Consider the following 56,458-nt stretch of genomic DNA (forward strand, 5'->3'; position numbering starts at 1 on the left):
GCTCGATGACCAGCTTGGTGACCGAGCTGTTGTCACCCAGCCAGATCGGCCCGGCGATGACGAGGATGTCGGCGGCCATCACCTGCTGGTAGATCGACGGCCACGCGTCGCGTTCCCAGCCGTGCTCGGTCATGTCCGGCCACACCCCGGTGGCTATCTCATGGTCGATCGGCCGCACGTGCTCGACCTGGACATCCTGCTTCTCCATGATCCGCGCACTGAGGTCGATCAGACCCTGCGTGTGGCTGCGCTCCGGGCTCTTCTTCAGCGTGCAGTTGAGGAACAGTGCACGCAGGTCGTCATCGCTCATACTCCTCAGTGCGGCCGGTGCCTCGAACGTTACGACCTTGGGTGAAATTGGGGTCTGGGCGTGTTGGCCTGGCGGTTCGGCTGGCGGGTGATCAGCAGACGGTGTCGCGGGCGAGGACGAGTTCGGTGCTCGTCCGGCGGCGGGTCGGGCGTCGTGCGGAGCGGTCGGAGACCAGCCCGGCGATGGCCAGGTGGGTTTGCGGGTAGTCCTCCCGACGCCCGGTGTACCGCTGGAGGGGCCGCCACTGCTTGTACTCGGCGTTGGTGTGCTCCACGCAGATCCGCGCCGAGGACTGGCGTCGCCGCATCTCGCGCCAGGCGCGCTTGTCTCCGTCGCAGGCGTCCCCGGCCGGCTTCTTCGGAGGGGCGCTGACCTGGCCGGGGAACTCCTTGGCCAGGCCCTGGTATCCCGAGTCGACCTCGGCTTTCACCGCCGGATACTGCTGGAACTGCTCGGCGATGCCCTCGGTGCGAACAGCGGTCTGGTCGTGCATGCGGCCCGGGCGGACGACGCCGGAGAAGAGGGTGCGGCCCGGGCGGACGACGCCGGAGAAGAGGGTGCGGCCCGGGCGGACGACGCCGGAGAAGAGGGTGCGGCCCTGGTGGTCGCTGAAGGTGGTGGTCTTGATCGTGTTCTGCTTCTTCTTGCCGGACACGAACGCCTTGCGGCCCGGGCGCCCCGCGCGCGGGCGTCGGACCTGCACCTCGGTGCCGTCGATGCGCAGGTCCACGCCTTCGGCATCGGCATAGGCGAAGACATCTTCCAAGGTCCGCAGTCTGAGGCCGGGCCGGTCGGGCACCGCGAAGCCGCGGGCTGCGAGGAGAGGCCTGACCTGGCGGATCGCGGCGGAGACCGTGGAGCGGTCCACCCGGTACAGCTCGGCCAGGGCGGCGTGCGGCAGGCCGAGCCGCAGGTGGACGAGGGTGACCAGCAGCCGGTCGACGAACTCCAGCTTCGGCTTGCGCCCAGCGCCCTCCGCCCGGTGCCGCTTGCCGCCCCGCTGCCGATCAAGGGCCGACTCACGCCGGGCCCACCAACGCGGCGACAACTCCTCGATCAAATCGCCGAGATGTGCGCGAGAGACCCCGGACGGGGCAGGATGGGAGCAGGCCGCACGGGCCCAGGTAAGCGTCACAACTCACCCAACCCGTGCGGCCCTTCTCACGTTACGGCCCCACCAGCACCGGGACTCTTCATCCCCAGGTTGTAAGCTGATCCTCCCTGTTGACGGTGGGCAAGGAGCGAAACGAATGGCGGGCGCCCGCGAATTACCGCCGGACGAGGCACTGGTCGAGCGTCTGCGTGACGGTGACGAGGAGGCATTCGCCCTGGTGCTGGACACCTGGTCGGGTGGGATGCTGCAACTGGCCATGTCGTTCGTGTCGACCAAGGCGACCGCGGAGGAGGTCGTCCAGGACACATGGCTGGCGGTCATCAAGGGGATCAGCGATTTCGAGGGCCGTTCGGCCCTGAAAACATGGGTGTTTCGGATTCTGATCAACACGGCCAAGGGGCGCGGTGCCAAGGAGAGCAGGACCGTTCCCTTCGCCAGTCTGCTGCCCGAGGAGGAGGGGCCGACGGTGGAGGCCTCACGGTTCCGCGACCCGGGCGAGCGACATGCCGGACACTGGGCCATCGGGCGGGAGCCGCGGAATTGGCACATTCCCGAGGACTACGTGCTGCGTGGTGAGGTCCGCGAGTTGATAGGGCAGGCGCTCGACGAGCTCCCGTCCCGCCTCCGCACGGTGGTCACACTCCGCGATCTCGCAGGGTACGGCTCGGAGGAAGTGTGCTCCCTGCTCGGGATCTCGCCCGGCAACCAGCGGGTCCTTCTCCATCGGGCCAGGGCCACCCTTCGGCGTAGGCTGGAGGACTACTTGTCCGATGCCCATGACGTTGCGGGAGCGAGGGGGGACGACCGTGAACTGTGTTGAATTCGTGGAACTGGTGACCGATTTCCTCGGGGGCGCTTTGTCCGTAGCGGACGAGCGGCGATTCGTCGAGCACTTGGCGGAGTGCGACGGCTGCGAACGCTACCTGGATCAGTTCCGTCAGACGATCGCCATCACTGGCGAACTGACCCCGGACAGTATTTCACCCGACGCCAGGCAGCAACTGCTCACTGCCTTCAGGGACTGGCGGCGGCCGTGATCTCCCGCCGCCTGCGGTAGGACTTGTCGAGAACCCAAGCTGCCACGTACACCGGAGTGCCAGGTCACCGCCTGGCCTACCCTGCACCGACCAATCAGTCCGTTGCTCCCGCGGCGGTTCCTTCAGCTCCCGCGGCGGTTCCTTCAGGGCGTGCCGCCGCCCATGCGGGGGTACGGGGCGGGCCGCGACAAGTCGGCCGTCCTTGATCTGGCAGCCCGTCAGGGGTGAACGGCTGGATCCACGCGGTCGTCCACGGATGTTCCTCGTCCTCGTCGGCGCACCTGCGCCCACGGATTTGCAAGGCTCACGACGCGCTTCCCCTTCGTCGGACGTGAGCGGGGCAACTGTGGTCTTGCCGGGTGGTGTTGAGCGACGTTCGCTGTGGTGATCTGTCCGGGGTCGATCGCGGTCAGGATTCCGTGCCTGGTCAGGCGCTTGAGCTTGGTGCGGATGTCAGTCCACACGATCGAGCGATCAGAAAACCGGCAGAAGGTCACATTCCGCTCTCTGAGGTCCGGCGGACGGGGCCGTCGATGAATTAGTGGGTTGATTTGTCCTCGCGGTCTGCGGCTGTCGCGTGCATGACGTAGTTCGCGAGGTCGCTGGGGTCGATCAGGCGGGCGGGGATCGGTTCCGGGTGGTGTCCCAGGTCTTCCAGGATGGGGCGGACCTGCTTGATCAGGGCTCTGATCTGGTTCTCCCCGACGCGGAAGAGGTAAGCGGTCAGCGAGCGGGACAGGCCGCGCTGGTCGAGGATGGCGGCCCAGATGATGTTCTCTGTGGTCATCTTGCGGTGCCGGGGCCGCTCCTTGGGCGGCAGGGCGTCCAACCGGTCGCGGACGCTGACGGTGAGTTCGTCCAGGTCATGGCGCTCGATGCCGGTCAGCAGGGGGTGGGTGGCCAGGGTCGCGCCGAAGGTGTGCGCGTGCCGGGGGTGGGATCTGGGGCCGGGCGGGTGGAGCGGGACGTCGGGGATGCCGGGCTGGGGCGGGATCGTGTAGTTCCACTCCCCGTGGAAGTCTTCCGGGCGGATCGTGAGGGCGGACGCGTGTTGTTCGCTGATCTCGATGCCGGTGGGGTAGCTGCCGGTGTCCAGGCGGGCGGTCACGGTCAGTCCGGTGCGGGTGGTGGTCGCCGAGATGAGGTTCAGGGCGGTCTCGTAGCTGGTCAGCGGGTGGGAACGCCAGTTGAGGGAGATGAAGGAGAACAGGCGGTGCTCGACCCGGTTCCACTTCGAAGTCCCCGGAGGTAGGTGGCACACGCTGATCTCCAGGCCGGTCTCGGTGGCGAGAACGGCGAGGTTGGCCTTCCACGCCTTGGCGCGGGAGCTGTTGGAGCCGCCGCCGTCCGCGGTGATCAGCAGGCGTCTTGCCTGTGGATAGGCGGGCCGCCCTTCCTCGGTCCACCAGCGGCGCAGGCTGGAGACGGCGAACGCGGCGGTGTCGTGATCGGTGCCCACCACGACGAACCCGGTATTGCGGCCCAGGTCGTAGATGCCGTAGGGGATCGCTGTGCCCGTGGCGTGGGAGGGGAAGTCGTGGTCGAGGACCTTGACCGGGGCGCCCGGCGGGGCCCACTCGCGTCCGGGCCGGGCGAAGAGTCCGATCTGCTCCTTCTTCTTGGTGTCCACGCTGATCACCGGATCACCGGCCTGGAGGAACTCGGCCACCGTGGAGTTGAGATGCTGGAACTGCGCGTCCCGGTCTGGGTGGTGGCTGCCGGCCAGCACCCGCGCGTTGCCGCGCAGGCTGAACCCGGCCCCTTTCAGCAGGGCCGCGACAGTGTCGCGGCCCACCTTCCTGCCCTGGGCGGCGAGTTCATCCGCGAGGCGGCGCAACGACTTCGTCGTCCACGTCAGGGGCTTCATCGGATCGCCCTGTGTGCTGTCCTCGACCAGCGCCAGCAAGGCCGGCACCAAACCTGGGTCCCTGTCCGCCAGGGCCGGGCGGCCCGCACCCGACCGCCGTACCCGCCCGTCCGGTCCCTCGCCCGCATCGAGTTCGGCCAGGCCACGGCTGACGCGGCCTTTCGAGACGCCCGCAGCCTGTGCCACCGCGGCAATCCCGCCGTGCCCGAACTGCCGGGCCTCCGCCGCGTACAGGATCCGGCGCTGCCGCTCGTTCAAATGCGGCGTCACCGCCTCGAACTTCGCCCGTAACGACTCCACCGATCCATCAAAGCGCCCCATGCCACATCAACGAGCCCAACTACCGTAAGCAACCCACTAATTCATCGACGGCCCCGGACAGGGTCAGATCCAGGTGTAGTTCTCGTCCGTGATCGGCTCCAGCTCGAACCTGTGCACGGGGGCGGTGGGCGCGTCGAGCTCGGCGATCTGCTTGCCGATCGGCGGGAAGAGCGGCAGGCCGTCGACCTTGCGGTAGTCGTGCCACTCGACGGCACCCACCTCGTGGCTGCCGTCGGGGAGCTCATCGAACTCCTGGGTGGCGAGCCCGGCGCGGACCTCGGGGGTGACGTGGAGCCGGTAGATCAGGTGGAACTTGCGGGGCGGCGGGGTCGGGCCGGGCCGGCTGATCCGGGCATCGGCCATCCAGATCAGCTCCGGCTCGGTGGACGCCTGGTCGCGCCCGAGGCCGAGTTCTTCTTCGAGCTCGCGGCGCACGGCCTCGCGGTAGTCCTCGCCGTCCTGCACGTTGCCGCCGATGGTGGTGTAGTGCACGGAGTCGGCCCGGTCCCGTCGCAGCAGCGCGATGTCGTCGCCGCAGAAGACCAGCCCGGTGACGCGGACCTTGATCCTGCTGAACGGCTCGGGCGTCGTCGCTTCGGTGGTGCTCATGGGGTTGGTTCTCCTCAGTGGGGATGGTGGTGTGCTTGCGGTTTCCGGCGAGCCTCCCGACTCAACCGCCGGAAGGAGTCGGTGTGTTGAGGTACCTAGCTTGCCCCGGGAAAGCCATGGGTGGTGCGCGCGTCGGCCTGGGCGATGTGTTCGATCTCGACGCCGGTGAGGGTGAAGCGGCGGAGCCGGCAGCCGACAGCCGGTGGAGCGCATCACGGGGGCGAGGTGGCAGGGGTCCATCTCCTCGATGAGGACGGTGGGCTGCTCGGTCGGCGGGTTCTTGCGGCCGGTGATGGCCAGCGGCAGGCGGCTGTCGGTGTAGGGCAGCGGGGAGATCCGCCAGATCGGGAGCCGCAGACGGTGGATGGCCCAGCTCGGCGACTACGCGAGCGCGCAGAACCACCTCCAACCACGCGCTCGACATCCACGGCCTCGACCGGCGCCGCACCCGCGCCATCGTCCTGGCCGACCTCGGAACCGTCCGGCTCCGCCACGACGACGTGGACGACGCCATCGCCTCCTGGAACGACTTCCTCGACTGCGCGGACGGCATCCGCTCGATTAAGACCGACCGGCAAAAAAATGGGGGCGGCGTCGCAGGCCGATCTCCCGGCGGCGTTCGAGGACGGAGATGACCATGGTGTTGGCCACTCCGATGCCGCCGACGAGCAGGGCGACTCCGGCGAGGCCGAGAAACAGGGCGGAGAAGTTGGCCTGCGCTGCCCGTTTCGCGGCCAGGGCGTCGGAGGGGCGGCTGACCTGCGCCATGCCGGGCAGTTGGGGGTAGACCGTGGCGGGCAGGACGCTTCGGACTGCGTCGATCGCGTTCTCGCGGGCCTTGACGTAGATGACCGTGGGATGTCCGTCGAAGTGCAGCTCGGTGCGTGCGGCGTCCAAGCCGACCAGAACGGACCGGTCGATGTCCGGGGACAGTGGTGTCGTGGCGAGGATGCCGATACGGGTGGGCGTCTACTTCGTCCTGGCCCTGGCACTTTTCCCCGGTCTGGGCTTCGCGCGGGTGTGGGACGAGCTCATCGCCGGACTGCCGGGGCATCTGCGCCTGCACCCCTCGGCACGCGCCCTGGGGGAACTGCGCCGACGCCTGGGACCGACCCCGTTCCGGGATCTCTTCGAGGTGCTGGCGGGGCCGCTGGCCTCGCTGCACACTTCTGGAGTCCGCTACCGGCACTGGCGAACCGTGGCCTTCGACGGTTGCAGTCCGGTCCGGGTCCCCGACCAGCCCTGCTTGCGGGCATGGCTGGGCAAAACCCGCAATCAGCAGGGAGACGCCGGCTATCCCGCGATGCGGCTGACGGCGCTGTGCGAGACAGGGACCCGCGGGCTGCTCGCGGCGCACTTCGGACTCTGCAGGTGCTGGTGGCCCAGAGTCGTCTGATTTCATTGCACGATAAGGGAATCAGATGTTCTGTGACGTCGGTGACCCAGGCGCGATTCGAACACACGACACGCGCTTCAGGAGAGGTCGAATCCATCCGGATCGACGAGCCCCCTGGCCTGCGGCGGAGCGCCGCAGGTCGGCCCGACCGAGCAAACTTGGCCGCGTATGTGCCGTAGACCTGTGCCGGAGCTCGACGGAGCGCGGTCCGCCGCCCTGGCACCGTGACGCCCCCGTCGCGCCGCTCTGGCGTTGCGATGGGGGCGCCGACTCACATCTTTGAGGCAGTGAGGGTTTCGGGGGGCTTGCCAGGCCGGGCGCGCGAGCACCCGACCATCAGGCGCCTTGGCGCAAGCGAGCGGGCGGGCGGTCTGGCACTCGCGTAGGGCCCCACGGGTTTTACTGTTTCACCGTCCTGGCCCCAGCTTCACCTGCAGCGGCGACCTCAGCCTTCAATATTTCCAGCGCATCCCTGTCCAGGCTGATAGCGGCCAGATGTTGTGAGACGTATTGGCTAAGCTCAAAAATTTCGCGCACGAGCCACTCTGCACGCGAGCCGGAGGGATGGTTGTCCAGCTCCGCCTGGTATTGGTTGATATCCTTTTGCTGAATTGCGACGAGAATTTCGGTGTTGCTTATATGGTCTTGGAGCGCCTTCCATTTTGCCCATGCATTAATGCCAGCCTGATTGAGTGCAACTATGCTATTCACTTTAGGCATAACGCCCGCAAGATTTCCGCCTGCCTTCCTGGTATTCGCCCACAATACAGCAGCTATACCTACGAAGGCTGCGACCACGTATTCCTCGAATACAAACCGCTTGTCCAGCTTGGCTCTCGACTGGGTCTCTGCCTTCGCCTCAGTCCGCGCCTGAGCAGCGTTGGCGGTGACTGACGAACCGGCGACCAGGATCGCGAATGCGGTAGCAACCGCCACTATCAGGCGCTTCATGGTCGCGCTCCTTCGTTTCATGGTGGCTCCTTCGTTTCGTTGAGCTGACTCGTTCCCGTCACCCGGAAAACCAGTGATCAGGCATGCCGTACTCTTGAAGCCGATCACGCGGTGGCCGCCGCCATGTCCACGACACACCGCTATTCAGCCGCACTTTGCCGTGGGCTCCGGATACAAGAGCGCGGCCGCTGGGACATTCATCCGGTTGCACGGCCAAAAATGCAATGCACCGGCCGTCGCCCAAATGACTTGTCGAAGCGAAATCTGTGCCCCTTACCGGCAATGCAACTGTACGATCCGCAGCCTGAGTCTGAACAGTGAAGGTTTGAGATCTTGCTGCAAAGTCACTAATATTGCGGTCCTCGGTGTGCGATCTCTCGGTATGGTGGCGGTAGGGGTGAGTGCAACGTCGCTTCCGTTGATTGATCTTGGTGGGGTAGGGTCTCGTGCTTGTGGCGCGTGATCACATAGCCGGGGACATCTTCCCGGAGCGGGTCCGGATGGGCTGCTGACCAGGACGTTCACGCCGGAGCTGGTGCATCAGGCGGTCGAGGGGACCGGGGCGTGGGAGGAGCGCACGAAGGCGCTGCCGAGCACGCTGATGGTGTACTTCACGCTGGTGATGTGGCTGTTCACCGGGCATGGCTACGGCGGGTGCTGCGCGAGCTGCTGGAGAACGTCCCGCGGCGGGCGGGTGAGAAGTGGACGCGTCCGGCCCGGACCGGCTCGGTCACCAAGGCGCGTGCCCGGCTCGGGGCGGCGCCGCTGCGCTGGCTGTTCGACCAGGTCGCCGGGGTGGCTGAGTCGGGGCGCCGCGGGGGCATCTGCGCGGCGAGCACGGCACCGCCGATGGTGCCGGGAGCGGTGGGACCGATCTCGCAGCCGTCGATGCCGGAGGCGGTGGTCACCTGGTTGCGGGCGCTTTCCAGGGCGACGGTGAAGCAGGCCAGCGGCACCTTTCTGCTACCGGGCCGTCAGATCACCCAATTCCGCTGAATACCCAGGGCCAGCATGACCTTCAGCGTGCCCGCCAGGGGCGGTGACGCCGAGCCGCGCAGGATTCCGGTGCCGCGTGCGAGGACCGCCTCGACGGTCAGGAATTCGATCTCGAGCAGCGCGCGCACTACGTGAAGGCCCGGTGGGTCGTGCGCTCAATGATCTCCAGGTCTAGCTCGCGCCGCAGTTCCAGCTGGTACTTCGGCCACGGCTTGTCCGCGGTCGCGCTCGCGAGCTCAAGGCCCGCGGCATGTCTGATGACGAAGTCGATTGACCCGCCGACCAGCTGACCATCACCGAATATGTCCTGAAGGGGTTCCTCGACCTTGGAAGGCGTGCGCTCCTTGAGCCACTCTTCGCCGATCTGAGACCGCCACACATCGACGCCGATCCCGTCGAGCTGCTCGGTCTTGAGGATCTCGAAAGCCTCAGTCCTGCGCCACACCGTCGATCCGCCGTGCGGGCGCAGGTCGAGCTGGAACATCTGCGCCCAGTTGATGTCACCCCGTAGGCGCGCGATCCGCTGTGCGCGCCGGAGGCTGGCCGCGAGGGGAACGGACTCAAACTCGTCCAGTGCCTGGCGGGTTAGCTCCATCAGATGCTCGATGCTCGTCAATGCCGTCTCCTCGGGCCGATCGGCCCGTACTCGCGGCTGAGGGCCGCTCCGGGCCGTTGGCCCCAGCGTAAATGTGTCCGAAGACAGCACCGACACATCGATCTCACCTACGGTTGAGCTGGGCACCTACGCCGCACGCCACGAGATCGGCGTCGACGGCCCGCTGCGCGAGTTCTACCTGTGCAGCCCCTCGAGGTGGCCGGCGAGGACGATCTGGTCACCGAGGTCGGCTGGCCCATCTTCCGCTCCAACGGCTAGCCCGGAGTCCGCCCAGGTGGACGCCACCGATGAGTTTTGGCCCTCCCGTGCGTCATACCTACATGGACGGATCGATGGTGAACGCCGCGCGCGCCGGCGACCAGGGCGCTTTCACTCGGCTCGCCGAGCCGTACCGTCATGAGCTACAGGTGCACTGCTACCGGATGCTCGGCTCGGTCGAGGACGCCGAGGACGCCGTGCAGGAGACGTACCTGCGGGCCTGGGCCCGGCTGGACAGCTACGCCGGGCGCGCCCCCTTCCGGGCCTGGCTGTACGGGATCGCGACCCACGCGTGCCTTGACGCGCTGCGGCGGCGCAGGGCGCGGGTCTGGTCGACGGACGTGTCCGCGCCGGCCGACCCGCGCGACGCGCCGGCGCCGCCCTTGGACGTGCCCTGGCTTCAGCCCTATCCCGACCGGTTGTTGGAGGCGCCGGCGTCGCCGGACACGGAGCCGGAAGCGGTCGTCACCGCCAAGGAGACGATCGAGCTGGCCTTCCTCGCTGCCATCCAGCAGCTGCCGGCCCGTCAGCGCGCCGTGCTCATCCTGCGCGACGTGCTCGACTGGTCGGCCAAGTCCACTGCGGCCAGCATGGAGATGAGCCAGGCAGCGGTGAACAGCGCGCTGCAGCGCGCGCACGCGACGCTCGCCGAGCATCTGCCGCCGGACCGCGCCGCCTGGACCTCCGCCCCCAATGCCGACGAGAGGGCACTGCTGGGGCAGCTGATCGCGGCCTGGGAGCAGGCCGACACCGCCGCGCTGGTCGGGCTGCTGCGCGCGGACGCACGGTTCGTGATGCCGCCGCGGCCGACGTGGTTCGCCGGGCGGGACGACATCGCGGTGTTCCTGCGCGACCACGTGTTCGACGAGCTGGGCACGGACTGGCTGCTGCTGCCGACGGCGGCGAACCGCCAGCCCGCCTTCGCGATGTACCGGCGTGCGCCCGGGAAGCCGCTGCACGAGCGGTTCGGGATCGGGGTGCTCCGGGTCCAGGACGGCGCGGTCGCCGAGATCGCGACCTTCCTCCAGCCGCAGGTGTTCGCCTCCTTCGCGCTGCCCACGGCGCTGCGACGCAAGGCCGATGGCAGCGTGGAGGCCGGGTGATGGACGGCGAGGAGCAGCTCTCCTTCCTCGGCACACGCTGCCCGGGAGGCTTCAGGCTGCGCACGAGGGTCCTGGAACCCGGGGAGGAACTGCCGTTCCGGTCCGCCGACTGGGAGGACGCGCTCGTCGTGGTCGAGATCGGCGAGCTGGAGATCGAGTGCCGCAGCGGCGCGTCGGCGGGCTTCCAGCAGGGGGCGGTTCTGGAGTTCGCCGGGCTGACACCGCGATGCCTGCGCAATCCCGGCGACGGGCCGCTCGTTCTCACTGCCCTGTCGCGAGCCTGATCCTGGCCGGGCCGGCGGCGGAGCGATGAATGACGGGCCGCCGTCGCGTCACACAAGTGACCATGTTTCCGGGACTGAGGATCCCCATGAACACCACGACGCCCATCCACCGCTGGCGGGCCTTCGCCGTGCTCGCCGTTGCCTTCTTCATGACGATCGTCGACCTGACCATCGTCAACGTCGCACTCCCCACCATCGGGCGCGACCTGCGCTTCTCCGAATCGAGCCTGCAGTGGGTGGTGACCGCCTACGGCCTGGCCTTCGGCGGCCTGCTGCTGCTCGGCGGCCGGTCCGCCGACCTGCTCGGCCGCCGCCGGATCTTCCTGCTCGGGCTGGCCGTCTTCACCGGCGCCTCGCTGGGCTGCGGCCTGGCCCGCAGCGACACCTTCCTGATCGTCATGCGGGGCGTGCAGGGAACCGGCGCGGCGATCGTCCTGCCGGCCGCGCTGTCGATCGTGATGACGATGTTCCCGGAAGGGGCGGAGCGCAACAAGGCGCTCGGCCTCTGGGGCGGCCTGGGGGCCGGCGGCGCCACCGTCGGGCTGCTCACCGGCGGCCTGCTCACCCGGTACGCCGGCTGGGAGTACATCTTCTTCCTCAACGTCCCGGTCGGCCTGGCGGCGCTGGCGCTGGCCCCCCGGATCGTCCCGGAGAGCCGGCTCCAGACCGACCGCCGCAGCTACGACCCGCTCGGCGCCCTGACCGTGACCGGCGGCCTACTGCTGCTCGTCTACGCCATCTCGACCGCGCCGCAGGACGGCTGGGCGACCCCGAAGACGATCGGCTCGCTCGTCGCCTCCGGGGTGCTGCTGGCCTCCTTCGTCCTGGTCGAGGCGCGGGCCCAGGCGCCGCTGCTCCCGCTGCGGCTGCTGCGGTCGCGGCCGGTCGCCGGTGCGAACACGGTCGGGCTGCTGCTCGGTGGCGGCTTCTTCGCGTTCATCTTCATCGGGACGCTCTACATGCAGCAGGTCCTGCACTATTCGGCGCTGATGGCCGGGACGGCGTGGCTGGCGGCCTCGCTGACCTCGGTGGCGCTTGCCGGGCCGTCGCAGGTGCTGGTGACGCGTATCGGGGCGGGCCCGGTGATGACCGTGGGCATGGGCCTGATCGCCGGCGGGACGGCCTGGGCGACCGCTGCAGGGGTGCACGGGAGCTTCTGGGCCGACCTCGCCGGGCCGTTCTTCGTGGCCGGCGCCGGGACCGCGTTCACCTTCATCCCGATCTCGATCGCCGGCCTGACCGGGGTCGCCGAGCGGGACGCCGGGCTCGCTTCGGGCCTGCTCAACACCACTCAGCAGCTCGGCGGGGCGATCGGCGTCGCCATCGCGTCCACGGTCGCCGCCAGCCACACCGCAACGCTGGCCGCAACGGGCCAATCGGCTGCGGCGGCGCTCACCGGCGGGTTCCGGGCGGCGTTCTGGGTGTGCACCGTGATCGCCGCGCTGGCCGTCCCGGTCGGCCTTCTCATCCCGCGCCGGACGCAGGCGCCGCCCGAGCCGGTCACCCCGGCCGACGCGGCGGCCGTCAAGGCCGCGGCGGGCCGACCGCCGGAGTTCAACACATCGACCAGGAGGATTCCCAATGATGTTGTCAAGCCGGAGTGGTGACTCCAGGTGACTGCATCAGGCTGCGGCAGTTGCTTGCCGGTCAGCGGCTGTCTCGAAGGTGCGGTGGTCGCGTATGAGGGCCCAGAGCACATTGAGACGACGGCGGGCCAGGGCCAGCACGGCTTGCTTGTGGGACTTCCCCTCAGCCCGTTTGCGTTGGTAGAAGCGCCGAGACTCGGGACAGTGGATTGCGGCGGCCTGGGCGGCGAGGTAGCACATCCGCAGCAGGCGCCGGCTGTAGCGGCGAGGGCGTTGCAGGTTGCCGCTGATCTTGCCCGAATCGCGGGGAACCGGGGCGAGACCGGCGACGCCGGCGAGCCGGTCGGGGCTGCCGAAGGCGGCCATGTCGCCGCCCGTGGCGGCGATGAACTCGGCTCCGAGCGTGTCGCCGATGCCGGGCATGCTGGTGATCACTGCGGCGTCGGGGTGCTCGCGAAACCGTTCCTCGATGAGGGTGTTGAGCTGGTCGATCTCCTCATCGAGGGCCATCACCTCCATGGCAAGGGTGCGGACCATCCTGGCGGCGGTCTTCTCACCGGGCACGACGGTGTGCTGGGCCTCGGCGGCGGTGAGCGCGGTGTTAGCGGCGCTCTTGGCGTTGGTGACGGTGCGGACGCCGTGGTTCTTGAGCCAGGTCGTCAGCCGGGCCCGGCCGATCCGCCGCAGCGCGGAGGGCGTCTGGTAGCCGGTCAGCAGGATGAGCGCGGTCTTGGAGGTGCTGTAGTCGAACGCCCGCTCAAGGGCGGGGAAGTACTCCAGCAGCTGGGCGCGGAGCCGGTTGATGGCGCGGGTGCGGTCGGCCGACAGGTCCATACGGCGGGCCGTCATGATCCGCAGGTCCACCGCGATCTCGCTCGTCTCGGTCAGCGGCTGCAGATCACGCCGCATGCGGGCGGTGTCGGCGATGACGAAGGCGTCCTTCGCGTCCGTCTTCCCGCTGCCCCGGTAGGCGGCCGAGGCGTGGTGCACGGTCCGGCCGGGGATGTAGAGCAGCTTCTGCTCGTGGCTGACCAGGAGGGCGATCAACAGGGCGGCGCCGCCGGAGTTGAGGTCGACCGCCCAGGTAACGGGGCCTCCGTCGGCCAACTCCAGGACGTCGCCGAGCAGTTCGAGCAGTTCTGGCTCGTTGTTCGGCACCCGCCGGGAGAGGACCTTGTTCCCGTCCGTGTCGATCGCCGTGCAGTGGTGCTCGCCCTTACCCGCATCTGTCCCGGCCCACAGTTCGGGCACCCGGTCCTCCTCGCTCGACGTGCGTGTTCACGGTCCCAGCAGACGACCTCGCCGACGTGTCCATACGAGCGATCTTGTTCCGCGCATCCCAATCAGCGGCCGAGTCGTCGCGGGGTCCCGGCGGCCAATCCTCCTAAGCCACATCAGCGGCAACAGCATGGAAGCCACACCAGGGACCCCTGGGCGTCCCGATCTTACGAGTGATCCGAATCAACCCACGATGAAAGGTATGGACAGCATGAGTGGGCTGTCGGACAGGACCGCCGTCGTCGTCGGGGCGAGCCGCGGCCTGGGACGCGGGATCGCGACCGCCCTCGCCGGGGCCGGCGCCACCGTGGTCGCCGTCGCCCGCAGCCGGGAGGCGCTCGCCGAACTGGCCGAGGGCGCCGAGCGCGTCCGGCCCGAAACGGCCGACGCCACCGACCCCACCGTGGCCGGCGACCTCATCGGCCGCTACCAGCCGGACACGCTCGTCCTGGTGGCCGGCGCGACCCCGCACCCGCGCCCGCTCCAGCAGCACACCTGGGAGACCTTCTCCGTCAACTGGGAGACCGACGTGCGGATCGCCTTCCACTGGCTGCGCGAGGCCCTGCTGAAGCCCTTGCGCCCCGGCAGCCGGGTGGTCGTGATCAGCAGCGGCGCGGCGGTGGCCGGGTCGCCGCTCAGCGGCGGGTACGCCGGGGCCAAGGCCACCCAGCGGTTCATCACCGGGTACGCGCAGGAGGAGGCGCAGCGAGCCGGCCTCGACATCACGTTCACCGCGGTGCTGCCCCGAATCACCCCGATGACCGACCTCGGACGGCCGGCGGTGCGGGCGTACGCGGATCGCTACGGCATGACCGAGGACGAGTACATCGAGCAGCTGGGCCCGCTGGTCACCCCAGAGGTCGCGGGCGCCGCCGTGGTCGAGCTGGTCGGGTCGGACGCCGCCGGCATCGCCCCGGCCTACCTGCTGACCGGCGCGGGGCTGCAGAAGCCCCCCTGACGCGGAGGGCGGGGGCGGGGGCGGCGCCGGCGCCCGGCTCACGAGCGTCCCCGGCATCGGCCCCTGGACGTGGACGGCGGCCGAGACCCTGCAGCGCAGCAACGGCGGCCCGGACGCCGTCTCCGTCGGCGACTTCCACCTGAAGAACACCGTGGGCTGGGCGTTGGCCGGCCGGGCGCGCAGCACCGACGAGCAGGTGCTGGAGCTTTTGGAGCCCTACGCCGGGAATCGGCACCGGATCTGCCGTCTCATCCGGCTGGCCGGCGCCCGCGCTGCCCGGTTCGGCCCCCGGCTCGCTCCCCAGGAGCACCGGTTCCACTGACCTGCGCCCTCGCGGGTGGCAGTCTGGTTGCCATGTGCGGCCGCTTCGTCTCCACCACCGGTCCCCAGGACCTCGTCAGCCTCTTCGGTGCCTCCCGCTGGGATCCGGAAGAGAACCTCGACCCCAGTTGGAACGTCGCGCCAACCGACCCGGTGTGGGCCGTTCTGGAGCGTCTGGACCGCGAGACCGGGGAGATCATCCGGCAGCTGCGGCCGTTGCGCTGGGGCCTGGTGCCGTCCTGGGCGAAGGACCCGAGCGTCGGCGCCCGCATGATCAACGCCCGCTCCGAGACCGTCCACGAGAAGCCCGCCTTCCGCAAGGCCTTCGCCACCCGGCGGTGCCTGCTGCCGGCCGACGGCTACTACGAGTGGGTCGCCATCGCCGCCACCGAGGCGAAGAAGGCCTACAAGCAGCCGTACTACCTGGCTCCCGCCGACGGCAGCCTCATGGCGATGGCCGGCCTGTACGAGTTCTGGCGCGACCACACCCGGCCCGACGACGACCCCCTGGCCTGGCTGACCACGACCACGGTCATCACCACCCAAGCCCGCGACGACGCCGGCCGCGTCCACGACCGCATGCCGCTGGCGATCGGCGCCGCTGACTTCGACGCCTGGCTCGACCCCGAACACAGCGACCCGGCCGAGCTGCGCCGGCTCCTCCACACCCCCGCCGACGGCCACCTCACGGTGCGCCCCGTCTCCACCGCCGTCAACAGCGTCCGCAACAACGGCGCCGACCTCCTCACCGAGGCCCTGGACGCACCACCGCTGAACTGACCTACTGATCTGGCGGTCTCCGACACGTACGTCCGCACAGTCCGCACCTCGTCAGAGCAGCGGCCGGTCCTGGTCGAGGCCGCGCAGTGCCCGCCAGACCGGCTGGCGCAGGCGTCCGGCCTTGGTCCAGTCGAGGTATTCGACCTCCGCGGTCAGCTCGGGGCGGGTGAACGCCAGCAGTTCGCCCCGGGGGATCCCGGCCACGGGCGTGGTGAAGGGCGACACGGGGGTCTGCAGGCGTCGCAGGAGAGCGGCGAGGGCGCGGCGTTCGGCCGTGGCGAAGCCGGTGCCCACCCTGCCGACGTAGCGCCGGCCGTCGGCAGTGGGGATGCCGCACAGCACGGCCTTGACCACGGTCCCGGCCGGCCCGCCGGCGAGCCAGCCGCCGATGACGACGTCGGCGGTGCGCAGGTTTCTTGGCGGGGGTACCCGATTCGAAGGGTGCGGAATTCGACGCGCTCACCCGAAGGTGGCTACGGTCGGTGACATCAGGCGCTCGGTCTGCGACATCGCGCTTGGAGTCAACACCAGCTTGGCTCTGTGGGCAGCCGGGGCGGCTATCGCGGCATGGCGCCAACGTCATGTGAGGGAACCCAGACCGGTGAGGTCGAGGCCGCCAGACCGAGGTCGTTCAAGGTGGTGTCGTCGCCCGAGAGCGCCAGCAGGAGAAACCGGGCCATGCCCATGTCGTAGCGGTGCCAGCCGCCGGGGAACGCGCCCCGCAGCCACACCACGACGGGCCAGCGGTCCGGGTCGTCCCCTTCGGTGAGCCAGAAGCAGTGGTCTCCGTTGTAGTTGCTCGCCCAGCACAACAAGCCGTTGGGCTCGGGGTAGACGGGGTATGGGCAGAGATCGAAGGAGTCCTCCCGCATCTGCTTGAACGCGGCCCCGGTATCGCCGGTGAGTCGGTTGACCATACGGGAGAGGGCTCCGACGCCGATGGGTCGGTCGGGCAGCGGCCGCGGGGTCGCGATGCTGAGTTCTGCCCGGAGCTCTCCGGGGCCGAAGAGATCGACGAATGCTCGGTAGTCGGTGGGAAGGTGGATTCCGGCGACTTCCTGGGCCTGGTCCCACGGAAGCAGCGGTTCAGCAGTCCCCGGGTCCAGGCCCACATCTCCTGCTCGACGCCGATGGGGTCGCCCGAGCGCAGGACCCGGCCCCGCAAGATGGTGTGCCGAAGCGCGAAGTACGCGGACTCGTGGTCCCACCGCTGGTGGTAGAGGCCGACGAGTGCGTCGGCCGGGTAGCGGCGGGCATCGGTCAAGGTCGTCACAAGGCGGTAGGACCCGTTGAACGAGGTGCCGTTGTCGCAGGTCACGGTGATCCGAGCTTCCACGACCCGGACCGGGACGGTGCCGAGGACGGACAGGTAGGAGCCGTCCGCGAGCCGGGCGAGGATCGGGGTGCGGCGGTTGGCGCGCAGGCGGCCCACGAACTGGGCGCCGGTAGTGGCCACGGCAGCCAGGAAGGCGTTGGCGTCGAAGCCCCTGTCCCACAGGACCAGCATGTCCGGGCCCAAGTGGTGCAGCAGTCGGCGGGCGTAGGCGGTCTCCCCGTCGCTGGTGGTGCCGAAGACCGCACCGATCAGGGCCCGGGTTCCGGTCTCCACCAGGGTCATCAGCTCCAGCATCGGGTAGCCGCCACGGCTCTGTGTGCCGAACCGGTCCACGTTCCGGTCGCTTTCGGGCAGTTTGATCGAGCTGCAGCCGTCGAAGGAGACCGTCCGGAACGGGCCGAACCGCACTCCGGGTGTGGTCGGCCGTGCCAGCGGGCCGGCGAGGACCTCGAACAGGTGGCGGACCGGCGCCGCACCCACCCTGCGGCGCAGGTCGCGCAGGGCTTTCGCGGTCGGCGACGCGACTTCCAGGCCGGCGCCCGTCAGCGCGGCGGTCAGCTTCTGCCACACCAGCCGGTAGCCGACCTCCGGGAACAGGCACATCGCGAGCAGGAAGTAGACCCCGACCCGGGTCGGCAGTCCCGCAATCGGCGCTGCACGCACCGGGTCTCCTCCAGGACCGCGTCAACCAGGTCGAACGGGACGACCTGTGTCAACTCGCCCAGATGGCCTGGCCCGAACTGGCCAGCGGCCACCGTGAATTGGTGGGACACCGTCGTCACACCTGGCGGCAGGGCACAATGAGTTACAAGCAACGGGATTCCTCGGCGATCAGCAGTCTTGGCGGACTATCTGATCAACGTCGATCCCGTTGCCGCGTTTCGGCCGACGTCGGACCCCCTTGCCACCAGAGCAAATCCGTTAACTACCCGGCCTTGGATCAAGCCCAGTCGACGAGGAGCCGTCTGCCGTGGATGGTCAGCCGGGCATGGCGGTGGGGCACGGGAAACCTCTGGGATGGTGCAGAATCTGATGCGGAGCCTGGGTTCGTGCCGAGGCCGCCGATCTGGTGATCGACGTCCTCGGGCGACAGAGGATGAGCCTTTGTGGGCGGTGAGTCAGGCCGGGGCTGTCTGCGCGCCCCACTGGATCTATTCGGCCCAGGCATGCTCCAGCTGGGTGCGGAAGGTGGCGGGCTTTCGCCCGATCAGCTCGGCCAGCGTCGAGGCGACGGCGGTGAACTCGCCATTCCGCGCCGCTGCGAAGATGCTCAGCATCAGGTCGGCGATCGGGGCCGGGGCGCCGTGCGCCAGGACCTGCTCGCGGAAGGCGTTGTCGGGGACGACAGTGCGGGTGAAGGGCCGTCCGGTGACTTCGGTCGCGATCTCTGCGACGTTGCCGAAGTCAAGTACGGCCGTGGCGGTGAGCGGCGGGGTGGGCCCCTCGAAGCGGCCCTCCTCGGTGAGGATCGCCGCGGTGGCCTCGGCGAGGTCGTCGTGGCCGGTCCAGGCGACGGGACCGTCGGCGGGGAGGGCGATGTCGCCGGTGTGGCGGGCGGACTCCAGAAACTGCAAGGCGCTGGAAGCGTAGAAGCCGTTGCGCAGCGCGGTCCAGGGCAGGCCGGTGGCGCGCAGCAGGTCCTCGGTCTGGGCGTGGTCGCGGCATGCCTGGAAGCGGGAGTCGTGGGCGGCGCCCATCTGGCTGGTGTAGAGGATGCGGCCGGCGCCGGCCTTCACGGCGGCGTCGATGGCGGTGCGGTGGCCGGTGACGCACTCCTCGCCCGTGCGGTCGAGGGAGACGAGGAGCAGTTGCTCGGCTCCCTCGAAGGCATGCACGAGCGAGGCGGGGTCGTCGAAGCTGCCCTGCCGGACGCGGACGCCCCGGTCGGCGAGGTCCTGGGCCTTGCGGGGGTCGCGGACGCTGACGCCGATGCTGTCGGCGGGGACGCGCTCCAGGAGGCATTCGACGGTGCGCCGGCCGAGCTTTCCGGTGGCTCCGGTCACGATGATCATTGGGTTCTCCCAGCGATGTTTCCAGTGGAATCGATTCAACAGTAACACTGGAAATTCCGGTGGAACCAAATCGTCGATATCATCGGTTCATGGTTAGACCCGACTCCACCGACAGCCCTCGCCGCCGCATCGTCGAGGCGGCCGTCGAGCTGCTGGAGAAGGGCGGCCCCGACGCGGTGAGCACCCGCGCGGTCGCCGCCGCCGCCGGAATGCAGCCGCCGGCGATCTACCGCCTGTTCGGCGACAAGGAGGGGCTGCTGGAGGCGGTCGCCGAGCACGGTTATGGGCAGTTCCTGGAGAGCAAGCGCGCGCAGCTCGACCTCGCCCCTGAGGACCCGGTGGAGGGGCTGCGCCGCGGCTGGGACTTGGTCGTGGAGTTCGGGGTCTCGCGCCCCGAGCTGTTCGCGGTGATGAACAGGGCCACAGGTCGGGGCGTGGACATGGCACACCGTGCGGGCCTGGAGATCCTCTACGGCCGGGTGCGCCGACTGGCGGCCGGGGGGTGGCTGCGGGTCGACGAGGAACTGGCCGCCCAGGTCATCCAGGCCACCGGGCAGGGCGCGGTCACCACCTGGCACTCCACTCCCGCGGACCGCCGCAATCCAGAGCTGCTGGCCATCCTCCGCGAGTCCATGGTCACCGCCATCACCCGCGTCGAACCGACGGTCCCCGCCACGGAGACCGGCCCTGCCGCGGCGGCCCGCGCACTGCGCGCAGCTCTCCCCGACGACGCCGATGTCCTGAGCGACGCCGAACAGCACCTGCTGCGCGAGTGGCTCACACGCCTGGCATCGGACGGCGGCGCTCGCATACCTGATCGCGCGTCAGGAGCCCTCGCGCAGATTGGACCTCCCGAGGAGATCGTTTGATGAGACGGCGTCCACGAGATGAGACAGTGGGCGGCCACACGGCGCCGGCTGGCTTTCCCTCGCCCACACAGTAACGACTACTACCGTGCTGAGTCACATGAACCCGGTGCATCGCCCGCGCATCCTCAAGCGGCCGGACGCGGCCTCGGGTTTAGCCGTCATCCGGCACGGAAGCAGGTACCTGTGCAGGTAACACGTGGCAGTCGAGGCGGGCGGCGATCTCCGAGCGCGACGGCGCGGCGCTGCCAGATCATCGCGGCCGCCGTTGTACTACGGCCTGCGCGCCGCCGGCATCAGCGTCTTCGTCGCGCTGCTGGCCGGCGCCTTCCTGCCGGCGCTCACCACGGCGGTGCAGTGGCTGCGCACCCGCAGCCTGGAGGGCATGGCGGGATTCATCGCCGGGACCATGCTGCTCGGCGTTGCGGCCGCGCTGGTCGGCGGCAGCCCCCGGTTCCTGCTGGCCAAGGACGGCTGGCTGACCGGACTGGCCGGGTTCTGGTTCCTGATCTCGATCAGGGCCAAGCGCCCGCTGCTCTTCCACGGTGGCCGCCCCCTCCTGGAGGGGCGGTTCCGCTCCGACGGCACCTCCTGGGACGTTCTGTGGGAACGCGAGCCGGCCTTCCGGCGGATCTGGCGTGTCTCGACTGCGGTCTGGGGTGCCGCGATGCTGCTCGACGCCGCCGCGCGGGTCGTGATGGCCTACGCCCTGCCGGTGGACCTGGTGCCCGGCCTCGGCGCGCTGCTCTGGCCGGTCACGCTGCTGCTGTTGCAACTGGTGAACGGCGTCTACTACGAGGTGGCCGGGCTCTGGCGGCTGACCTCCGGTACGGCCGCGCGCTCGGCGGATGGCTGAGCACCCGCCTGCTGTGCTCCAGCCACGCCAGGCAACCAGCCGCTGAGCCTGGGCACGGTAGTTGGCACCGGCGAGGAAGCGTGAGCTGGCGGTTCCCGGACGACGGGACACGCTTGGTGGAAGCAAATGGCCACGTTTCTTGCAACCAACCGCGAGTTGTCGGTTCCTCCAGGGAGGCCTACCGGGACCGTACGCCCGACCCCCGACACCAGGCCGCCCACTGTGACGTTGCACAGCGTCTCCGCGCCGCTGCCCACGATCCCGTTGCCCAGCAGCGGATCCGCCAGGGCCGGCTGCGCGGCCGCCCCCAGAAAGGCGCCCAGCGACAGCAGCAGCACCAAACGGCGCGTCACGACGCCTGCCTGATCGTCGTCCAGCCCGAGAGGTTGAAATGCGCGTCCCCGGGGCGGCGACCTGAGGCTGGGTCTGCCCGCCCGCCTGCGAGACCGCGGCGCTGGTCGCCGCCGAGGACAGCTTCCAGTCCTTGTTCTCCCACACCGCACCCAGCGTCGAGATGACGTGGGAGTCCTTCTCCGCGTCCGTCTCGCCCGCCTTCTGCGCCACCTTCGTCAGCAGCCACGCCGTCACCCGGGTCGGCGAGGACTGCAGCACCTTGTACCCGACGACGTTGGAGCGCACGAACGCCCCCGCCGGCAGCGGCTCGGTGGTCGCCAGGCCCCTCGCGGTGCGCTGCTGGACCTCAGTGCGCTGGGCCTGCTCGCGGATGCGCTGCTCGTTGGCGGCGCTGCGGTCGCCGGCGGCCATCTAGGCGGTGCAAGTCGCCAGTTGCTGGCCGGCCAGCGTCGTGGTGCCCTGCATGTTGGTGCTCGACGCGGCGGTCAGCAGGGCTATCGCCCTCCTCGGTGGTGTCCCGGGAGCCCGGTCTGGGCGCCGGCGGCGCTCGTGGTGGTGCCGCGCAGACGCGCCGACCGGCGCGGCGACTCCACCAGACCGTCCCCATCTGGAAGGGGTCTGCTGGCCATGGGCATCTGGGGTGGCGGCCTCCCGGGGGTACGACCTGGTGCAGGGTTCACAGATGGCGTTCAAGCAGTGCAACCGCCCAGCCGTATCCGCCGTTCTTGCGGAGGTACTCCACGAGGACGTGCCGCGGCGGTTGGTTGCTGCGGTACGGGTCGGCGCAGGCGCCGGTGTACAGCCCGCCACCGGGCCCTGCGTACAGCCCTCCGCCCGGGCCGGTGTAGAGGCCGCCGCCCGGGCCGGTCGACAGTCCGCCGCCAACACCGGTGTGCAGCCCACCTCCCGCTCCGGCAGAGAGGCCTCCGCCAATACCGGTGTACAGCCCGCCACCAAGGCCCGCGTACAGCCCGCCACCGATACCGGTATAGGCGCCGCCGCCAACGCCCGTGTAGAGCCCGCCACCGATACCGGTGTAGAGGCCTCCTCCGACACCGGTGTATCGGTCCCTGGGCCACGTATTTCTGTTCGTCATGTCGGCACCGTATCGTCCAGGTCCGACATTGTTCGATGGGCTTTCAGAAGAGGTGTGCCGTTTTGGGATTGCTTGCCCAGGCCGGTTGACGGGCACGTGCGAATCGGTCAGCGGTCGGGCCGTAGTCCGGACGGCAGATCGGCGAGGATCCCGAACGGGCCGGTCAGCCAGCCGCTCGCCCCCATTGCACACACCCGAATCCGGTCCTCGTCCTCCGTCAGGTCCAGCTGGTGGATGGTGGCCCGGGCGTCCGGCGGGTACGCCCGGGCCTCGCAGCGGCGGCGCCCCTCGGCGGTGGCCCGCAGCGAGAGGACGGGCTGGTCGGCCCCGTTGCCCGACGGCAGCAGCCACGTCGCCGGGTCGGTGACCACCTGCGCCGGCTCCAGGCCGGTGACCGCCGGGCCGTCCTCCTGGACGAAGCTCGTGCTCAGGGCCCGACGCACCGTCAACCACCCGTCCGCGACAAGTCGGCGCGTCGCCGCCGCCAGTTCCGGCACGCGCTCGAGCTCTTCCACGGGCGACGCGTTGCGCCGCCTGGGCACCTCGGGCGAGCCCGCCCGGCGCAGCACGGCCGTGACGTGGTGCCCGCGCGGCAACCCCCGCCGCTTCCCTACCGGTCGAGATCAGGCGACAGAAACCTGCTGGCAGTCAAGATCGAATGGCAAACGGTCAAGGTCCCCTGTCAGAGGACACTGACTGACGGGGCGCCCGCGCCACAGATGACACAGATGACGCACGCGGGCTCCTCCACCAGGGCAAACACGACCCTCAAGACACAGGCGAAACAGGGCGAAACAGACATACAAGGACGGGCTGCCGGAACGAAAAACAGCCCGCCACAGCCTCCCGATCCGCCACCTCGGCACAGCGGGTGAGCCTGCGTCAGGCCTGCGTGCCGTTCTGGACCCCGTACGCCCAGCCGTGAGGCACCGGGTTCCCCTCATCGGCGCGCAGCGCCTCGTAGCTCCGACCGGGGTACCAGATCGTCCACAGTGAACGAAGCCACCCAGCACCTGATGCCGGCCCGCGCGCGGCAGCGGCGAGTCCGGCGACTCACCGTGGCGCAGCGGACGCACGCTCACCGCCGCTGCCACGCCCGACTGCTGGGCCGTCTCGCCGAACGGGTCGCGAACGTCTCCTGGGTGTGGACGACCGCGGTGAGACGTTCGGTCTACTGGTTCAGGGCTGCGGCGGGTAGCGGTTCTACGCCCACGATCCGGCGGATCCGGCTGGGCTCGACGAACACGGAGACGCGGCGTTCTCCAGGGATGCGCCATTCGTAGCGCTCGGCGCCGAGGTACTTGTGGGCGAGTACGTCCATCTGCTGCTCGGCTTCCGGGCCGGTCACGAAGCGGACGGCTTGGCCGTGGATCTGGACGCGGTCGTAGGGGTCGGCCTGGTCGGCGTTGGACAGGCACACCCGGGGGTCCAGGCGCAGATTGCGCTCTTTGACGCGGCCGACGGTGGTGTTGAACCACACCAGGTCGCCATCGAGGTGCACCCACATGGGGGTGACGTGCGGCGATCCGTCGCCCGAGGTCGTGGCTACGAACCAGAAGCGGGGTTCGCGCACCCGGGCTCGGAGTTCTTCCGTCCAACCGCTCACAGCCACCCCCAGCGAGATCTGACGTTGTGTCAGGCTACCTGGCCCCGCCGAATGACGCGAGAGTGGCGCTGAGCCGTGACGGTCCCACTCCACCTGGTCGGGCGCCGCGATCCCGGCGGTCGGCGAATCGCGGATCGCCGGCCAGTCGGCTTGCTCCGCGTCGAGCAGCGCATCGGCCCGCTCTCGGCCGCGGCCCAACTCCGGCCGGGCGGTACGGCCGTCGGGCTCGGCGGCGCCGCCCAGTCGGCGGGCCTCGTCGGTGCACCCCAGGGAAACGGGGAAGCGGCGCTCCACGAAGTCGGCCGCTCGGCGGCCTCTGCGGGGCGCTCGCGGCCGCGCGGCGCCACTGGAGCAGGCCGGCGCCCGCTCCAGTTGCTCGGGCCAGTGGCTGCGTCCGAAGCCCGCCTCGGCGAGCACCCAGCAGGCGCCCTGCTCACGCCGGTCGGGTTGGCCGGCCCGTCTGAGGGCGGCGGTCATCCCCGAGGCCCGCGAACTCCTCAAGCTCGCCCCCCCACCCCGGCCCGCGCCCCCGCACATCATCGCGCGGGCGGTGACCGTGTCGGCGAGGTTGTCGCGGGCGGCGAGCATCGCTCGGGTGGTGACGACCTGGGCTCCTCACTGGTGGGCGGACTGGACCGTGGGGTGTGTGTCGTCGCCGGCAAGCACCGCGTCGACGGTCTCAGTGAACTCGACGAGCTTGTCGGCGCTCAGCCCGGCGGCCGCAGCCAACGGTCCCTCTGAGGCAATCAGCCACAGCTGGTAGTCGCGCAGGAATTCCCGGAACTGCGCGACACGCCCGTCGTCGGTCAGGTAGTCGTGGGGGCACAGGTCCGAGAGGCCGTTGGGCTGGCGCCCGATCGACCTCAGCCAGAAGGCCTGCCATTCGCGCAGCCACGGCATCGCGCGGTAGGTGGGATTGGCCTCGACGTACATCGCCGCCAACGCCATGAACGTCTCCTGCTGGATGTCGTGCGCGTGTGCCCAGTGCATGCGGAACCTGAACATCGACCAGCTCAACGGATGTCCGCCTTTCCGTGTCCGGGCCGGCCGTGCAGACCGGTTCCATGTGGTGGCCGCTACCGAACGGCCCGCATCCGGCAGTGGCACCCGAACAGCGCCAACGACCGTGACATTCACCGTAGCCCGCCGGCTGCACGGCTTCCGCAGTTTTTCCGACACGCCGGTACCGACGCGGCCGCAGCAGGGCACGAGACTGCGTCGAGGTCGATGGGCGGGCCGCAGAAGTCCCCCGGGGCGCTTGTGCGTTCGAGTAGGGTGGGCGCCTCGAGGGTCGGCAGGGGGGGACTTGATGGCTTCGTCGGCCAACGGCTGGCAGTTGCGGGTGAACGAGCTCTACTGGGAAGGTGTGGAGGCCAGCGCGCAGGCTCAGCGAGCCGAAGGCGCGGAGCGCCGTCGGCTCTTTCTGCGGTCGCTGGACCAGCACAGCCGGGCTGCCGGAATCCTGCGCGTGGAGCTGGACGCCCTCCCGGACGAACCGCGGCTGAACGAACAGCTCGCGTCCCTGCTGTACTCCATGGGGTCCTCGCAGACCGCCATGGACCTGATCGACGAGGCTCTGTCGTCACTCGATGAGAGCGAGAGCCGCTACGAGCGATCCGGGCCTGCCTCACCGCAGTTGGCGCTGCGAATCGGCGATGTCCGTGCACGCCGCGCCGTGACCCACTCCGCCGCCGGGCACGCGGCTTCCGCGCTCACCGACACCGACCTGGCCGTGGAGGCGTACGTAGGGGCTGGGCTGCAGTCCGCGGTTCCTCCCCTCTCGCTGGACTTCGCCCGCCTGCTCAGCATGGTCGCGGCCGTGCAGGCACAGCACGGCGACCCTGACCAGGCCCTGTTCAGTGCTGGACAGGCCCTGGGCCGGTACCGGGACGCGATCGACGTCCTGACCGCCGACCCCGGCGCGCACATGGGCTACGCCATCGACATGGCCGCGGCGGTTGCCTCCCGGGTCGAAGCCGGCCGTGCCAACTGGGACTACGCCCTGGCCGTGGACGACTTCACGCTGAGCACCGCCGAACAGGGGTGGGGCGACCTCGCGAGTGCGCTGGCCCGCACTGGCGTCCATCTGCGCGCGGCGGGCCGCCCGGCCGAGGCGGCACCACTGCTCGCCCGGGCGGCCTCCCTCGATCCAACCGCTGTTCCGGCTCAGGAACGCATCCTGGCCGAGGGGGTACCGGTCAGTCTCGGCGAGGCGGTTCTGCTGGCGGGAGCGGTCCTGGGCGAGCGTGTCGAGGCCCTGCACCGTGCTCTCGCCTCCGGCGAGTCCGCCTCGGTGACGGGCCGGTTGCCGCATCAGGCGGCCCCGCCGTATGCCCGGCGCCTGGGCCAACTGGCAGCGGGCCTGTGGCATTCGGAGGGCGCCCCGGATGTCGCCTGGCGGCTCGCGCTGGAAAGCCACCTGCTGTATGACAGCGCCTTCCGGCACCTCGTCGGGGATCCGCAGAACTGGCTGCGGGAGCACGGCGAGGGGTGGTCGCAGACCGGGATCACTGCCCTGCGCCTGGCCCTCGCACGGGGCAGCCAAGCCGCCCACGACGACTTGTGCCGCCCGCTGGCAGCGCTGTCCGAGCGTCTGGAGGAACTGGCCGAGGCGGGCCATCCTGTTGCCGCGGCTGCGGAGCTGGCGCGGATGACCGCAGGCTGAGTCCCCGGGCTGGACCGTTGTCGGCCCTCGGGACCCATCACTGTGCTTCACGGGCGCCCACCGCGTAGGACCGGCTAGACGACGGCTCGGTGGAGGGGGATGAGCCTGCCGGCGCGACGGCCCGGCCGACCCGCTCTACCAGCCGGTGCTGTTCCCCGAGGGCCCGGCGCAGCAGGGCGAGGGCCGCGTCGGCGTCGGGGCAGCGCAGGGGTTCGTTTCTGTTGGCGTCGGAGACGATGCCGCTGTCGATCGGCTCGGTCCAGATGCCGCGCTGGACGTCGTACTCCTCGATCCAGCCGACGGTGCGGCCGGCGCGCTGGAATTCCTGGACCCCGGGTGGGCGGGCCAGGTGAGGTGGACCTGGCCGTCGCCGAGCGCGGCGCGGTTCGGGGTGCCCAGGCCGCTGGCGGGAGGGAGGCGGGCTCCAACGACTACCGCGCTGCTGAGCCCGCGGCCGTGACACGCGTCGGGGCGGGCACCCTCACCCGTTGGCTCTCGCTCGCTGCCGATCTCCCCTGCTGAGCGGCGTCAGGAGAATGCTCACGAGGTGCGGCACTGGTCCACTACAGCCATGAACACCCGCAGGTTCGGGATGCTATCGGCCAGCGCGCGGGCCCAGGAGGACGATTCGCCGGTCTTCGTCACCGCGACGAGTCCGCCGCCGAGCTTGACCTGCGCTACCTGGTTCCAGGGCACCAGTTGCTTGCGGTACGCGATGCCGGCGGTGGAGATGGCGAAGTCGCCGAAGTCCAGGACCTGGCCGGCCAGGAGCGCCTCCTGCGCTGTGGCGCCCTGGGCCAGCAGTACCGCGCGCTGCAGGGCCGGAGCCCAGGTGCCGGGGTTCTGGTAGAAATTGGTGACCGTCACGCTCGCCCCCGGCGCCACCAGCACGCACGTGTGCATGATCGGCCCCGGTATGCCGTTCATGACCCTCTGCACCTTCTTCTCGTAGAGCCGGACCCGGTCCCACCGCACGGCCACCGTGCCCGCACCGGTCTCCTGGTCGACGATCATGCCGTGCTCGAACAGGTGCAATCGCTTTGCTCCCTGTCTGCGGTTGAAGTCCGGATAGCGGCGCAGGACCACGTAGTAGTAGATCACCGCCGGCACCACGAAGGCACAGAACAGAATCACGAGCATCAGGTAGAACACGGACTTCACGAACCACCCGAACCGCTGGGGCTTGAAGGTGGCGAGCAGCGCACCCAGTTCGTGTTCTGCCGCCCGTTCGGCAACGGCAGGGGGCAGGGGTTCCAAGGGGGCTGTCGCAGGCATGACTCTCAACTTTCGCTAGGAAATGGGTCCATTGCGTGCTCGTATCAAGCGGTACCGCAGCCTCTCCTGCTCTGCTCCCACCGTCCAGAAGATCACGGAAATTCTGGCCCGGTGTCAGCCACAGTCCGGCGAAGCCATGTGGAAGCTATCCCGCCCCTGTGACAACGTCCCCGACCAGCCGCACCCGGATCGGATGATCGGCGATCGATGCGTCGGGAGAGTGGACTTGACGGATCATCAGCATATGGACGAACCAGGCCGCACCTGGTACCGCGGGTTCCGCCGCTGCCTGCCCGACCCGAGCCAAACGGCTCGCCCTCGCCCGGCCGCTCGGACCGCCGGTCCTGGACAAAGCGGAGCACCGGCAGGTCGGGCAGCCCGGCCAGGTCGATCTGCGGACACAAGAACATCAACACCACCATGGGCTACAACACGGTCTGTCCGGCCCAGGTGATCGAGGCTCACCGGGCTTTCATCGCTCGCCGCGGAGCCCTGCCGCCCAGCGAGGAGTGCCGCACCCCGACCAGCGACGAGTGGGACGAGTTCCTCGCCCACCTCGAGAAACGGAAAGCTTCCATCGGAACCTGCGCACGCGCCTTCGGAACACCGTGCATCCATGCGCACGCCTGTGTCAGGTGCTCGCTCCTCCGACCCGATCCGGACCAACGGGAGCGAGTCGTCAGCATCCGTGACAACCTCATCGCCCGTATCGCTGAAGCCGAACGCGAAGGCTGGCTCGGTGAGGTCGAGGGGCTTCGCGTCAGCCTGGCCGGCGCCGAAGCTCACCTGCTTGATCGTCGGTTGCCGGCGGCACGGGGTGCGAACGCGGGCGGACTCCACCTCGTCGACGGGCGGCCGGTTTGTACGGCCGGCCGCCCGGATTGCCCGCCATCGGTGCCCGGCGCCGTGGGGGTGTACGTGCCGGACGGTGTGGAGCAGGCGCAGCCGAGCGTCCTGGCGGGGGGGTGACGAGTAGGGCTGACCAGGAGTGTGGGGGGCATGGCCGAAGATCGCTTCCCGGACGATGAGTGATCGCTTCACGGAGCCGGGGCGCCCTTGGCTGGCAGACCGCGCCAACGCCGCTCTGATGTCCGGGCCGCGCCGGCCCGGTAAGGGCGCCTTCGGCGTCGCTCATGAGGGGTCAGGAGGGCGGCACGGCCAGGTAATCACCGTGTTCCAGGTCTTCGAGCAGTGTCGGGTGGGTGGGCGACCAGCCGAGCAGCTCCTGGGTATTCGTACTGGAGGCGGGCCAACTGGCGATCATCGCGGTGACACCAGCACTCCGCGAACGCGACTTGGCCAAGGCCGCGTCGCTCACCGAAGCCGTGGCGGAGGCGCTGCGGCAGCGCGGTGTCGCCGACCGGCTGGCCGGCCTGGCTGCTCAGACCGGCTGGGCCGCCTTTCACCACGCGGCCCAAGCCTGGATCGACGACCCTTCGCAGAGCTTGGGCGCGCATCTCCGCCAAGCCTTCGATGGCCTCCGTCACCGGGCGGCGTGCTGCCGTCGGGGTTCGGCGGGTCCGAGGGCGGCATCCACGGGGTGCCCGGGTGCCCGTCTCCACCGCCGCCCCAGCCGCCCCAGCCTCCGCCGCCGTGGCCTCCGTCGTGGGTCCATGCCGAGCTCCTTGTCGTCGCTGTGATGGCGCCCTCCCGGGGCCCGGGAGGAGTAGAGGGCCGGCCCCGGCCGCGCGCAGACTACGCCCGGCCGGGAGCGCGGGTGCGCAGATCCGCGTGGACGGTCTTGCCGAACATCTCCAACGTGGCGCCCCAGTGCCCGCCGGTGAGCTCGTGCACCAGGGGCCCGATCGGCGTTTCGCCGGGGAGGAGGCCTGCTCGGCGGTCTAGTCTCGGGCCGTGAGCCAGGCCGAGCAGCGCGCCGAGGGCATGGGACCGTTCACCACCCGCGTCACGTGGCGCCTGCCCGGTGGCGGGGAGGCGGTCTGGGAGTCGCGGCTCGCGCGGCGTCGCGGAGTCCTCGCCGTCCGGGCACCGGGCGCGGAGGCCAGTGGGCATGCTCGTGCCGACGATGTGGCGGTCCGTCGCCTGCGGAGGCTCAACGCCATCGCCGCGACCGCCTTCGTCATCGGCGGGGCCCTGTTCGCGGCCGGTGCCGCCGTTGCCCAGTTCGGCTCCGGCGACGCCACCCAGCTCGCCTCGATCTACTTCGCCGGCGGCCTCTTCTTCAACACCGGCGGCTACACCTCGCTGCTGCAGGTGATCAACGCGCCCCGCCACGTGGTGGGCGGCCAGGCACTGGTCGCCCACCACTGGCGGTGGTGGAGCTACGAGCCGGAGCGAGTGGACTGGCTGAGCGCCTTCCTCCTGTTCACCGGCACCCTGGTGTTCGGCGTCAACCTTCTGAACTCCTTCCTCCAGGGACTGAACGTCCACCAGATCAACCGGCTGATCTGGGTGCCCGACGTGGTGGGCTGCGTGCTGTTCCTGGCCTCCGGGCACCTCGCTCTGGTCGAGGTCTGCCACGGCCGGCCCCGCCTGCTCCCGCGCAGCCTCGGCTGGTGGATCGTCGCGGTGAACCAGCTCGGGTCCGTCCTGTTCATGGTCTCCGCCCTCGCCGCGTACACCCGACCGGCCACCGGCAGCGCGGTCAACATCGACATCGCCAACTGGGGCACTCTCACCGGCGCCCTGTGCTTCTCTGCCGGCGGCGTCCTCCAACACTTCGAACGCCCGTAGAACTCCGCCGACCTCACCGCCCGACGCGGCCCGACGCGGCCCGACGCAGCCCGACGCAGCCCGACGCAGCCCGACGCAGCCCGACGCAGCCCGACGCAGCCCGAGAACACTGCCCCGGTCCGCAGAGCCAACGCTCCCCTCCTGAGAGTGCCACCGCACGGGTCTGGATCCCAAGCACGCGGACACCGTGCAGCGCGTGGTGCGCCTGGCTCCGCGGCTGGAGGAGGCTCCGCCATGGACCACGACGCCGCCTTCGCACGCCTGACCCTGCTGCCCGGCATCGGCCCCTGGACCGCGGCGGAAACCCTGCACAGTCCAACGGCGACCCGGACGCCGTCTCGGTTGGCGAACACCAGCTGGCCGATTCCCCGTCAAGTCAACGTGTTCAGACGCAGATTCAGAGTCAGAGTCCGAAGCCTGGCAGCGGGTGCCGTCGGCGGGCTGCCAGCGGACCGTGACGGCCAAGTCGCGCGCGGCCCGGGTTGGAGCACCGCGCCGGGGCGGCCGTTTCCGGCCTGGACGACGTCGACGCTGGAGCACCTGGACGTGCGCGGCCCGCCGGGGATCGTCGTGGCGCGGCGGCGGTCGGGTGGCCGGCCCGCCGGCTTCGCAGCCGTACCGGACGGTGGGCCACTGCGCCGTTTCCGGCCGCCGCCTTTGACCCGCGCGCGTACGGAACGTGCGCGCGCCCTGCCCCCGGGGCTCCGTCCGAACAGTTGGAGGCGCCCTCCCGGTCGCCACGCGGCGGTCGGGAGGGCGCCTTGTCGGACGGTGCGTCAGTCCGGCCTTTCTGCGGGCGGGGGTCAGCCCCAGTTGCCCACCAACGGGACGTCGCCCGGGTTGCCGAACTTCTTGCTGTAGATCACCAGGTTGGAGTTCTCGGCGGCCCCGTAGAAGGTCTGGTCACCGGGCCGGTAGACGCCGATGGTCTCCTTGCCGGTGCCGTCCCAGTCGCCCTTGATCGGGATGTCGCCGGGGTTGCCGAACCTGACGCCCGGGCGCGGGTTCTCCGTCTGGTTGGAGTCGTTCAGGTAGAAGGTCTGGGTCTGCGGGTCGTAGACGGCGACGGTGGTGGTGCCGTTGCCGTCCCAGTCGCCGACCAGCGGCTTCCAGCCCGGATTGCCCAGTTTGATCCGGTACTTGACGCTGGAGTTGTCGTCGGAGAGGTAGAAGGTCTGGTCACCGGGCCGGTAGACGCCGACCGTGGTCCGCCCCTGCCCGCTCCAGTCGCCGACCAGCGGGATGTCACCGGGGACCCCGAACGGGAAGGTGGCGGCCACGGTGGCGTTGTCGTTCGACAGTTGGAAGGTCGCGGTGTCGGGGTGGTAGACGCCGATGGTGTCGGTGCCCGGCCCGCTCCAGTGGCCGACCAGCGGGACGGCGTTGCCGCCACCGCCGAATACGGTCTGCCCGGTGTACCAGCCGTTGTGGGCGGCCTCGCCCAAGCTGGCGTCCGAGGGCCGGTACACGCCCACCGAGGCGGGCGCCGACGTGGGCGTGGCGTTGACCACGGCAGTGCCGATCTTCTGCTGGGCCGCGACGGTCAGCGGCACCTTGTTCGGCTGGTCCGGGCCGAGCCAGCGGAAGTTCTGCAGGTAGACGACTCGGGGGTCCTGCGCGGCGATCGCGCGGTACTGCGCGTTGTACGCCGCGATGTCCGCATCGGTCTTGCCGGGGTAGCAGCCGTCGGCGACGCCCTGCTCGTTGGTGGACTCCGGGAAGAGCATCAGGTGCTGGTCCGGCGAGGAGAGGAAGGTCTTCAGGTTCGCCAGCCGCCACTGGATCTCGCCGCGGCCCACGCAGTAGTAGTCGAAGCCGACGATGTCGACGGTGGACGGGATCGGCGCGCCCTGCTCGGCGTTCCAGTGGTCGAGGCTCATGATCAGCATCTTGTCCGGGAACGCGGCCCTGATCTGCTCGGCCTGCGTCTGGACCTGCGCGGGGCTCAGGCCGTGCGAGTAGGCCTCGTCCGTCAGGTCTACGGCGGAGATCTTGTCGATGTTCGGTCCGATGCGCTGCACCAGGTCGAGCAGGTTCTGCGCGGCGTTCGGGTTCGGGTTGACCTGCCAGTCACCCGGCGAGCGCGGGACCACCGTCTCCTGGTTGAGGTCGATCACGCAGGAGGCCGGTAGGCACTGGTCCAGGAAGTCCAGGCGGCGGTCCTGGTCGCGCAGGTAGGTGTTGAAGTTGGTCCACCGCGCCACCTCCGGCGCGTGGTTGGCGCCGTTGTTCGGCCAGTTCGGGTCCCGGATGTCGAAGAACCCGTAGTAGCCGAGCCCGCCCAGCATGGAGACCCGCAGGTCGTCCACCGTGGTGACCTGGCCGGTGGCCGAGTGGTGGGCGCCGAGCGAGAGGTAGCCGTCGCGGGGCAGCTGGGCGGCGGTGCGGCCGGAGAACACCGTCGCGCCGTTGACCTTCACGGTCGCCTGCTGCCGGTCGCCGCTCGCCAGCGCGAGCGACACCTCGTAGGAGCCGGCCGGCGCGACCGCGGCCAGGGCGGTCGGCGTGCCGCCCTGGAAGAGCGCCAGCCCGCCGTCGGCCTGGACGCGCAGGCCGAGCGCGACGTCCTCGGCGTCCACGGCGCCCGTGCCGCCCGAGGCGTTGCTGACGGCGAGCCAGGCCGAGTCCTGGCCGGAGGTGCTACCGACCAGCGGGGTCACAACGGCGTGCACCGTGTAGGCGCCGGTCGCAACGTCCGAGGTGGCCGGCTTGTTCAGGCGGACGGCCGAGGTGCCCTTGGGGAACGACAGCACGTTCGGGTTGGCCGGGCTGTTGACCTGCACCGAGCCCGCCGGCGGGTCGAGGGCCAGGCCCTTGACGCCCGATACGGCGGTGTAGTTGGCGGAGATCAGGCTCGGCTGACGGGCGCTGAGGTCCTGGTTGAGGCCGAAGTCGGCGGTGGCGTTGGGCGCGCCGTCGAAGGTGTCGACGAGCGGCTTGGCGCTGCGGGTGGCACCGGTGTCCACGGTGCTGACGTTCAGGCCGTGGCCGGCGCCGTCGCCGAAGGTGGTGACACGGTCCGGGCTGGAGAGGTAGGCGCCGAGGTAGAGGAACTCGCTGCCCGGCCAGCGGGTCACCCCGGCCGGAGCGGAGGCGGTGAACGGGGTGCCGTTCACCGTCAGGGTGACGGCCCGGTCGGCGCCGGTGGAGACGGTGAGCGAGACGGCGTACTGCGCCGTGGGCGTCACCGTGCCGGTCCAGAAGGGGGTTTCGCCGCCGCCACCGTGGAAGAGCGCGAGCTTGCCGCCCGAGGTGACGGTCAGGCCCAGGTCGACGTCGTCGCCGGTGACGTAGCCGTTGCTGCGGTGGCTGCGGCTCAGCACGATCGAGCCCCAGTCGCCGGCAGCGGTGTCACCGACGACCGGGTCGATCACCGTCGAGACGGTGTAGTGGCCGGTGCCGTCCGCGACAGCCGGCGCCCCGAGCATCACCGCGGAGATGCCCTTGGCGAACAGCAGCTTGTTCGGGTAGTCCGGATGGCTGGTCTGAACGAACCACTGGTCGGGCGCGATTGAGGTGTCCCAGCGGCCGGAGACCCGGGTGTAGGAGATCCCGTGCTGCCCTGCCGGGGGCGACTGCCGAGCGTCGAGCCCGACGTTCAGCCCGTACAGCGGGTCGGTGTCCAGGGCCGGGTCCAGCCGGAACGTGTCCGAGAAGGCGCGCGTGGTGTTGAGGTCCGCCGGCGTCGGCCCGGACCCGTCACCGGCTGACGCGGCGGCCGGTGCGGCAGCCGGTGCAACGGACGGTGCGGCAGCTGATGTAGCGGCCGGTGCGGCAGCCGCCGTGGCGGGTGAGAGGCCGGTTGGCAGCAGTGCCAGCGCGAGCGCCGAGGCGCCGGCGAGCAGCCCTCGGCCCAGGCGTTGAGTGAGTATCACCGAGTAGTCGTCTCCCGGTCGTCGAATCGGCGGCGCGGGCACGCGTCGCCGAGGGGAGAGCGGACACAGCGGTGTCGTACCAGCTCAGCGACCTTCCCCCCGGGCGCGATCATAGAGGGTGGATACGAACAGCCGCGCCGAGCCGGGCCGGCCAACGCCGTCCCTGCCTCCTCCGTCTGCCGGCTCGTCTCCCGGAGGGCGGCCGACAGGGCGCGGGCCTCGTGTCCAGCGGCCACGGCGCGCAGCTCACGCGGAGCACCCGGGCACACGCGCCGTTCAGGGCAGTATCACCCGGGGCAGCCTGGACCCTCCTGGAGCCATGCTGCTCTCCCCGTCTCCAGCAGGCGGCAGTTGCCGCGGCAGCTTCGGAGTGCAGTCCTGAAGCCAGTCGCGGTGAGCCCTGCCGACAATGGGGAAGGACACCGGCTCGGTCGCCGGGCCGGTGTCGCGCAATACGTCGGCCTGCAGCATGCCCTGCGGCCACCACGGCGCCAGGCAGCTGTACACGATCAGCCTCGCGCCGGCCGGGGACTCGATGGTGCCGACCTCCTTGAGGTCGATGGGCACTCCGACGCAAGTCAGGCTGTGCGCCTGCTCGCGGCTGGCGAGGAGCACGGTCAGAAAGCCGAGTTCTTGGGCCGCTTGGCCCCGGCCCACGTCCACGGCCCCCGGGCCCCAGATGCTCTGGAGGCCGGGTGCGGTGCCAGTCGGGAGACGCCAGTCCGTGTAGCAGCTGTACTCGCGCATGCCCGGCTCGTAGCTCCCCCAGCACAGGCCGTGATCAGTTGTCGGCTGGATGACCTGAGCGGACTGCCCGTTCAGGTACGTGATGATCGGATCACCGACCGGCTGCTTCCCCTGATCATTCCACTCCTGCACGAACTGCTGCTCGACGTCCTTCAGTTGCCCAGCCGACAACGGGGCCCGGGAGGGCCGCTCGACAGGCGGATGCACGCCGGGTTCCGCAACCGACCGGCCCCCGCCCGGTCCGGGCCCCGCCTGGGCGGCGGACACCGCCAGCACCGCCAGCACCGCACCGGCTGCGGCGACCCGACTGACCTTGCTCATGGCTCCCCCTGCCGGACCCCTTCCACCGGCTCGCCCCCCGACGAGTCACCTTGCGGCAGGATCCACTCGGAGGATACCCATCTCCGACCCCGCGTCACACTGCTCCGAACCCAACCCTCGTCGTACGACCGGGGTTTGGCCCGGCGCCCACCTCGGAGTTGATCCTCGCCTTGGTCACCTGCCGGCCGCGCTCCCCGCGCCACCGCGACCAGTAATGGGGAGTTTCCCCCAAGGTGGTGAGTTGAGTCCTCGACGCCCCCCAGGGACTGGAGGTGGCTGGCGCCAGATCAGGCCACCATGGGTGCTGGCGACAGCCTGCCCAACTGCGGCTCGCCGCCCGTCACCGAGCGCCGACCTCAGCGCGCGCTACGGCTGCGGGCCCTCCCCGAGCCCGCAGCGCAGCAGGGCCCGAGCGTTGGTGGGCACTGGAACGGCGCAGCACCCGGCCGCTGCCCAGAATCGCAATGGTCTTGTCCTCAGGAGTGCTGGCCTGAATGTCTTTCAGAGGGGCGATATACAAGTTGATGTCCGGTTCGCGACTGGGGGGTTGAGTGAGGTTGGCGGGTCGGGTGTCCGAGTGCGGGGTCAGGGGCCGGGCTGAGTGATCACGTCCCGCGACCCGGAGTGAGTCTGGTCGATGTGAGCCCGTCGAGGTGTTGTGGCACCATCCCCGTTGTGGATGACCGTACGGATGACGTCGACTGGTCCGGCTTGTTCCATGCCTCGGGCCCCGCCGGCGACACCCCGCGGCATCTGGCAGCTCTCCTCGGCGACGATGCGGAGGATTCGGTCGCTGGGTACTCGCACCTGTGGTCGGTGACGCTTCGCCGGGAGGGCAAGGCCTGGCCTGCGACGGCGCCCACCGCGATGCTTGTCGCCGAGCTCTTGGACAATCCGCTGCTGGGGCCCGACGATCCCTCGCTGCCCGATGCCATGCTCGCCTACCTGTACGCGGTCGGCGCCGCCGCCGACCTCGGCGACCGGGCCGTGGAGATCCGTGCTCGCGTCAAGGACCGCGCACCGGAGCTGCGGGCCTGGACGGTCGAGTACCTGTCGGCCGATGCGGATGGCAGGGCTCGGATGTGGCAGGACGGCACGGGGCTGGGTGAACTCGTTCTCGATCAGGCGGTGCTCGCCTGCTTCGACGTGGTTCCCGTGCTCCTGCGGCGAACACTGCCGTACCTCGCGTCGGAACGTGCCAGGCGCAGGACATGTGCCGCCGCAGCTGTCGGGTCGCTGGCGCGGCATCCTGCGGCCTCCGCGCAACGTTCTGAGCTGCTGGAACAGTTGACGCCGATGGCCCGGGCCGCCGATTCCTCGTACGACCTGGCGACGATTGTGATCGCCATCGGCCACCTCGGCGGCGACACGCGCCCCTGGCTGACTGACCCGCATGCAGGCGTTCGGGCCTGCGCGGCCCTGGCGTCCGACCTTGCCGGCGACGACACAGCAAAGCAGGTGCTCGTGGAACTGGAGCGGTCGCCGCAAGCGTTCTTCAAGTCCTTTGGCGACCTGGCTCCACCCCTGCAGCTCCAGTTCAAGTCGTTCCAGGATCTGCTCACAGGACTGCGCGCGAGCTGACGCCCGGTGTCCGCGACAGGGTTACGGTCGCGGCAGGGCGAACAGCCCCTGCTCGGCCTCGGCCAGGACTCCCCGCTCGGCGCAAGGCCCGCCTCTCACGGCTGCCCGTCCACAACGGATGAGGCCCTTGCCCCCCGTGCCCGGCTCGCCCCTGGCGCAGGAGGCGGGAGCCGAAACCGCTCGGGTGCCCGCGCACCCCGACGGCTTTCAGGACCGGGGCCGGGCCACCTTTCGGCCGGCTCCTACGAGTAGAGCTCTGTGCTGCGCGGAGAGTGCGCGGATCGAACGCGCGCGGGCTTGCGCCCGACGACGGCTTAGCAAGCCGCTGCCTTACCACTCGGCCAACTCTCCAAGTACTGCGCTGCCGGAGGAGGAATCGAACCCCGATCGCCTGATGCACAGCCAGGCGCGCTGCCAGTCACACCTTCCGGCACCGCCGGGCGGCACGAGAAGAGGCCACCCGTCCGGGGACGTCCCCGGAGCGGCCCGGCCGGCGGCCGGTGAACGCGCTACGAGGAACTCCCGCGAGTCCGGGGACTCGAGGAGCGCTGATACCACCGCGTGCGGGTCAAGGCGTCCACGGTCGCGCTCCTTCCTGATCGTGCGGCCGATGAGCCCACTGTGCCGCACCACCAACGGCCCGGACAACCGGTTTACAACCACCCCGGACCCCTACCGGCAGCCGCGGCGGCCGGACACGAGTGCGACCGCACCGACAACCGCCGCCCGGTGAGGTCCAGCCTCGCGTCGCCGGCCGATCGCACCGGGCCGCGCGCAGCGGTGGCGGGCGCGGTGCGGACGGCTTCACCGCAGGCCTGTGCAGTCGCCCTCGTGGCGCAGGGCGGCCTCGAAGTCCTGGCATCCGCGCGCCTGCCGCAGCCGACGTACCGTCACGTTCTCCTATGGGGTCGGGCTCGCGGCCTGTCCTTCTTGATGTGGTACCGGGCTGACGTCCCCTCATCTCCTGTGATTCAGTTGCCTCGACAGCGAGCATGGGGGTTGAGCGGTGAACAAGTCCGAGGCGCCTTCCTGGATGAGGCCGGCCCAGCACGAGGCGATACCGGCGGTCGACCTGCAGACCGATCGCGCGCACTCCGCCCGGGTCTACGACTACATGCTGGGCGGGAAGACCAACTTCGCCGCCGACCGCGCGGCCGGCGACAAGATCATCGCGCAGTGGCCCGGCTCACGCGAGGCGGCCCGCGCCGCCCGGGCCGTGATGCACCGCATGGTCCGCCGCCTGGCGCAGGTCCACGGCATCCGGCAGTTCCTGGACATCGGCACCGGGATCCCCACCGCACCCAACCTGCACGAAGTGGCCCAGGACGTCGCCGCCGAATGCCGGGTCGTGTACGTGGACAACGACCCGATCGTCCTCGCCCACGCCCGCGCCCTGCTCACCAGCACCCCCCAGGGCCGCACCGCGTACATCGACGGCGACCTGCGCGACCCGCAGCGCCTCCTCGCCACCCCCGCCCTGCGCGGCGTCCTGGACCTGCAGCAGCCAGTGGCGCTGACCCTGATCAACATCGTGCACTTCCTGCCCGACGACACCGTCCACCCACTCGTCGAACAACTGCTGGACGCCCTGCCCTCCGGCAGCCTGCTGGCCCTGACCGCCGGCACCGCCGACTCCGCACCCGAGCGGGCCGCACTCGCCTCCCGCCGCTACCGCGAGGCCGGCATCGAGAACCACCTGCGCACCCGCGCGGAGGTCGAACGGTTCTTCACCGGCCTGGAACTGGACGAACCCGGCGTAGCGCTGATCAACCACTGGCACCCGGAGCTGGACGACGGCCCGATGCTGGAAGACCACGAGGTCATGGCCTACGCGGGCCTGGCCCGCAAGCCCTGACACGCCACCCGGCGTGTCGCCGCCCGCGGCGGACCATCGGCCCGCGCACTCCTTTGTAGACCGTGGGCCGGCGCACTCCTTTGTGGGCGGTGTGTCAGCGATGCGCCGCCACCGCCCGGCCCCTGTCCGGTCGGGCGGTGACGGACACGGCGGGCATGACGGGCATGACGGCCGTTCCAGGTTGGGGGCTCGATGAAAACGGCTCTGACCGCGCCTTCGTGAATGGTCTTGGTGTGGGTGTCACAGGCTCAGCAGCAGGTCCCGGACCCGCACGAACGCACCCCTCCGCTTGGCATACCTAAGACCCCTAGGCTATACCTAGATGCCCTAGGATCTTGAGGAGGGCGCATGGCGCGGGCCGGGCTGACGGTGGAGCGGGTGACGATCGCGGGCGCCGAACTGGCGGACGAGGTCGGGCTCGACCAGGTGACCATGTCACAGGTGGCGCGACGACTCGGCGTCAAGGACGCGAGCCTCTACACACACGTCCGCGGCCTGGAGGACCTGCGCGCACGGATCGCGCTCCTCGCGGCGGACGAGAAGACCATTCGCATCGCGCAGGCGACCGCCGGGCGGGCGGGCGAGGACGCGCTGATCGCGTTCGCGAACGCCTGGCGGGAGTACGCCCACGAGCACCCGGGCCGCTACACGGCGACGCAGACCCCGATCCGGATCGACCCCGAACTCGCGGCGACAGCGCCCGGACCACGGCGCGCGGTCGAGCTGACCTACGGCATGCTGCGCGGCTACGCACTGGCCGAGCCCGACCTGACCGACGCGGTCCGGTTGCTGCGCAGCACGTTCCACGGGTTCGTCGCCCTGGAAGCCGCAGGCGGGTTCGCGCACGCCCGCTCGCCGCAGCAGTCCTGGGACCGCGCGCTCCACGCCCTGCACACCCTCCTGGAGCACTGGCCCTCGTCCGCAGAAGGAGACCCCTCATGACCGAGACGACCATCGCCAGCCTGCGCGTGAACGGCGCCACCCTGCACTACGAAGTGCGCGGCCAGGGCCCGCTCCTGCTGCTGATCCCCGGAGGAACCGGCGGCGCGGCCTCCTTCGACGGCATCGCCGACGACCTGGCCGCCGAGTACACCGTCGCGACCTACGACCCGCGCGGCATGTCCCGAAGCGCCCTGGACGACCCCGAGGCCGAGCAGTCAGTGGCCGAGCACGCCGACGACGCGCTGCGGATCCTGGACCTGCTGTCACCCGACGAGCCCGCCCGGGTGTTCGGCTCCAGCTCGGGCGCGATCGCCGCCCTGCACCTGCTCACCACCCATCCGCAACGGATCGAACGCGTCGTGGCGCACGAGCCGCCGGTCGTGGAGGTCCTGCCGGACGCCGCCGAACACCGCGCGCGTGCGGGAAACGTTCCACACCGAGGGGCTCATGCCGGCGATGGCCGCCTTCGCCGCCGGGCTCAAGAAGGACCGCGACAGCACCGAGCCCAAGGCCGAGATCAAACTTCCGCCCCAGGCAACCGCGCGGGCCGAACAGACAATGGCGAACCTGCCGTACTTCGTCGGGCGCATCGTCCCCAGCTTCATGTCCTACACCCCCGACATCCACCGGCTGGAGGCGCTGTCGGACCGACTCGTCCTCGCCTGCGGCCAGGACTCGCGCGGTGAGCTCCCCTACCGCCCGGCCGCCTTCCTGGCCGAGCGCCTCGGCACACAACTCCAGCACTTCCCCGGCGGCCACATCGGCCTGACCACACACCCCGCCCAGTTCGGCGAACTCCTGCGAAAGGCCCTCCGCGCCACGACGTGAACCCCACCCGCCCCGGCGAACCCCACCCGAAGTCGGCCACCCAACGCCACATCCGCGACCGGCCGTCCCCGGGGCAAATCCCCGGGGACGGCGCACAACCCGTGGACGCCGTCGGTGATCCCCACGAGTGACGGGTTCGAGCCCCGTCACTCAGCCGTCGGCACAGGCACTGGAAGCGGGTGGTCGGGCCTGACCGAGGATCGGCTGATCCGCCGTCACTGGCCTGGTGGACGCTCCCGCTGCACTTCGGGCAGCGGTGGGCGTGGATGAAGCGCACGCCCACGAGGGTGCGCGTCCAGCCGTCGCGCTGGATACGCGGCAGCGGCGAGGGCAGCACCCGAGCTCCACGAGGTCGCCCTCGCTCCCCCAGGCCGACGCCGTGGTGGCCGCCGCGAAGAGCGTGGGCCGACCCAAGCCGTCGCACCGGGGCGCGCCCGGAGCCTGACCCCCGCCGAGCTCTGCGCCGAGGGCGCTCAGTCGACCAGGTCGGGCGCGAAGTAGTCGCGCAGGCGGGCGATCCGGTCGTCGCGGATCCGGAAGATCTGGACGAGGGAGGCCGTGGTGTCGCCCTCGTCCCCGTCCCCGTCGAAGACCGTGTCGATCTCGGCGATGAACACGTCCGGATCGGTGGTGGTGTGCAGCACGAAGCTCGACTTGGCGAAGTTCGGCGTGCGCCCGGCCTTCCCGCCGCGCGCGTAGTGCGCGGCCATCGCGCTGCGGATCTGCTCGCGGCCGACCAGGCGCCGGGGGAACTCGGCGTCGGCGGGCACGAAGGGTGCCTCGAAGACGCCGTCCTCGGTGAAGGCCTCGGCGAGGGCGTCGGCGTCGCGGGACAGGGGGCCCGCGTGGATGTAGCTCTCGAAGATCTGCTGCGGCGTTCGGGGCATGTCGGCCTTCCTGGACTCGGGCACAGGAGGCCACACAATCACAGGGAAGCCGCACCGGCGAAGGGAGATGACGGTGAGTCAGGACAACAGGGCCACCCTCGGGCGCCGCGGCCTGCTGACCGCCGCAGGCGCTCTCGCGGCCGGGCTGGCCGGGACCGCGGGCAGCGCGGCGGCGGCCGACCCCGCACGCTGCGGCCCCGTGCCGTTCGGCCCGGTGAGCGTGCGCCCCGGGGACCCGCGGTACGAGAGCCCGCTGCTCGCCGACAGCCAGCGCTTCGTCGGGCGGCCCGACGAGGTCCGGGTCGTCGGCTCGACGCAGCAGGTGGGCAAGGCCGCCTACCTCAAGCGCTCCTACACCGACACCCAACTCTCAACGATCTACCGGCACTTGACGAACGACACCGGCACCCCGGCCTGCGGCATGCTGCTGATCGGCTACGGCGGCCAGGTACGCGCGGTCGAGCCGACGGCCACGGCCGTCGCGCAGCGGGACGCCGTCATGAAGGCCGTGTTCCACAGCATCTGGGCCAAGGAGACGGACGACGACGCCGACCTGACGTGGCTGCGCGAGCTCTACCGCGAGGTGTACGGCGACACCGGCGGAGTACCGGTGCCGGGCGAGGTGAGCGACGGGTCCTACGTCAACTACCCCGACGTCGACCTCGCCGACCCGTCCTGGAACACCTCCGGAGTTCCCTGGCACACCCTCTACTACAAGGACAACTACCCGCGCCTCCAACGAGTCAAGGCCCGCTGGGACCCCCTCGACGTCTTCCACCACGCACTGTCGGTGCAACTACCCCGGTAAGGCCTCAGCAAGGCTCGCGGAGCGCGCGGCACGCGGCGCCCAGGTGTACTGACCACGGAGGTTGGTGACAGGCGTCACGGCCGGCCCCAGAACACGCCCACGCCCACGCCCACGCCGGCGACGGCGACGGCGACGGCGACGGCGACGGCGACGGCGTAGACGGCGAAGCCGAAGCCTAGGTCGAGGAAAAACAGGTCGAGTTCCGCCCGGCCCGCCGGCGCAGCACCCGGACCGCCCGCCTGTCGTGGCCACTCGATTCGGACGACCCGTCACAACAGCCGCATCCACCTCCGATGCCCGCCGGGCCGCCCGCCCACAGCCCGCGCCACCAGGCATCCCTGCCAACTGCAGGCTATTTCTGCGGCTTCTGACCCGTTGTCACCGGTTGTCAGAATTTATCCATACGAACTATCTGGCCGAAACTCCTCCACCCCTGCCCAAACCTGGTCGACGAACACCGAGCTCGCCGATGAGACTGTGCACGAATCGGTGCACGCACCACCAGCCACCGATGTCCCACCCCTCCCATCGAACTCCCATCGACCTCCCATCGAAAGGGCTCCCACCCATGGCCAAGACTCTGACCCGCATCGCCGCCGTCTCCTCCGGCCTCCTGATCGCAGCCGGGGCCGCGCTCGCCACCGCGCCCTCCGCCTCGGCGCTCACCAGCGGCGCACTGCACAACTCGGCCTCAGGGCTGTGCCTGGGCATCTACGGGAACATCGACACCAATGGCCAGGACGCCATCCAGTGGGGCTGCAACGGCAACGCCGACCAGAACTGGGACTTCACCGGCGTCGGGGGCGGCTACTACCAGCTCCAGAACGGGAACGGCAAGTGCCTCGGGGTCTACGCGCGAACCAGCGTGGCGATCCAGTGGGACTGCAACGGCAACCCCGACCAGAAGTGGAGCATCGACTCCAGCGACGGCTACTCCGCCCGGCTGAAGAACGGGTACGGCCAGTGCCTCGACATCACCTCCCCCGGCAGCGGCAACGGCGCCATCGCCTACGCACTGGCCTGCGACAACAGCTCCGAGCAGCGCTGGCACTCCTGACCTGGGAACCGACGGCGCCCCGACGCCGCCGGGTGGCCTAGTGCGCCCGCTCGAACCGGATCCCCCCACGACACAGCCGCACGAGGCCCGGCTATTTCCGGAAGACATGCCCGAACGTCCACGACGACCAGGACAGCCGCCCTCGCCGCGTTCAACCCACGCTCGACAAACAAGTCCTGAGCAATCCCTTTCTGTCTCCCATCAATCCAGGCAGAACTCGTTACCCTCCGGGTCCGCCATCACGATGAACCCCGCACCCAGCGGCGGAGCCGGCTCCTCGCGACGCAGGCGCCTCGCCCCCAACCCGACGAGGCGGGCGCACTCGGCCTCCAGGGCGGCCATCCGATCCGCGCCCTGGAGGCCGGGGGCGGCGCGGACGTCGAGGTGGACGCGGTTTTTGGTGGTCTTGTCCTCCGGTACCTGCTGGAAGAAGAGTCGCGGGCCCCGCCCGGCCGGATCCTCGATCGCCGACCTCGTGTTGCGCTGGTCCTCGGGGACGCCGATCCGGGCGAGGAACTCGTCCCAGGCAGCCAACGGGTCGGCGCCCTCGGGCAGGTCGACACCGGGCGGGGCGGGGTGGATGTAACCCAGGACGTCGCGCCAGAAGGTGGAGAGCGCCCGCGGGTCGTGGGCGTCGAAGGTGACCTGGATGTGACGACTCATCAGCTGCTCCGAGCGTGGCGTAGCGGGATCCGTGCCGCCCACTCTGACACCGCCCGCCGACAACGGCGCTCCGCACACCCCACTCAGATGCCCGGGGTAGCACGGTGTCCAAGGGCGAGGCCGCCGGACCGCTCCCCCTCCCGCTCCGCCGGCGCCGACCCGCCAGCCGTCCGCGCGGATGAGCCCCGCCACGCGCATTGCAACAGCCCTGATCGTGGACCCCGTCCCGGGTGTGACGCACTGGACATGGCCGAGGAGACCTGTCGGCAGGTGGCACATAATGGGGTGCTATGACAGGCGATCACGATGAACTGCGCGCGCCGATGGCCGCGTTGGCTGCCGAAGTCCTTCCAAGCGACGCCATTATTGATACACGGAGTCAGGCCGGACTCCACAGCCTGAACAATACGATCCTCTTCGCCGAATCGCGATCGAGTATCAGCCGGTACGTTATCAGACTCCCCAGCAGAGGAACTGCTGCAGCGCTCGGAATTCGCCGCGAAGAGGAAGCCGCTGCCATTGAGGCGGCAGCCGCCAGCGGTATAACGCCTCCACCTCTCGGCATGGATGCACACGGCATCATTATTAGTCCATTTCTCGCAGCGCAGCGGCAATGGGTTGGAACGGATTGGGTATCGACCGACCACGGACAGCGCGGCGTCGACCTGGTTCGCTCGCTACTTGCCACCCGTCCGTCAGAAGGCGATGTACTCCCCTCCACATTTGAACGCATCAGTCGCATGATGGACGGCGCTCGATCAGCAGGATCATCGCTGCCCGAAGAAGCCGCGCTTCGTCGCCGCCTAGAGCGAATAGCGACGGAGAGGACGGCAGATGATCGGTACCCTCCGTGCCTGGCACATCATGACGTGTGGGCCAACAACATCATCGACGACGGCGAACAACTATGGTTGGTCGACTACGAATTCGCGGGAGTCGGCGACGGCTGGTACGACCTTGCCACAATTGTCACCGAAGCCGGCATCGGCGCGGACCGGACAGCTGCCTTTCTCCGCTCCGTGGGCCGCTCGGGCGAGGCCGAAGATCTGCGCGCACTGGAGCAGGGAAAGTGGCTGCTCCATCTCTTCGAAGCCGTTTGGGCGACGATCATGGCAGCGAAAGGAACGATTCGCCTGCATCACGGTGAAAGCTTCGACTACCACGCTCACGCACAGAATATGTGGAGCTGGCTGTTGAATAACATGACGCCTTGACGCGACCAGGGCTGACGCAAAGTCACCGTGATCAAATAACCGTACCGGTCAGGGGATGCCCGAGAGGTCCAGCGGCTGGGTGCGGGCCCTCGCGCGGCGTGCCGCCGTTCCAGTAGGACTGCCAGACGGGGTCGGTGCCCTGGGGGAACTGGAACCAGCGGCGGTCGTCCAGCTCGGCGAGCCGCAGCCGGTCGCGGTGGGCCAGCGGATCGTCGGCGCGCAGGACCACGCCGACCGGATCGGTTCGCAGCGGACGCACCGTCAGGGCGGTCTCGTCGAACGGCGCCCGGGTCAGGGCGACGTCGACCAGTCCGGCGCGCAGCCCGCATGTCGGGTCGGTCAGATCGGTGTCGCGGATGAGGATGTCGATGCCGGGGTGGGCTCGACGGTAGGCGGCGGCCAGCCTGGACACTCCCGGGTCGGTGCCGTCGCCCAGGATGCCGACGGTGATGGTCGCGGCGCCGGCTGCCGCGCTCACCCGTGCACGGACGCGGTCGGCATGGTCGAGCAGGGCCCGCGCCTCGTCGAGCAGCACCGCGCCCGCCGGAGTGAGCGTGACGCCGGTGGGCGAGCGGGCGAACAGCAGGGCCCCGACATCGGTCTCCAGCTGCTTGATCGCCCGGCTCAGCGGCGGCTGGCTCATGTGCAGTCGGGTGGCTGCCCGGCCGAAGTGGAGTTCCTCGGCGACGGCCACGAAGTAGCGCAAGATCCGTAGCTCCACGCTGCAAAGATACCCGCGAGGTATCGGTGCTGCGGGATGGGTCTTGGACACGGACCGACCCCCGGCGGTGCACTGGTGGGCATGACCGAAGAAGCAGATGCCAACGTGCCGCAGGCCGGCCCAGCCGTCTCGGTGGTGGGTCCCGGCGACGGCGAGACGATCGTTCTGGGCACCACGCGAATGCGCGTCCTGGAGGACGGCAGCCACACCGGGCACCGCCTGGCGATCGCCGAGTCCGTCCTCGCCCCGCACACTCAGGGACCGCCGCAGCATCGCCACGCCCAGCACGACGAGGGCTTCTACATTCTCTCCGGTACCGTGCGGTTCACCGTCGGGGACGAGGACCACGACGCCACCACGGGCACGCTCGTGATGGTTCCGCCCGGTACCCCGCACACCTTCGCCAACCTGACCGACCAACCCGCCGTCATGCTCAGCACATTCACCCCCGACCTGTACGTGCAGTACTTCCGAGACCTCCAGGAGGTGCTCGCCGGCGGCCGGCCGTCGACGCCACAGGCCAATATCGACGCGATGAGCCGCTACGCGACCGAGCCTGCCACCGACCTCGCCTGAAGCAGCCGAAGGGTCCCCCGTGAACCGGTCACCCGTGAACGGGAAATGACGCGTCGGCGGGCACGGTTCATTCGCCCGCGGTGTTTTCGGCTTCCCAGCGAAGCAGGTCGCCCGGCTGGCACTCGAGCACCTCGCAGAGCGCGGCGAGCGTCGCAAAGCGCACCGCCTTGGCGCGGCCGTTCTTGAGTACCGCCAGGTTGGCGGGCGTGATCCCCACGCGGTCTGCGAGTTCGCCCACGGACATCTTCCGCCTGGCCAGCATCACGTCGATGTCGACGGCGATCGGCATCAGATCACCTCGTCCAACTCGGCCTGCATCCGAGCCGCTTCGACGTCGCGGGCGACGGCCTGGGTGAGCAGCATCCGTAGCACGAGCACGATGAGCGCCACGCCCAGGACGGCCACGCCAATCCCGCCCATGATGAGGGTGACGCCCGGGTCGTCCCGCTGGCCGGGCGCATTCAGGGCCGTGACCGCGAACCACATGAGAGCAGCCGCGACGATCGCGCCGATGATGCCGTCCACGTACCGGAAGGCGGCGTGGGAGAACACGGTTCCGCGCCGCACCATCGTCACCAGTCGCCATACGCAGACCAGGGCGACCTGGGCCGTCCCGATGCCCAGGATCGTGATCACGCGCAGCGGGGTCAGCGGGAGCGACCCGTCCTCCGGGTCACTCCCGCTGACCAACACCCACACCATCAATGCCTGTACGAACACGGTGCCGGTGAGCACCACCACGAGCACGGCGCGCAGCGCGCGCACTGTCAGCTTTCCCATGACCCACTCTTCCATCGAGCTACGATGGGAATCTATCGAATATCGATAGATTGAGCAAGGGCTGGGTCGGGCGGCGGTTTCGCACCATGGCGGGATGCCAACGTCCCCTCCCGCGGCATGGCGCGATGCGAAGGTTTTCGATCTCGCCGGGGTCGACGCCGGAGGTTCCACGTCCAGCGTCTCGAGGTCGAGGTGCTCCAGGTTCTCCTGGACGGCCCTGCGCAGGTCTTCGGGCTTGCAGGCCGGGGGCCGGGCCTCCCTCCTGGTCCCGGGTCGCGCCGACCTTGGTCACGATTTCGTCGGGGCTGCGAAAACGCGTCACCCCGCAGGCGTGCCGATCTGGTCGCGTTCCAGGACGGAACGCAGCTCCGAGAGGGCCTGCGCGGCGGCCGCCATGGGGGACGCCTTGAGTGCATCTGCGATCAGCTCGGCCAACCTCTCGGCAAAGGTCCCTTCAGCCGCGTCGACCAACTGCAGGCCGTCGTCGGTCAGTTCCAGCAGTGACGACCGGCGGTCCGACGGGTTCGGCAGGCGGGCGACCCATCCCTGCCGCTCCAGGCGGTCGACGCCCTTGCTGGTGGCCCCGATGCCGATGGCGAACTCGGCTGCCAGATCCGCCACCCGGGCCCCGGGGTGGTCGCGGAGGTGGCGCAGGAACTCGAACTGTGACGTGACGATCCCGTGCCGCTCGCGAAGACGGTCGTTGAGGGCGTTGTACAGACGTGTCTCGCATCGGACGAGGTCGGCGAAGAAGCTCGGGAGGTCGACCGCCTCACCGCTCACTTTAGATGCCATGGCATATAGTCTACGTTAGATGCCACGGCATATAGTGCCGAAGAAGCTACTTACGACAGGACCACGCGTCATGAGCAAGGAACAGCGCACGCAGGTCGGCGCGATGCTGCGAAAGCCCCGGCCCGACAGCCCCCAGTCGGTCGAGGCGATCCGAGCCGGATTCAAGGCGATGATGGCCCAGATGGTCGTCCCGGACGGCCTCCGCATCACCAAGACGACGCTCGGCGAGCGACCGGCGCTGTACGTCGAGCCGGGCACCGCAACGCGCACCGGGACGGTCCTGTACTTCCACGGCGGCGGCTGGGTGTTCGGCTCCCCCGAGACCGCGCTGTCGCTCACGGGGAACCTCGTGGCCAGGACCGGGCTCACGGCGTACTCGCTGGACTACCGGCTCGCCCCCGAGCACCCGTTCCCGGCCGCGATCGAGGACGCGCTGAGCGCCTACCGCGCCCTCCTCGACAGCGGCGAAGACCCTTCGACCATCGCGTTCGCCGGGGACTCCGCCGGCGGCGGCCTCACCGTCACCACCTGCCTCGCCGCCCGCGACGCCGGTCTCCCGATGCCCGCCGCGATCGTGGCCTTCTCCCCCGGTCTCGACGCCACCCGGACGGGCGAGAGCATGGACACCAAGGCAGGCATCGACCCGTTCTTCACCCGCGAGAGCCTGGGACACACCGGGGCCATGTACCTGGCGGGAGCCGACCCGCACCAGCCCATGCTCAGCCCCGCCGTCCTCGCCGACCTGACCGGCTTCCCGCCGATGCTCCTCCAGGCGGGAACTGACGAAGTGCTCCTGGACGACTCCACCCGCATGGCCGCCCGCGCCCGCGCAGCCGGAGTGGACGTGATCCTCGACATCACCGCCGACGTACCCCACGTGTTCCAGTCCTTCGCCGGCGTGCTCGACGAAGCCGACCAGGCACTGGACCGCGCAGCCCTCTTCCTCACGCAGCACGTCCACATTCCCGACGCCGCGGCCAAGTCAGCCCGGTAAGGCTCGGAGCCCGCTGTCCGTACAGCAGGCTGGACGGCTCCGGCCTTCGCAGTGAAAGACGGCAACACGAGCCAACCGCGCAGAAGCAGGGCAGTGGCATCGGCATCGGGCGAGAGCCTCCGTGTCAGGCCAGTACTCGCGCGCCTGAAAGGATTTGTGGCCGTGCAAGCCGGCGAAGGAGCGGATGAGGCGTCAGCCCTCCACATTTTCAGGAGTGCACGCGTAGGTGCGGACCGGGTCGAGGTGCAGTACGTAGGGCCCGAAGCAGTCCGCGGCAAGGGTGGCGACCCGGGCCGCGCAGAGGCAGGCCCCGGTTGGGGCCCTCGGTTCCGTTCGGTCCGCAGCATCCGGTGCTGGCTTCCCAGTTCGGGAGAGGCCGCAGCGCGGGCGCGTCATCGGGGTGGGATCACGATCGTGTTGCGGACCCCGCCCGAGGCAACGAAGCCCGCATGACGATCCCGCCGGGCGAAAAGATCACGCCTGCCACGTGATCGGCGGTAGTGTCTGACCCCGTGCCCGAGACCTTCGCCCCCCAGAACGACATCGTGAACGCCATCGTGGAGAGTGCCGCCCGCGCGACTCTGCCCTTCCAGCAGGCGAACGCGGACCGGAACCGCGGGACGGCGTTCTGGTACAACCACCTGATCGAGAGCACACCTGAAGGGGACACCGTCAGGCAGTACCTGGTGACCGCCGAAGCACTGACGCGGTACGACCTCGCGCAGTGGACGCTGCGCGCCGAACTCTGCGAGCCGGCGATGAGCGCAGAGCAGCTTGTCATGACCGACTTCGCCGCCGGCTGGACCCGCCTCGATGGTCTCGCGGTGGCGGTGATGCCGACAGGCGGGCTTGACGCCCACGCCGAGCGCAAGGGCTGGCGGTGGACCACCGACGAGATCACCGACGGCCTGGCGGCCTCCGAGCAGGACATCGCAGCGATCGGGGACAGTTCGATACCGGCCTACCTCCTGGGCCATGACGTCGGTGCGGAACGGGGCGAGCGGCTGCAGGCCGTCATCGTCGGCGCGATTGCGCGGGACGCGGACGGAGTCATCAGCTGGGGCGCTCCGCTGCCGGAGGGATGCGCCGGAGGGCCGGTGTTCATCGGCCGCTCGCTCGGTGACGACCGGTTCCAACTGGTGTGCGTCGGCCTCGCCCTGCCCGGCGACGGCCCGAACGAGATCGCCACCTTTGACCGCATCCGGACCGCAGTCGCCGGACTCGCCCCTGCTGCACCCCGGCGCTGGTGGCAACGGCGCCGACGCTGACACGGCCACCGGAACAACATCGGGTCCTGGTTCGAGGCTGAGCCGAGGTCGAGGATGCTGCGGCCGGCGGCCGGGTCGCGGAGCCGGTCGCGGACGCCCGCGACGCGGTCGGCGGTCGGCGGCGGTCCCGACCAGGTGCGGAGCGAACTCGCTGGCGAGGGCGGTGGGCTGTGTGAAATCGTGCTCACCAATGCCACCGACGAAGTAGACCGGGATGACCGAAGAGGACGCTCTCCAAGAGTTCAGCCGACTAGCACACGCGAGGGCGTTCGGTCGGTCCGTGGGGTCTGACCAGCTCATCCGGGCGGCGTTGGACGCGTTGATCTCCGGGATTGAGAGTCCTTCGCTCGCCATGCTGGCCGGCCTGCTGCGGAGTGCGGAATCCGAAGCCCCGGAGCTCTTCGACCAGGCGCTGGAGGAGTTGGGACTCGTCTTCGTCGCACCGTCCGACCCACGTGCCGCCACATGGGCCTTTGCCTACTGGATTGCCGGTCAGATTGTCGACGGATCACTCGATCCCGCCATCGGCACCTACCAGATCTGGGTCGATGCCGCCTACGACCTGGACTATCCGCAGGAGCTGCGCGAGGTCGTCTCGTGCGCGATCAACCTGGACAGCTGGAACGAAGACTGGGGCGTCCGGGGCGTCCCCTTCGAGGCTCTCAAGGCAGAAGCAGCCGACGCCGCCAAGCGGTTCCTGACCCAGAAGCCGGAACAGCACATCAACACGGGCGTTCACGAGTAGGGCTGGCCTGCGACAAGGCATCGTGTTGAAGATCGCCTCCCACCCCTGAAGTGATCGCTTCCCGGAGTTCCCAGTCGTGTCAGGTGGGGTCAGCCCGACATGGTCATGCGCCGAGTAGTCGAGCGGGCACCAACGCCATGCCCCCTCTGGGAGCGGTCATACAGCGCTGCGCCTTCGGGACTGCGGGTGTAGCCCTTGACCTGCCGGTGGACGCAGCCTGGCCCGTGCTCGGCCCGGTTCGGGCAGCGCTCGTGGTTGCTCACCGAATGCGGACCTCCAGCCGGCCGCTCATCGAAGAAGAGCGAGAACTGGTTCAGCGCCATCGAGGAGAGGTGGTCCGTCGGGTGGTCGCATGGGCGCCGGGCCTCGGGGGCCTGCCGCCAGCAGCCTCGCCGCCGGAGTGTGCACCGCCCACCGCACCTTCGTCGCCATTGACGCCACAGCGTGCCGCGAGCCGTTCCCGGTCTGACGCTCACCGTGGCGTGAACGGCCAGGCCTCGCAGGGCTGTCCTGCGAGGCCTGGCCGTCTTGTCGGGGGGGTCAGGACTGCTTCGCGGCTCCGACGGTGGGGAGGCCGAGGTGGACGGGGCCGGTGCCGGCGGGCTGCTTGCAGGAGTCGTGGCAGTCCTTTTCCAGGCTGCAGCACAGGGAGCAGATGGCGCCGGCGTGGAAGGGGCAGCCGGCGATGTCGGGGCGCTCGAAGTCCTCGGTGCAGACGGTGCAGGTCAGGATGGTGGCCGAGAGCAGGCCGTTCTCCAGGAAGAGCGGTTCGTCCTGGTCGTCGGTGCGGGCGATGTAGTACTTGCCCTTGGTCAGGACGGCCAGCAGCGGGGAGAGCACCATGGCGATGAACAGGGCGATGAAGGGCGAGAAGGCCTTGCCGTAGTCGCCGAAAGCGTTGAAGTAGGCGGCGATGGAGATGGCCGAGGCGATCAGCATCGAGCCGAAGCCGACCGGGTTGAAGTTGTACAGGTGCGCCCGCTTGAACTCGATGTACGAGGGGCTCAGCTTCAGCGGCTTGTTGATGACGAGGTCGGCGACGACTGCGCCGATCCAGGCGATGGCGACGTTGGAGTAGAAGCCCAGGACCGTGTTGAGGAGGCCGAAGACACCGCCTTCCATCAGAGCCAGCGCGATGCCGACGTTGAGGAAGATGTAGACGACACGGCCGGGGTGACGATGGGTGAGCCGGGAGAAGAAGTTCGACCACGACAGCGAGCCGGAGTAGGCGTTGGTCGTGTTGATCTTGATCTGGGAGAGGATGACGAAGAAGGTGGCCAGGCCCAGCGCCACCGGGGCCGCGAAGGTCTTGAAGCCGGAGAGGTACTGCTGGATCGGCTCGTTGGCCTTGGCCAGGCCGACGCTGCCGGCGATGTAGAAGGCCAGGAAGGCCCCGCCGATCTGCTTGACCGCCCCCAGGATCACCCAGCCCGGACCGGCGGACAGGACCGCGCCCCACCACTTCTTCGCGTTCTCAGGGGTCTTGTCCGGCATGAAGCGCAGGTAGTCGACCTGCTCACCGATCTGGGCGATGAGGGACAACGCGATACCGGCGCCCGCGCCGACGCCGATCAGGCTGAGGGAGGAGCCGGTGGGCGAGTTGCCCGCGAAGTGGGTGAACTGCGAGAACTTGCCCGGGTCCTGGACGGCCACGGAGACGAACGGGGCGACCATCAGGACCAGCCAGACCGGCTGCGTCCAGACCTGCATCTTCGACAGCGCGGTCATCCCGTAGAACACCAGCGGAAGGATGATCAGCGAGCAGATCAGATACCCGACGGCGAGCGGGATGTGCAGGCCCAGTTCGAGGGCCTGGGCCATGATCGAGCCCTCGAGGGCGAAGAAGATGAAGGTGAAGCTGGCGTAGATGACCGAGGTGAGGGTCGAGCCGAGATAGCCGAATCCCGCGCCCCGGGTCAGCAGGTCCATGTCGATCGAGTACTTCGCCGAGTAGTACGAGATCGGAATGCCGGTGAGGAAGATGGTGATCGCGGCGGCCAGAATTGCGACCAGCGCGCTGGAAAAGCCGTTGGAGATGGCGATGGAACCGCCGATGGCGAAGTCCGCGAGGTAGGCGATGCCGCCCAGGGCCGTGGTGGCCACGACGTACGGGGTCCAGCGGCGGAAGGACTTCGGCGCGTAGCGCAGCGAGTAGTCCTCGAGCGTGGTGTTCTGCGTCCAACCGTTGTACCGGCGGGTCTTCGCGCCGGCATCCGCGCCGGGGGGCGCCTGGTTGCCGAGTGTTTCCGTCACGGGTGTTCCCTCTTCTGCCCACAAGGTATTACCCCCGGACGCCCCGGGTGGCGGTGCAAGAGTCCCGCTGGAGTGTTTCCCGGCCGTTTCGCATCGTTTAAATCAGAATTCTCGGCAGTGATTTGTGTGACGCGCGTAGACTATTGGCCGCGATCAAGGCATACTGGCGCGCAGAGCAGGATTCCGGAATTGAATTCCGACAGCCCGGCCCGCAGCCGACGGGCGGAGCGCCCGCATGCGGCGGCGCAGGTTCGAACGGCGCCACCGGGCCGGATGCGGCACTCGATGCTTCCCCTAGAAAGTATTTCCATGGGAAAGTATTGTCAACGGCCAGGGCAGCAACACGGGCCGGAGAGCGCCAAGCAAGCAGGAGCACCAGGCAGCGGCGCCAAGCAGCAGGCAAGGGGTCAGAGTTGGGCCAGCACGTCGAAGTCGAAGGCATCCGCCCGCGCGAGGTAGACCCGCTGATCGATGTGGTTGCCCCGCAGCCGGAGCGCGCCGCGCGGCCCTTCGTAGCCGACCGTGTCACTGACCGCGCGCATGGCCCGTACGTCCAGCGAGCCGGCCCGCTCGGCCAGGGCGCCGAGCAGCCGCAGGCCCTCGAAGCAGGACTCGCCGAGGCTGCCGACGACCGGCGCCTCGACGCCGAAGCGGTGGGCGAAGCGGCGGTTGAAGTCCAGGCTCTCGGCGGTGGCGAGAGTCTCGAAGTAGCCGGAGGCGGCCCAGAGTCCGGCGGTGGCGTCGGCGCCAGTGGCCAGCAGCATGTTCTCGTCCATGTGAGTGCTCAGCCGCAGGCAGCGGTGGTGCAGGCCGTGGGCGGCGAAGTCCCGGTTGAAGCGCACCGCGTCGGCGCCGACCAGCAGCATCAGCACCGCGTCCGCGTCGCAGTGCTCGATACGCCGCAGCACCGGGCCGAAGTCCTCGGTGCCCAGCGGGACGAAGGCCTCGCCCAGGATCCGGCCACCGCAGGCCGTGGCGTGTCGGCGGGCGGCGCGGGCGGTCTCGCGCGGCCATACGTAGTCGTTGCCGACCGTGCACCAGCGCCGCGCCCCCGTGGCCTCGGCCAGCAGGCGCATCGCCGGGAGGAGTTGGCGTTCGTCGGTCTCCCCGGTGAGGAACACCCCCGGCGTGCGCTCCCCGCCCTCGTACTGGGCGGTGTAGACGTACGGCACCAGGTGGGCGATGCGCGGGGCGAGCGCCTTGCGTACCGCCGAGATGTGCCAGCCCACGACCGCGTCCACCGCGCCCAGCGCCACCAGCGCCTCGACCTCGGCAGCGACTCGCTGCGGCGGGCCCCCGCCGTCGATCGCGGCGAGCCGCACCTCGCGGCCCAGTACTCCGCCCGCCGCGTTGATCTCCTCGGCGGCGAGCTGCGCGGACAGCTCGCAGGACGGCCCGAAGATGCCGCCCGGCCCCTGCAGGGGCACCACCAGGGCTACGGTCAGGGTGTCGTCGACGCCGGCGGTACTGCCTATGCTGCGCCGAGGTGGTCCCAGGAACACGTGACCACCTCCGGGAGGGCCGTTCGGGAACAAGGCTCGTTAACCCGGTCTCGGCGCCCTCGCAGAGACCCCTGATGTGGCCCGAACAGTAGACCTAGAGGAAGGACACCGGCAAACATGCCCTCCCAGCCGTCGCGGGATCTCGCGCACATCCTCAGCCATGCCGAGCGTCGCCTGGTGCAGCGGCTCGCCAACCTGCTGGCAGAAGAGGGCTGTTCGGTCGAGCAGTGGCGCGTGCTGTCGGCCGTCGCCGATGGCCAGGGACATCCGATGACCGAGATCGCCGAATACGCGCTGCTGCCCGCGCCCAGCCTCACCAAGCTCGTCGACCGGCTGGTCGATAACAACCTCGTCTATCGCCGCACCGACCCGAACGACCGCCGCCGTGTGCTCCTCTACCTCGCCACTCGGGGTCGCGTCCTCCACCAGCGCGCCGCCCACCGCGTCGAGGAGGACCAGGCCCACGTTCTCGCCGCACTTCTCGACAGTGGTGAACTCGCCCGGACCCTCGGTGCCCTCGCCGACGTCCTGGACGGGCGCCCCGGCCTCGCCGCGGAGCGTCGCACGGGTCACTGACCGTGCATGGCGATGCAGCGGTCCCGAAGCCCACGGACCGCCGGAAGCCGGTGCCCCGCTCGCATCCATGCCCAACTCGCCAGTTGCTAGGTGGGATTGATGTTGTATCAGGTCAGGCATAGGCTTGAGCAGAGGTATTGACCGGTCGCTCAAGTCAGGAGCCTGGGGTGGCCGGATCAGGACAGCCGAGTACGCCCCGCCCACGCTTGGAGCATGCCCGGTGAGGCTCAACAGCATCTCGAAGCCACCCGTCCCGACCCCGAAGGCCGACCGGACCGCGCTGGCTCTGGTCGGCGCGGCAGTCGCGTGGGGACTGGTCCTCCTGGCCCTCGCCGCCTTCCTGCCGATCGTGACCTCGCAGAGCCTGCCGTCCGTCGCGCCCTCCGCCTCGCAGGGCCGGCCTGGCTCCGCAGCCTCCGCCCTTTCAGCACCCCCGACCGGCACAGGCACCACAGCTGCGCTGGTGGAGCTTCCGCGCGTCACGCTGGTCCAACACGACGGATACGCCGTGCTGTTCCTCGTGGCACTGCCCATCGTGCTCTCGCTGCTGGTCGGTCTGCTGCTGTGGCTCCGGGGCGCCAGGCGGTCCAGGCCGGCGGGCGCAGCGGCCTGGGTTCTCGCAGGAGCAGTCCTTGCCGGCGGGGTCGTCGGCTTCGTGACCTTCCTGATCGGGCTCGCCGTGGTGCCGGCTGGAGTCCTCCTCGTCTGCGCCTGCGGGCGCGTGGCGCCCCTGGCCGGACCACGACCGTCAGCCGGCCTCCCGCCTCGGTGTCCCTCCCCGGCGATGAAGCTCGAGGATCCAATCCGACACGATCTCGTAACGGGGCCGGTAGTCCCGCCGCTTCTCGCCCGAGCCGTTCAACCGCGACGACCATCGCCGTCCCGCCGACGCTCGGCGACTACCGCCTCTACACCCCGCTCAGCC

The 56,458-nt window shown here is 69.8% G+C and carries 51 protein-coding genes, 2 tRNA genes and 6 pseudogenes (1 of these 59 only partly in view); 28 read left to right on the forward strand and 31 right to left on the reverse strand.

Annotation, left to right across the window (positions count from 1 at the left end; all coding sequences use genetic code 11):
• Positions 1-310 carry the beginning of a flavodoxin family protein gene (locus BR98_RS11455; protein WP_051969667.1) on the reverse strand. 392 nt of this gene lie to the left of the window's left edge, so 310 of the gene's 702 nt are visible here — the first part of the coding sequence; the start codon lies at positions 308-310; the stop codon falls past the left edge of the window.
• 91 nt (positions 311-401) lie between these two features.
• Positions 402-1,445, reverse strand: coding sequence for a transposase family protein (locus BR98_RS11460; RefSeq protein ID WP_063774779.1), 1,044 nt, complete (start codon positions 1,443-1,445; stop codon positions 402-404).
• Between the two features lie 115 nt (positions 1,446-1,560).
• On the opposite strand from BR98_RS11460, the gene BR98_RS11465 reads away from it, so the two are divergent.
• Both BR98_RS11465 and BR98_RS11470 read left to right on the forward strand, forming a co-directional pair.
• On the forward strand, positions 1,561-2,244 hold the full coding sequence (locus BR98_RS11465; protein ID WP_035844119.1) for an RNA polymerase sigma factor: 684 nt from the start codon (positions 1,561-1,563) through the stop codon (positions 2,242-2,244).
• A gap of 4 nt (positions 2,245-2,248) precedes the next feature.
• Positions 2,249-2,461 carry a zf-HC2 domain-containing protein gene (locus BR98_RS11470; protein WP_232247370.1) on the forward strand — a complete coding sequence of 71 codons (213 nt, stop codon included), beginning with the start codon at positions 2,249-2,251 and terminating at the stop codon, positions 2,459-2,461.
• A 538-nt stretch (positions 2,462-2,999) separates the two neighbouring features.
• Here the strand turns inward: BR98_RS11470 and BR98_RS11475 are convergent.
• From BR98_RS11475 to BR98_RS11485, 3 genes and pseudogenes are all read right to left on the reverse strand, one after another.
• A complete protein-coding gene (locus BR98_RS11475) occupies positions 3,000-4,649 on the reverse strand; it encodes an ISAzo13 family transposase (protein WP_407639401.1) in 1,650 nt (549 codons plus the stop codon).
• Between the two features lie 63 nt (positions 4,650-4,712).
• Positions 4,713-5,258, reverse strand: coding sequence for an NUDIX hydrolase (locus tag BR98_RS11480; protein ID WP_035844125.1), 546 nt, complete (start codon positions 5,256-5,258; stop codon positions 4,713-4,715).
• A 591-nt stretch (positions 5,259-5,849) separates the two neighbouring features.
• Positions 5,850-6,221: pseudogene (locus tag BR98_RS11485) on the reverse strand (ABC transporter permease); the annotation flags it as partial.
• On the opposite strand from BR98_RS11485, the pseudogene BR98_RS11490 reads away from it, so the two are divergent.
• Positions 6,208-6,621 (forward strand): annotated as a pseudogene (locus BR98_RS11490) (transposase domain-containing protein); the annotation flags it as partial. The pseudogenes BR98_RS11485 and BR98_RS11490 overlap by 14 nt on opposite strands.
• Positions 6,622-7,053: 432 nt before the next feature.
• Here the strand turns inward: BR98_RS11490 and BR98_RS39200 are convergent.
• Positions 7,054-7,605 (reverse strand): hypothetical protein, encoded by a 552-nt coding sequence (locus tag BR98_RS39200; RefSeq protein WP_157537672.1) that lies wholly within the window; start codon positions 7,603-7,605, stop codon positions 7,054-7,056.
• 535 nt (positions 7,606-8,140) lie between these two features.
• Between BR98_RS39200 and BR98_RS37800 the strand changes: the two are divergent.
• A pseudogene (locus BR98_RS37800) lies at positions 8,141-8,601 on the forward strand (transposase domain-containing protein).
• Here the strand turns inward: BR98_RS37800 and BR98_RS39205 are convergent.
• Both BR98_RS39205 and BR98_RS11500 read right to left on the reverse strand, forming a co-directional pair.
• A complete protein-coding gene (locus BR98_RS39205; RefSeq protein WP_157537674.1) occupies positions 8,580-8,729 on the reverse strand; it encodes a hypothetical protein in 150 nt (49 codons plus the stop codon). The pseudogene BR98_RS37800 and the gene BR98_RS39205 overlap by 22 nt on opposite strands.
• Complete coding sequence (locus BR98_RS11500; RefSeq protein ID WP_035844133.1) at positions 8,729-9,217, reverse strand: hypothetical protein; 489 nt, start codon at positions 9,215-9,217, stop codon at positions 8,729-8,731. The genes BR98_RS39205 and BR98_RS11500 overlap by 1 nt, the downstream gene beginning before the upstream one ends.
• Before the next feature lie 332 nt (positions 9,218-9,549).
• Here BR98_RS11500 and BR98_RS11505 point away from each other — a divergent pair, with 332 nt between their 5' ends.
• The 3 genes from BR98_RS11505 to BR98_RS11515 all read left to right on the forward strand — a co-directional run bounded on the left by BR98_RS11505 (position 9,550) and on the right by BR98_RS11515 (position 12,469).
• Positions 9,550-10,578, forward strand: a complete 1,029-nt coding sequence (locus BR98_RS11505; RefSeq protein WP_198042200.1) for an RNA polymerase subunit sigma-70 — start codon at positions 9,550-9,552, stop codon at positions 10,576-10,578.
• Positions 10,578-10,862: a hypothetical protein gene (locus BR98_RS11510; RefSeq protein WP_035844138.1), complete on the forward strand. Its 285-nt coding sequence runs from the start codon at positions 10,578-10,580 to the stop codon at positions 10,860-10,862. Before BR98_RS11505 ends, BR98_RS11510 begins: the two co-directional genes overlap by 1 nt.
• An 86-nt stretch (positions 10,863-10,948) precedes the next feature.
• Positions 10,949-12,469 (forward strand): MFS transporter, encoded by a 1,521-nt coding sequence (locus BR98_RS11515; protein ID WP_051969670.1) that lies wholly within the window; start codon positions 10,949-10,951, stop codon positions 12,467-12,469.
• 15 nt (positions 12,470-12,484) lie between these two features.
• Here the strand turns inward: BR98_RS11515 and BR98_RS11520 are convergent, their stop codons facing one another.
• Positions 12,485-13,699: an IS110 family RNA-guided transposase gene (locus BR98_RS11520; protein ID WP_035840023.1), complete on the reverse strand. Its 1,215-nt coding sequence runs from the start codon at positions 13,697-13,699 to the stop codon at positions 12,485-12,487.
• Positions 13,700-13,928: 229 nt separating this feature from the next.
• On the opposite strand from BR98_RS11520, the gene BR98_RS11525 reads away from it, so the two are divergent.
• From BR98_RS11525 to BR98_RS11530, 3 genes are all read left to right on the forward strand, one after another.
• Positions 13,929-14,684: an SDR family NAD(P)-dependent oxidoreductase gene (locus BR98_RS11525; RefSeq protein ID WP_232247372.1), complete on the forward strand. Its 756-nt coding sequence runs from the start codon at positions 13,929-13,931 to the stop codon at positions 14,682-14,684.
• A gap of 151 nt (positions 14,685-14,835) precedes the next feature.
• The gene (locus BR98_RS42530) at positions 14,836-15,006 is read left to right on the forward strand and encodes a hypothetical protein (protein ID WP_198042201.1); all 171 of its coding nucleotides are present in this window, start codon (positions 14,836-14,838) and stop codon (positions 15,004-15,006) included.
• 32 nt (positions 15,007-15,038) lie between these two features.
• On the forward strand, positions 15,039-15,785 hold the full coding sequence (locus tag BR98_RS11530; protein WP_035844141.1) for an SOS response-associated peptidase: 747 nt from the start codon (positions 15,039-15,041) through the stop codon (positions 15,783-15,785).
• Between the two features lie 51 nt (positions 15,786-15,836).
• On the opposite strand, the gene BR98_RS11535 is transcribed toward BR98_RS11530, so the two are convergent.
• From BR98_RS11535 to BR98_RS11545, 4 genes and pseudogenes are all read right to left on the reverse strand, one after another.
• The gene (locus BR98_RS11535) at positions 15,837-16,139 is read right to left on the reverse strand and encodes an ATP dependent DNA ligase (RefSeq protein ID WP_035844144.1); all 303 of its coding nucleotides are present in this window, start codon (positions 16,137-16,139) and stop codon (positions 15,837-15,839) included.
• A gap of 277 nt (positions 16,140-16,416) precedes the next feature.
• Complete coding sequence (locus tag BR98_RS37805) at positions 16,417-17,415, reverse strand: transposase (protein WP_324606705.1); 999 nt, start codon at positions 17,413-17,415, stop codon at positions 16,417-16,419.
• Positions 17,416-17,628: 213 nt separating this feature from the next.
• Positions 17,629-17,903 (reverse strand): annotated as a pseudogene (locus tag BR98_RS37810) (transposase domain-containing protein); the annotation flags it as partial.
• Between the two features lie 369 nt (positions 17,904-18,272).
• On the reverse strand, positions 18,273-19,133 hold the full coding sequence (locus tag BR98_RS11545; protein ID WP_035844149.1) for an SDR family oxidoreductase: 861 nt from the start codon (positions 19,131-19,133) through the stop codon (positions 18,273-18,275).
• A gap of 89 nt (positions 19,134-19,222) precedes the next feature.
• Here BR98_RS11545 and BR98_RS11550 point away from each other — a divergent pair, with 89 nt between their 5' ends.
• From BR98_RS11550 to BR98_RS11560, 3 genes are all read left to right on the forward strand, one after another.
• The gene (locus BR98_RS11550; RefSeq protein ID WP_051969671.1) at positions 19,223-20,002 is read left to right on the forward strand and encodes a TetR/AcrR family transcriptional regulator; all 780 of its coding nucleotides are present in this window, start codon (positions 19,223-19,225) and stop codon (positions 20,000-20,002) included.
• 196 nt (positions 20,003-20,198) lie between these two features.
• Positions 20,199-20,855 (forward strand): VC0807 family protein, encoded by a 657-nt coding sequence (locus tag BR98_RS11555; RefSeq protein WP_157537678.1) that lies wholly within the window; start codon positions 20,199-20,201, stop codon positions 20,853-20,855.
• A 484-nt stretch (positions 20,856-21,339) separates the two neighbouring features.
• Positions 21,340-21,624 (forward strand): hypothetical protein, encoded by a 285-nt coding sequence (locus BR98_RS11560; protein ID WP_035844150.1) that lies wholly within the window; start codon positions 21,340-21,342, stop codon positions 21,622-21,624.
• Between the two features lie 261 nt (positions 21,625-21,885).
• Here BR98_RS11560 and BR98_RS41975 read toward each other — a convergent pair whose 3' ends face one another.
• From BR98_RS41975 to BR98_RS11575, 4 genes are all read right to left on the reverse strand, one after another.
• On the reverse strand, positions 21,886-22,305 hold the full coding sequence (locus tag BR98_RS41975; RefSeq protein ID WP_083976483.1) for a hypothetical protein: 420 nt from the start codon (positions 22,303-22,305) through the stop codon (positions 21,886-21,888).
• A 107-nt stretch (positions 22,306-22,412) separates the two neighbouring features.
• The gene (locus tag BR98_RS11565; protein WP_157537680.1) at positions 22,413-22,820 is read right to left on the reverse strand and encodes a hypothetical protein; all 408 of its coding nucleotides are present in this window, start codon (positions 22,818-22,820) and stop codon (positions 22,413-22,415) included.
• Between the two features lie 656 nt (positions 22,821-23,476).
• Entirely contained in the window at positions 23,477-23,911 is a 435-nt protein-coding gene (locus tag BR98_RS39215; protein WP_035851677.1) for a PPOX class F420-dependent oxidoreductase, read from the reverse strand.
• A gap of 615 nt (positions 23,912-24,526) precedes the next feature.
• Positions 24,527-24,916 (reverse strand): hypothetical protein, encoded by a 390-nt coding sequence (locus BR98_RS11575; RefSeq protein WP_035844154.1) that lies wholly within the window; start codon positions 24,914-24,916, stop codon positions 24,527-24,529.
• 361 nt (positions 24,917-25,277) lie between these two features.
• Between BR98_RS11575 and BR98_RS11580 the strand changes: the two genes are divergently transcribed.
• Positions 25,278-26,576 carry a hypothetical protein gene (locus BR98_RS11580; RefSeq protein WP_157537684.1) on the forward strand — a complete coding sequence of 433 codons (1,299 nt, stop codon included), beginning with the start codon at positions 25,278-25,280 and terminating at the stop codon, positions 26,574-26,576.
• A gap of 540 nt (positions 26,577-27,116) precedes the next feature.
• Here BR98_RS11580 and BR98_RS11585 read toward each other — a convergent pair.
• Positions 27,117-27,833 (reverse strand): DUF6585 family protein, encoded by a 717-nt coding sequence (locus BR98_RS11585; protein WP_035844156.1) that lies wholly within the window; start codon positions 27,831-27,833, stop codon positions 27,117-27,119.
• A 438-nt stretch (positions 27,834-28,271) separates the two neighbouring features.
• Between BR98_RS11585 and BR98_RS11590 the strand changes: the two genes are divergently transcribed.
• On the forward strand, positions 28,272-28,820 hold the full coding sequence (locus BR98_RS11590) for a hypothetical protein (protein WP_232247373.1): 549 nt from the start codon (positions 28,272-28,274) through the stop codon (positions 28,818-28,820).
• 172 nt (positions 28,821-28,992) lie between these two features.
• Here the strand turns inward: BR98_RS11590 and BR98_RS41980 are convergent, their stop codons facing one another.
• A complete protein-coding gene (locus BR98_RS41980; protein WP_267886059.1) occupies positions 28,993-29,115 on the reverse strand; it encodes a hypothetical protein in 123 nt (40 codons plus the stop codon).
• Between the two features lie 590 nt (positions 29,116-29,705).
• Between BR98_RS41980 and BR98_RS11600 the strand changes: the two genes are divergently transcribed.
• Positions 29,706-30,545 carry a hypothetical protein gene (locus BR98_RS11600; RefSeq protein ID WP_035844161.1) on the forward strand — a complete coding sequence of 280 codons (840 nt, stop codon included), beginning with the start codon at positions 29,706-29,708 and terminating at the stop codon, positions 30,543-30,545.
• Between the two features lie 803 nt (positions 30,546-31,348).
• Here BR98_RS11600 and BR98_RS11605 read toward each other — a convergent pair.
• The gene (locus BR98_RS11605) at positions 31,349-34,420 is read right to left on the reverse strand and encodes a hypothetical protein (protein WP_035844163.1); all 3,072 of its coding nucleotides are present in this window, start codon (positions 34,418-34,420) and stop codon (positions 31,349-31,351) included.
• Positions 34,421-34,696: 276 nt separating this feature from the next.
• On the reverse strand, positions 34,697-35,488 hold the full coding sequence (locus BR98_RS11610; RefSeq protein WP_157537686.1) for a hypothetical protein: 792 nt from the start codon (positions 35,486-35,488) through the stop codon (positions 34,697-34,699).
• A gap of 675 nt (positions 35,489-36,163) precedes the next feature.
• On the opposite strand from BR98_RS11610, the gene BR98_RS11615 reads away from it, so the two are divergent.
• Positions 36,164-37,069, forward strand: coding sequence for a hypothetical protein (locus BR98_RS11615; RefSeq protein WP_035844165.1), 906 nt, complete (start codon positions 36,164-36,166; stop codon positions 37,067-37,069).
• A 266-nt stretch (positions 37,070-37,335) separates the two neighbouring features.
• Here the strand turns inward: BR98_RS11615 and BR98_RS11620 are convergent.
• Positions 37,336-37,420: transfer RNA gene (locus BR98_RS11620), tRNA-Ser, on the reverse strand.
• Between the two features lie 10 nt (positions 37,421-37,430).
• Positions 37,431-37,502, reverse strand: a tRNA-His gene (locus BR98_RS11625).
• Positions 37,503-38,102: 600 nt separating this feature from the next.
• On the opposite strand from BR98_RS11625, the gene BR98_RS11630 reads away from it, so the two are divergent.
• From BR98_RS11630 to BR98_RS11640, 3 genes and pseudogenes are all read left to right on the forward strand, one after another.
• Positions 38,103-38,924: an SAM-dependent methyltransferase gene (locus tag BR98_RS11630; RefSeq protein WP_035851685.1), complete on the forward strand. Its 822-nt coding sequence runs from the start codon at positions 38,103-38,105 to the stop codon at positions 38,922-38,924.
• A 348-nt stretch (positions 38,925-39,272) separates the two neighbouring features.
• Positions 39,273-39,866: a TetR/AcrR family transcriptional regulator gene (locus BR98_RS11635; protein WP_035844167.1), complete on the forward strand. Its 594-nt coding sequence runs from the start codon at positions 39,273-39,275 to the stop codon at positions 39,864-39,866.
• Positions 39,863-40,694, forward strand: a pseudogene (locus tag BR98_RS11640) (alpha/beta fold hydrolase). The gene BR98_RS11635 and the pseudogene BR98_RS11640 overlap by 4 nt, the downstream one beginning before the upstream one ends.
• A 473-nt stretch (positions 40,695-41,167) precedes the next feature.
• On the opposite strand, the gene BR98_RS11645 reads toward BR98_RS11640, so the two are convergent.
• A complete protein-coding gene (locus BR98_RS11645; RefSeq protein ID WP_035844168.1) occupies positions 41,168-41,581 on the reverse strand; it encodes a nuclear transport factor 2 family protein in 414 nt (137 codons plus the stop codon).
• 73 nt (positions 41,582-41,654) lie between these two features.
• On the opposite strand from BR98_RS11645, the gene BR98_RS36230 reads away from it, so the two are divergent.
• Both BR98_RS36230 and BR98_RS11655 read left to right on the forward strand, forming a co-directional pair.
• Complete coding sequence (locus BR98_RS36230; protein ID WP_232247374.1) at positions 41,655-42,389, forward strand: BBE domain-containing protein; 735 nt, start codon at positions 41,655-41,657, stop codon at positions 42,387-42,389.
• A gap of 568 nt (positions 42,390-42,957) precedes the next feature.
• Positions 42,958-43,446, forward strand: coding sequence for an RICIN domain-containing protein (locus BR98_RS11655; protein WP_035844169.1), 489 nt, complete (start codon positions 42,958-42,960; stop codon positions 43,444-43,446).
• Positions 43,447-43,647: 201 nt separating this feature from the next.
• On the opposite strand, the gene BR98_RS11660 is transcribed toward BR98_RS11655, so the two are convergent.
• Complete coding sequence (locus tag BR98_RS11660; RefSeq protein WP_035844172.1) at positions 43,648-44,109, reverse strand: VOC family protein; 462 nt, start codon at positions 44,107-44,109, stop codon at positions 43,648-43,650.
• 290 nt (positions 44,110-44,399) lie between these two features.
• Between BR98_RS11660 and BR98_RS37825 the strand changes: the two genes are divergently transcribed.
• Positions 44,400-45,323: a phosphotransferase family protein gene (locus BR98_RS37825; protein ID WP_083976489.1), complete on the forward strand. Its 924-nt coding sequence runs from the start codon at positions 44,400-44,402 to the stop codon at positions 45,321-45,323.
• An 82-nt stretch (positions 45,324-45,405) separates the two neighbouring features.
• On the opposite strand, the pseudogene BR98_RS11670 reads toward BR98_RS37825, so the two are convergent.
• Positions 45,406-46,029: pseudogene (locus BR98_RS11670) on the reverse strand (LysR family transcriptional regulator); the annotation flags it as partial.
• A 96-nt stretch (positions 46,030-46,125) separates the two neighbouring features.
• On the opposite strand from BR98_RS11670, the gene BR98_RS11675 reads away from it, so the two are divergent.
• The gene (locus BR98_RS11675) at positions 46,126-46,620 is read left to right on the forward strand and encodes a cupin domain-containing protein (RefSeq protein ID WP_198042203.1); all 495 of its coding nucleotides are present in this window, start codon (positions 46,126-46,128) and stop codon (positions 46,618-46,620) included.
• A gap of 67 nt (positions 46,621-46,687) precedes the next feature.
• Here BR98_RS11675 and BR98_RS11680 read toward each other — a convergent pair whose 3' ends face one another.
• The 3 genes from BR98_RS11680 to BR98_RS11690 form a co-directional block, all read right to left on the reverse strand.
• Entirely contained in the window at positions 46,688-46,909 is a 222-nt protein-coding gene (locus BR98_RS11680; protein WP_035844180.1) for a helix-turn-helix domain-containing protein, read from the reverse strand.
• A complete protein-coding gene (locus tag BR98_RS11685; protein ID WP_035844181.1) occupies positions 46,909-47,400 on the reverse strand; it encodes a DUF2975 domain-containing protein in 492 nt (163 codons plus the stop codon). Before BR98_RS11685 ends, BR98_RS11680 begins: the two co-directional genes overlap by 1 nt.
• A 318-nt stretch (positions 47,401-47,718) precedes the next feature.
• The gene (locus tag BR98_RS11690; RefSeq protein ID WP_035844183.1) at positions 47,719-48,195 is read right to left on the reverse strand and encodes a MarR family winged helix-turn-helix transcriptional regulator; all 477 of its coding nucleotides are present in this window, start codon (positions 48,193-48,195) and stop codon (positions 47,719-47,721) included.
• Positions 48,196-48,265: 70 nt separating this feature from the next.
• Here BR98_RS11690 and BR98_RS11695 point away from each other — a divergent pair, with 70 nt between their 5' ends.
• The 3 genes from BR98_RS11695 (at position 48,266) to BR98_RS11705 (ending at position 51,202) form a co-directional block, all read left to right on the forward strand.
• Positions 48,266-49,189, forward strand: a complete 924-nt coding sequence (locus tag BR98_RS11695; protein ID WP_035844185.1) for an alpha/beta hydrolase — start codon at positions 48,266-48,268, stop codon at positions 49,187-49,189.
• A 512-nt stretch (positions 49,190-49,701) separates the two neighbouring features.
• The gene (locus BR98_RS11700) at positions 49,702-50,457 is read left to right on the forward strand and encodes a hypothetical protein (RefSeq protein ID WP_035844187.1); all 756 of its coding nucleotides are present in this window, start codon (positions 49,702-49,704) and stop codon (positions 50,455-50,457) included.
• Positions 50,458-50,737: 280 nt separating this feature from the next.
• Complete coding sequence (locus BR98_RS11705; protein ID WP_232247375.1) at positions 50,738-51,202, forward strand: hypothetical protein; 465 nt, start codon at positions 50,738-50,740, stop codon at positions 51,200-51,202.
• A 540-nt stretch (positions 51,203-51,742) separates the two neighbouring features.
• Here the strand turns inward: BR98_RS11705 and BR98_RS11710 are convergent.
• Complete coding sequence (locus tag BR98_RS11710) at positions 51,743-53,455, reverse strand: purine-cytosine permease family protein (protein ID WP_035844190.1); 1,713 nt, start codon at positions 53,453-53,455, stop codon at positions 51,743-51,745.
• 407 nt (positions 53,456-53,862) lie between these two features.
• Positions 53,863-54,930 carry a substrate-binding domain-containing protein gene (locus BR98_RS11715; protein WP_035851692.1) on the reverse strand — a complete coding sequence of 356 codons (1,068 nt, stop codon included), beginning with the start codon at positions 54,928-54,930 and terminating at the stop codon, positions 53,863-53,865.
• A 144-nt stretch (positions 54,931-55,074) separates the two neighbouring features.
• On the opposite strand from BR98_RS11715, the gene BR98_RS11720 reads away from it, so the two are divergent.
• Entirely contained in the window at positions 55,075-55,533 is a 459-nt protein-coding gene (locus BR98_RS11720) for a MarR family winged helix-turn-helix transcriptional regulator (RefSeq protein WP_035844191.1), read from the forward strand.
• The last annotated feature ends 925 nt before the right edge of the window (positions 55,534-56,458 follow it).

The sequence above is a fragment of the Kitasatospora azatica KCTC 9699 genome (assembly GCF_000744785.1).
GTDB classification, from domain to species: domain Bacteria; phylum Actinomycetota; class Actinomycetes; order Streptomycetales; family Streptomycetaceae; genus Kitasatospora; species Kitasatospora azatica.

Bases quoted from the DNA above. Each gene is read 5' to 3' on its own strand.
- BR98_RS11530 (WP_035844141.1), top strand. From the start codon at position 15,039: ATGTGCGGCCGCTTCGTCTCCACCACCGGTCCCCAGGACCTCGTCAGC.
- BR98_RS11575 (WP_035844154.1), bottom strand. From the start codon at position 24,916: ATGTTCAGGTTCCGCATGCACTGGGCACACGCGCACGACATCCAGCAG.
- BR98_RS11505 (WP_198042200.1), top strand. From the start codon at position 9,550: ATGGTGAACGCCGCGCGCGCCGGCGACCAGGGCGCTTTCACTCGGCTC.
- BR98_RS11610 (WP_157537686.1), bottom strand. From the start codon at position 35,488: ATGAGCAAGGTCAGTCGGGTCGCCGCAGCCGGTGCGGTGCTGGCGGTG.
- BR98_RS11525 (WP_232247372.1), top strand. From the start codon at position 13,929: ATGGACAGCATGAGTGGGCTGTCGGACAGGACCGCCGTCGTCGTCGGG.
- BR98_RS39200 (WP_157537672.1), bottom strand. From the start codon at position 7,605: ATGAAGCGCCTGATAGTGGCGGTTGCTACCGCATTCGCGATCCTGGTC.
- BR98_RS11465 (WP_035844119.1), top strand. From the start codon at position 1,561: ATGGCGGGCGCCCGCGAATTACCGCCGGACGAGGCACTGGTCGAGCGT.
- BR98_RS11685 (WP_035844181.1), bottom strand. From the start codon at position 47,400: ATGGGAAAGCTGACAGTGCGCGCGCTGCGCGCCGTGCTCGTGGTGGTG.
- BR98_RS11545 (WP_035844149.1), bottom strand. From the start codon at position 19,133: ATGATCATCGTGACCGGAGCCACCGGAAAGCTCGGCCGGCGCACCGTC.
- BR98_RS11510 (WP_035844138.1), top strand. From the start codon at position 10,578: ATGGACGGCGAGGAGCAGCTCTCCTTCCTCGGCACACGCTGCCCGGGA.
- BR98_RS11630 (WP_035851685.1), top strand. From the start codon at position 38,103: ATGAGGCCGGCCCAGCACGAGGCGATACCGGCGGTCGACCTGCAGACC.
- BR98_RS37805 (WP_324606705.1), bottom strand. From the start codon at position 17,415: ATGCTGGAGCTGATGACCCTGGTGGAGACCGGAACCCGGGCCCTGATC.
- BR98_RS11550 (WP_051969671.1), top strand. From the start codon at position 19,223: ATGGTTAGACCCGACTCCACCGACAGCCCTCGCCGCCGCATCGTCGAG.
- BR98_RS11655 (WP_035844169.1), top strand. From the start codon at position 42,958: ATGGCCAAGACTCTGACCCGCATCGCCGCCGTCTCCTCCGGCCTCCTG.
- BR98_RS11590 (WP_232247373.1), top strand. From the start codon at position 28,272: ATGGGCTACAACACGGTCTGTCCGGCCCAGGTGATCGAGGCTCACCGG.
- BR98_RS11690 (WP_035844183.1), bottom strand. From the start codon at position 48,195: ATGGCATCTAAAGTGAGCGGTGAGGCGGTCGACCTCCCGAGCTTCTTC.
- BR98_RS11635 (WP_035844167.1), top strand. From the start codon at position 39,273: ATGGCGCGGGCCGGGCTGACGGTGGAGCGGGTGACGATCGCGGGCGCC.
- BR98_RS11680 (WP_035844180.1), bottom strand. From the start codon at position 46,909: ATGCCGATCGCCGTCGACATCGACGTGATGCTGGCCAGGCGGAAGATG.
- BR98_RS11515 (WP_051969670.1), top strand. From the start codon at position 10,949: ATGAACACCACGACGCCCATCCACCGCTGGCGGGCCTTCGCCGTGCTC.
- BR98_RS37825 (WP_083976489.1), top strand. From the start codon at position 44,400: ATGACAGGCGATCACGATGAACTGCGCGCGCCGATGGCCGCGTTGGCT.
- BR98_RS41975 (WP_083976483.1), bottom strand. From the start codon at position 22,305: ATGACGAACAGAAATACGTGGCCCAGGGACCGATACACCGGTGTCGGA.
- BR98_RS11660 (WP_035844172.1), bottom strand. From the start codon at position 44,109: ATGAGTCGTCACATCCAGGTCACCTTCGACGCCCACGACCCGCGGGCG.
- BR98_RS11475 (WP_407639401.1), bottom strand. From the start codon at position 4,649: ATGGGGCGCTTTGATGGATCGGTGGAGTCGTTACGGGCGAAGTTCGAG.
- BR98_RS11695 (WP_035844185.1), top strand. From the start codon at position 48,266: ATGAGCAAGGAACAGCGCACGCAGGTCGGCGCGATGCTGCGAAAGCCC.
- BR98_RS11720 (WP_035844191.1), top strand. From the start codon at position 55,075: ATGCCCTCCCAGCCGTCGCGGGATCTCGCGCACATCCTCAGCCATGCC.
- BR98_RS11480 (WP_035844125.1), bottom strand. From the start codon at position 5,258: ATGAGCACCACCGAAGCGACGACGCCCGAGCCGTTCAGCAGGATCAAG.
- BR98_RS11675 (WP_198042203.1), top strand. From the start codon at position 46,126: ATGACCGAAGAAGCAGATGCCAACGTGCCGCAGGCCGGCCCAGCCGTC.
- BR98_RS11645 (WP_035844168.1), bottom strand. From the start codon at position 41,581: ATGCCCCGAACGCCGCAGCAGATCTTCGAGAGCTACATCCACGCGGGC.
- BR98_RS41980 (WP_267886059.1), bottom strand. From the start codon at position 29,115: ATGATCGCCAGTTGGCCCGCCTCCAGTACGAATACCCAGGAGCTGCTC.